The sequence below is a fragment of the Kitasatospora sp. NPDC089509 genome, from assembly GCF_044749365.1.
Lineage (GTDB): Bacteria > Actinomycetota > Actinomycetes > Streptomycetales > Streptomycetaceae > Kitasatospora.
Genome location: NZ_JBIVHS010000044.1, coordinates 1 through 53,477, shown reverse-complemented (window position 1 = coordinate 53,477; position 53,477 = coordinate 1). Strand labels below are relative to the sequence as shown.

General features: G+C 74.6%; 46 protein-coding genes. 36 read left to right on the top strand and 10 right to left on the bottom strand.

Annotation, left to right across the window (positions count from 1 at the left end; all coding sequences use genetic code 11):
- Positions 1 to 175 precede the first annotated feature (175 nt).
- The 5 genes from ACIP4P_RS43910 to ACIP4P_RS43890 are packed head-to-tail and all read left to right on the top strand — an operon-like array spanning position 176 to position 4,390.
- Positions 176 to 736: an RNA polymerase sigma factor gene (locus tag ACIP4P_RS43910; protein ID WP_350517049.1), complete on the top strand. Its 561-nt coding sequence runs from the start codon at positions 176 to 178 to the stop codon at positions 734 to 736.
- Complete coding sequence (locus ACIP4P_RS43905) at positions 733 to 1,560, top strand: zf-HC2 domain-containing protein (protein WP_400929762.1); 828 nt, start codon at positions 733 to 735, stop codon at positions 1,558 to 1,560. Before ACIP4P_RS43910 ends, ACIP4P_RS43905 begins: the two co-directional genes overlap by 4 nt.
- A 54-nt stretch (positions 1,561 to 1,614) precedes the next feature.
- On the top strand, positions 1,615 to 2,424 hold the full coding sequence (locus ACIP4P_RS43900; protein WP_400929759.1) for an ATP-binding cassette domain-containing protein: 810 nt from the start codon (positions 1,615 to 1,617) through the stop codon (positions 2,422 to 2,424).
- Positions 2,421 to 3,818 carry a hypothetical protein gene (locus tag ACIP4P_RS43895; RefSeq protein WP_400929756.1) on the top strand — a complete coding sequence of 466 codons (1,398 nt, stop codon included), beginning with the start codon at positions 2,421 to 2,423 and terminating at the stop codon, positions 3,816 to 3,818. The genes ACIP4P_RS43900 and ACIP4P_RS43895 overlap by 4 nt, the downstream gene beginning before the upstream one ends.
- Positions 3,815 to 4,390 (top strand): hypothetical protein, encoded by a 576-nt coding sequence (locus ACIP4P_RS43890; RefSeq protein ID WP_400929753.1) that lies wholly within the window; start codon positions 3,815 to 3,817, stop codon positions 4,388 to 4,390. Before ACIP4P_RS43895 ends, ACIP4P_RS43890 begins: the two co-directional genes overlap by 4 nt.
- Before the next feature lie 591 nt (positions 4,391 to 4,981).
- Here ACIP4P_RS43890 and ACIP4P_RS43885 read toward each other — a convergent pair.
- On the bottom strand, positions 4,982 to 6,412 hold the full coding sequence (locus ACIP4P_RS43885; protein WP_400929750.1) for a hydrolytic protein: 1,431 nt from the start codon (positions 6,410 to 6,412) through the stop codon (positions 4,982 to 4,984).
- A 191-nt stretch (positions 6,413 to 6,603) separates the two neighbouring features.
- Between ACIP4P_RS43885 and ACIP4P_RS43880 the strand changes: the two genes are divergently transcribed.
- The 17 genes from ACIP4P_RS43880 (at position 6,604) to ACIP4P_RS43800 (ending at position 28,282) form a co-directional block, all read left to right on the top strand.
- Positions 6,604 to 7,356 (top strand): LuxR C-terminal-related transcriptional regulator, encoded by a 753-nt coding sequence (locus tag ACIP4P_RS43880; protein WP_350517044.1) that lies wholly within the window; start codon positions 6,604 to 6,606, stop codon positions 7,354 to 7,356.
- A gap of 375 nt (positions 7,357 to 7,731) precedes the next feature.
- Positions 7,732 to 10,986, top strand: a complete 3,255-nt coding sequence (locus tag ACIP4P_RS43875; RefSeq protein WP_400929747.1) for a hypothetical protein — start codon at positions 7,732 to 7,734, stop codon at positions 10,984 to 10,986.
- 142 nt (positions 10,987 to 11,128) lie between these two features.
- Positions 11,129 to 11,863 carry a DUF4255 domain-containing protein gene (locus ACIP4P_RS43870; protein ID WP_400929744.1) on the top strand — a complete coding sequence of 245 codons (735 nt, stop codon included), beginning with the start codon at positions 11,129 to 11,131 and terminating at the stop codon, positions 11,861 to 11,863.
- The gene (locus ACIP4P_RS43865; RefSeq protein WP_400929741.1) at positions 11,860 to 13,986 is read left to right on the top strand and encodes an ATP-binding protein; all 2,127 of its coding nucleotides are present in this window, start codon (positions 11,860 to 11,862) and stop codon (positions 13,984 to 13,986) included. The genes ACIP4P_RS43870 and ACIP4P_RS43865 overlap by 4 nt, the downstream gene beginning before the upstream one ends.
- Before the next feature lie 224 nt (positions 13,987 to 14,210).
- Positions 14,211 to 15,761 (top strand): phage tail sheath family protein, encoded by a 1,551-nt coding sequence (locus ACIP4P_RS43860; RefSeq protein ID WP_400929738.1) that lies wholly within the window; start codon positions 14,211 to 14,213, stop codon positions 15,759 to 15,761.
- A gap of 104 nt (positions 15,762 to 15,865) precedes the next feature.
- Positions 15,866 to 16,306 carry a phage tail protein gene (locus ACIP4P_RS43855; protein ID WP_350517039.1) on the top strand — a complete coding sequence of 147 codons (441 nt, stop codon included), beginning with the start codon at positions 15,866 to 15,868 and terminating at the stop codon, positions 16,304 to 16,306.
- Positions 16,303 to 16,788: a hypothetical protein gene (locus tag ACIP4P_RS43850; protein WP_400929735.1), complete on the top strand. Its 486-nt coding sequence runs from the start codon at positions 16,303 to 16,305 to the stop codon at positions 16,786 to 16,788. Before ACIP4P_RS43855 ends, ACIP4P_RS43850 begins: the two co-directional genes overlap by 4 nt.
- Complete coding sequence (locus ACIP4P_RS43845; RefSeq protein WP_350517037.1) at positions 16,785 to 16,943, top strand: DUF6760 family protein; 159 nt, start codon at positions 16,785 to 16,787, stop codon at positions 16,941 to 16,943. Before ACIP4P_RS43850 ends, ACIP4P_RS43845 begins: the two co-directional genes overlap by 4 nt.
- Positions 16,944 to 19,969: 3,026 nt before the next feature.
- Positions 19,970 to 20,428 (top strand): hypothetical protein, encoded by a 459-nt coding sequence (locus tag ACIP4P_RS43840; RefSeq protein ID WP_400929732.1) that lies wholly within the window; start codon positions 19,970 to 19,972, stop codon positions 20,426 to 20,428.
- A gap of 65 nt (positions 20,429 to 20,493) precedes the next feature.
- Complete coding sequence (locus ACIP4P_RS43835) at positions 20,494 to 20,919, top strand: phage tail protein (protein ID WP_350517034.1); 426 nt, start codon at positions 20,494 to 20,496, stop codon at positions 20,917 to 20,919.
- A gap of 52 nt (positions 20,920 to 20,971) precedes the next feature.
- Complete coding sequence (locus tag ACIP4P_RS43830; protein WP_350517033.1) at positions 20,972 to 21,694, top strand: LysM peptidoglycan-binding domain-containing protein; 723 nt, start codon at positions 20,972 to 20,974, stop codon at positions 21,692 to 21,694.
- Positions 21,691 to 23,469: a VgrG-related protein gene (locus tag ACIP4P_RS43825; RefSeq protein WP_400929727.1), complete on the top strand. Its 1,779-nt coding sequence runs from the start codon at positions 21,691 to 21,693 to the stop codon at positions 23,467 to 23,469. The genes ACIP4P_RS43830 and ACIP4P_RS43825 overlap by 4 nt, the downstream gene beginning before the upstream one ends.
- Positions 23,470 to 23,575: 106 nt before the next feature.
- On the top strand, positions 23,576 to 23,890 hold the full coding sequence (locus ACIP4P_RS43820) for a PAAR domain-containing protein (protein WP_400929724.1): 315 nt from the start codon (positions 23,576 to 23,578) through the stop codon (positions 23,888 to 23,890).
- Complete coding sequence (locus tag ACIP4P_RS43815; protein WP_350517030.1) at positions 23,887 to 24,324, top strand: GPW/gp25 family protein; 438 nt, start codon at positions 23,887 to 23,889, stop codon at positions 24,322 to 24,324. Before ACIP4P_RS43820 ends, ACIP4P_RS43815 begins: the two co-directional genes overlap by 4 nt.
- A complete protein-coding gene (locus tag ACIP4P_RS43810) occupies positions 24,324 to 26,285 on the top strand; it encodes a putative baseplate assembly protein (RefSeq protein ID WP_400929720.1) in 1,962 nt (653 codons plus the stop codon). Before ACIP4P_RS43815 ends, ACIP4P_RS43810 begins: the two co-directional genes overlap by 1 nt.
- Complete coding sequence (locus ACIP4P_RS43805; protein WP_400929717.1) at positions 26,282 to 26,845, top strand: phage tail protein; 564 nt, start codon at positions 26,282 to 26,284, stop codon at positions 26,843 to 26,845. Before ACIP4P_RS43810 ends, ACIP4P_RS43805 begins: the two co-directional genes overlap by 4 nt.
- A 3-nt stretch (positions 26,846 to 26,848) precedes the next feature.
- A complete protein-coding gene (locus ACIP4P_RS43800) occupies positions 26,849 to 28,282 on the top strand; it encodes an NADase-type glycan-binding domain-containing protein (protein ID WP_400929715.1) in 1,434 nt (477 codons plus the stop codon).
- Positions 28,283 to 28,347: 65 nt separating this feature from the next.
- On the opposite strand, the gene ACIP4P_RS43795 is transcribed toward ACIP4P_RS43800, so the two are convergent.
- Positions 28,348 to 29,559, bottom strand: a complete 1,212-nt coding sequence (locus ACIP4P_RS43795; RefSeq protein ID WP_400929712.1) for an agmatine/peptidylarginine deiminase — start codon at positions 29,557 to 29,559, stop codon at positions 28,348 to 28,350.
- 251 nt (positions 29,560 to 29,810) lie between these two features.
- Between ACIP4P_RS43795 and tatA the strand changes: the two genes are divergently transcribed.
- Entirely contained in the window at positions 29,811 to 30,110 is a 300-nt protein-coding gene (gene tatA / locus ACIP4P_RS43790) for a Sec-independent protein translocase subunit TatA (protein ID WP_400929709.1), read from the top strand.
- A 114-nt stretch (positions 30,111 to 30,224) separates the two neighbouring features.
- Here the strand turns inward: tatA and ACIP4P_RS43785 are convergent, their stop codons facing one another.
- On the bottom strand, positions 30,225 to 31,955 hold the full coding sequence (locus tag ACIP4P_RS43785; protein WP_400929706.1) for a protein kinase: 1,731 nt from the start codon (positions 31,953 to 31,955) through the stop codon (positions 30,225 to 30,227).
- Positions 31,956 to 32,056: 101 nt separating this feature from the next.
- Positions 32,057 to 32,692 carry a TetR/AcrR family transcriptional regulator gene (locus ACIP4P_RS43780; RefSeq protein WP_400929703.1) on the bottom strand — a complete coding sequence of 212 codons (636 nt, stop codon included), beginning with the start codon at positions 32,690 to 32,692 and terminating at the stop codon, positions 32,057 to 32,059.
- Between the two features lie 160 nt (positions 32,693 to 32,852).
- Between ACIP4P_RS43780 and ACIP4P_RS43775 the strand changes: the two genes are divergently transcribed.
- The 10 genes from ACIP4P_RS43775 (at position 32,853) to ACIP4P_RS43730 (ending at position 44,123) form a co-directional block, all read left to right on the top strand.
- Positions 32,853 to 34,082 (top strand): agmatine/peptidylarginine deiminase, encoded by a 1,230-nt coding sequence (locus tag ACIP4P_RS43775; protein ID WP_400929700.1) that lies wholly within the window; start codon positions 32,853 to 32,855, stop codon positions 34,080 to 34,082.
- Between the two features lie 143 nt (positions 34,083 to 34,225).
- Positions 34,226 to 35,236 (top strand): agmatine/peptidylarginine deiminase, encoded by a 1,011-nt coding sequence (locus ACIP4P_RS43770; protein ID WP_400929697.1) that lies wholly within the window; start codon positions 34,226 to 34,228, stop codon positions 35,234 to 35,236.
- A gap of 151 nt (positions 35,237 to 35,387) precedes the next feature.
- Positions 35,388 to 37,040: an ABC transporter substrate-binding protein gene (locus ACIP4P_RS43765; RefSeq protein WP_400929694.1), complete on the top strand. Its 1,653-nt coding sequence runs from the start codon at positions 35,388 to 35,390 to the stop codon at positions 37,038 to 37,040.
- Positions 37,037 to 38,014, top strand: coding sequence for an ABC transporter permease (locus ACIP4P_RS43760; protein ID WP_400929691.1), 978 nt, complete (start codon positions 37,037 to 37,039; stop codon positions 38,012 to 38,014). Before ACIP4P_RS43765 ends, ACIP4P_RS43760 begins: the two co-directional genes overlap by 4 nt.
- Positions 38,011 to 38,883: an ABC transporter permease gene (locus ACIP4P_RS43755; protein WP_350517020.1), complete on the top strand. Its 873-nt coding sequence runs from the start codon at positions 38,011 to 38,013 to the stop codon at positions 38,881 to 38,883. The genes ACIP4P_RS43760 and ACIP4P_RS43755 overlap by 4 nt, the downstream gene beginning before the upstream one ends.
- A 100-nt stretch (positions 38,884 to 38,983) precedes the next feature.
- Complete coding sequence (locus ACIP4P_RS43750; RefSeq protein WP_400929687.1) at positions 38,984 to 40,000, top strand: ABC transporter ATP-binding protein; 1,017 nt, start codon at positions 38,984 to 38,986, stop codon at positions 39,998 to 40,000.
- On the top strand, positions 39,993 to 40,790 hold the full coding sequence (locus ACIP4P_RS43745; protein ID WP_400929684.1) for an ABC transporter ATP-binding protein: 798 nt from the start codon (positions 39,993 to 39,995) through the stop codon (positions 40,788 to 40,790). The genes ACIP4P_RS43750 and ACIP4P_RS43745 overlap by 8 nt, the downstream gene beginning before the upstream one ends.
- 127 nt (positions 40,791 to 40,917) lie before the next feature.
- On the top strand, positions 40,918 to 41,874 hold the full coding sequence (locus ACIP4P_RS43740; protein ID WP_400929681.1) for a DUF4436 family protein: 957 nt from the start codon (positions 40,918 to 40,920) through the stop codon (positions 41,872 to 41,874).
- Positions 41,875 to 41,976: 102 nt separating this feature from the next.
- Complete coding sequence (locus ACIP4P_RS43735) at positions 41,977 to 43,224, top strand: agmatine deiminase family protein (RefSeq protein WP_350517016.1); 1,248 nt, start codon at positions 41,977 to 41,979, stop codon at positions 43,222 to 43,224.
- A 14-nt stretch (positions 43,225 to 43,238) separates the two neighbouring features.
- A complete protein-coding gene (locus tag ACIP4P_RS43730) occupies positions 43,239 to 44,123 on the top strand; it encodes a DUF4436 family protein (RefSeq protein WP_350517015.1) in 885 nt (294 codons plus the stop codon).
- Between the two features lie 13 nt (positions 44,124 to 44,136).
- On the opposite strand, the gene ACIP4P_RS43725 is transcribed toward ACIP4P_RS43730, so the two are convergent.
- Positions 44,137 to 44,832, bottom strand: coding sequence for a TetR/AcrR family transcriptional regulator (locus ACIP4P_RS43725; RefSeq protein ID WP_400929677.1), 696 nt, complete (start codon positions 44,830 to 44,832; stop codon positions 44,137 to 44,139).
- A gap of 168 nt (positions 44,833 to 45,000) precedes the next feature.
- On the opposite strand from ACIP4P_RS43725, the gene ACIP4P_RS43720 reads away from it, so the two are divergent.
- The gene (locus tag ACIP4P_RS43720) at positions 45,001 to 46,152 is read left to right on the top strand and encodes an agmatine/peptidylarginine deiminase (RefSeq protein ID WP_400929674.1); all 1,152 of its coding nucleotides are present in this window, start codon (positions 45,001 to 45,003) and stop codon (positions 46,150 to 46,152) included.
- Positions 46,153 to 46,289: 137 nt separating this feature from the next.
- Here the strand turns inward: ACIP4P_RS43720 and ACIP4P_RS43715 are convergent, their stop codons facing one another.
- The 3 genes from ACIP4P_RS43715 to ACIP4P_RS43705 all read right to left on the bottom strand — a co-directional run bounded on the left by ACIP4P_RS43715 (position 46,290) and on the right by ACIP4P_RS43705 (position 49,363).
- Positions 46,290 to 47,450, bottom strand: coding sequence for an agmatine/peptidylarginine deiminase (locus tag ACIP4P_RS43715; protein ID WP_400929671.1), 1,161 nt, complete (start codon positions 47,448 to 47,450; stop codon positions 46,290 to 46,292).
- A gap of 56 nt (positions 47,451 to 47,506) precedes the next feature.
- Entirely contained in the window at positions 47,507 to 48,544 is a 1,038-nt protein-coding gene (locus ACIP4P_RS43710) for an agmatine deiminase family protein (RefSeq protein ID WP_350517011.1), read from the bottom strand.
- 264 nt (positions 48,545 to 48,808) lie between these two features.
- Positions 48,809 to 49,363, bottom strand: a complete 555-nt coding sequence (locus ACIP4P_RS43705) for a TetR/AcrR family transcriptional regulator (RefSeq protein ID WP_350517010.1) — start codon at positions 49,361 to 49,363, stop codon at positions 48,809 to 48,811.
- A gap of 281 nt (positions 49,364 to 49,644) precedes the next feature.
- On the opposite strand from ACIP4P_RS43705, the gene ACIP4P_RS43700 reads away from it, so the two are divergent.
- On the top strand, positions 49,645 to 50,334 hold the full coding sequence (locus ACIP4P_RS43700) for a hypothetical protein (protein ID WP_400929666.1): 690 nt from the start codon (positions 49,645 to 49,647) through the stop codon (positions 50,332 to 50,334).
- 37 nt (positions 50,335 to 50,371) lie between these two features.
- On the opposite strand, the gene ACIP4P_RS43695 is transcribed toward ACIP4P_RS43700, so the two are convergent.
- The gene (locus ACIP4P_RS43695) at positions 50,372 to 51,967 is read right to left on the bottom strand and encodes a phytoene desaturase family protein (protein ID WP_400929663.1); all 1,596 of its coding nucleotides are present in this window, start codon (positions 51,965 to 51,967) and stop codon (positions 50,372 to 50,374) included.
- 183 nt (positions 51,968 to 52,150) lie between these two features.
- On the opposite strand from ACIP4P_RS43695, the gene ACIP4P_RS43690 reads away from it, so the two are divergent.
- On the top strand, positions 52,151 to 53,134 hold the full coding sequence (locus ACIP4P_RS43690) for a phospholipase (RefSeq protein WP_400929660.1): 984 nt from the start codon (positions 52,151 to 52,153) through the stop codon (positions 53,132 to 53,134).
- Between the two features lie 146 nt (positions 53,135 to 53,280).
- Here ACIP4P_RS43690 and ACIP4P_RS43685 read toward each other — a convergent pair.
- The coding region (locus tag ACIP4P_RS43685; protein WP_400929657.1) for a hypothetical protein at positions 53,281 to 53,477 on the bottom strand (197 nt) is incomplete at its 5' end.

Below are 53,477 nucleotides of genomic sequence, written 5' to 3'. Positions count from 1 at the left end.
GTACTGCAGGGGGGACCCTGTGGGAGAGTAGGACGCCGCCGAACAATTCTTCAGAAAAGGCCCACCCGGGTTACCGGGTGGGCCTTTTCGCGTTTCCGGGACAATGAGCCGGGCGACTGTGACGCAGGTCACGCGACAGTGAGAACCTGCACGTCGTGGCGGGCGTCTGGCTGGTGTGAGATCACGCAGGAGAGCACTGGACGAGCTGGACGAGGAACGCCTCCTCCGGCTGGTGGCCAGGGGCGACCGCGGGGCGTTCGAGGAGCTGTACCGCCGGACGTCGCCGTGGCTGGTGGTGCGGTTGCGCCGCCGCTGCTCGGACGAGCAGATCGTCGCCGAGGTCATGCAGGAGACCTATCTGGCGGTGTGGCGCGCGGCCGGCGCGTTCGCCGGGAGTGCGGTCGGCGGGACGGCCGTCGGGTGGCTGTGGACGATCGCGGCGCGTCGGCTGGTCGACGCGTTCCGGCGCCGGGCCCACCACGCCGAGCCGCCGGTCGCCGCCGCCGAGCGGTCGGTGGTGCCCGCCGCCGAGGAGGAGGCGCTCGCCGGGACCGTCGGCGGTGACGTCGGCGACGCGCTGCGGCGGCTGGCGCCGGAACTGCGCGAGGTACTGCAGGCCACGGTGCTCGACGGACTCTCCGTCCGGGAGACGGCCGTGCTGCTCAGACTGCCCGAAGGCACGGTCAAGACCCGCGCCCGCCGGGCCCGGATCGCGATGCGGGAGGCGCTGGGATGAGGGAGGAACACGCGTCGAGGCGGTTGATCGACGACTACGCCCGGGGTGACGTGCCGATGCCGGCGGACACCGTGTGGGCGTTGGAGGCCCATCTGGAGAACTGCGCGTCGTGCCGGAGCCTGTTGGCGGCCTCGGTGGCCGCCGGGGCGCCCGAGGTCGGCGCGCTGCTGGACACCGTCCTGGCCGACCTGGAGCCGCAGTTGGACGCGGCCGCGGGGCCGCCGGCGCGGCGCCGCCGCCCGCGCTGGGTGTCGGCCTGGCTGACCCCGGTGATGGCGCCGTGGCTGGCGATGACGGCCGCCGTCACCCTGGCGGCGCTGCTGCTGGACGCGGTCGCGCCGGGGACGCCGCTCGGCGGTGCCTCGCCGGTGTCGCTGGTGGCCCCCGTGCTGCCGCTGTTCGGCGTCGCCGCGGCCTGGTCGCGCGCGCTGGACCCGGCGTACGAGCTGACCGCCTCGACCGCCCGGGCGGGGCTGCCCCTGCTGCTCAGGCGCACCACCGCGGTGCTCGCCGTGGTGCTGCCCGGGCTGCTGCTGGCGGGCTGGCTGACCGGGACGACGACGGCCGCTCAGTGGCTGTTGCCCTCGCTGGCCTTCACCTCCACCGCGCTGGCCCTGGGCAGCGTGATCGGGGTGACCCGGGCCGCCGCCGGTCTGGGGGCCGCCTGGGGGATCGCCGTGCTGGTGCCCGCGGGCCTGACCGGCCACGTCCCGCTCGCCGTGCGGCTCGCCCTGGAGGCGGACCGGATGCCGGTCTGGGCGGTGCTCCTGCTCCTCGCCGTCGGCGCCGTGATCGCCCGGCGGAACGCCTACTCGACGCTGTGAACGCCCAATGCTCTGAACACCCAACGACCATCGACCCTCGAAAGGGGCCACCGCATGGTGCCCATGACGCGCGCGGCCGAGACCGCGCCGAAGACCTACGGCTGGGAGATCCGGGCCAGTGACCTGCGCGTGCGGGTCGGCCGGAAGAAGCTGGCCGTCGACGGACTGGACCTCTCCCTGGGCCTCGGCACCCACGGACTGCTGGGCCCCAACGGCGCGGGCAAGACCAGCCTGATCCGGGCGTTGGCGACGGTGCTGCGGCCGGCCGGCGGTGAGCTGGAACTGCTCGGCACCTCCGTCGCCGGGCTGGGCGACCACCGGGCGCTGCGGCGCCGGATCGGCTACCTGCCGCAGGACTTCGGCTACTACAAGCGCTTCACGGTCCGTGAGTTCGTCGAGTACATGGCCTGGTTGAAGGAGGTGCCGAAGGCGGCCGTCCCGGCGGCCGTGCAACGGGCGGTGGAACGGGTCGGTCTGGCGGACCGGGCCGACCACCGGATGAAGACGCTGTCCGGCGGCATGGTCCGGCGGGCCGGCATCGCCCAGGCGATCGTCAACGACCCCGAGGTGCTGCTGCTGGACGAGCCGACGGCCGGACTGGACCCGGCGCAGCGGCTGCGCTTCCGCGAGTTGCTGCAGGAACTGGGCCGGGACACCTGCGTGGTGGTCTCCACCCATCTGGTCGAGGACGTCGCGGCGGCCTGCTCCGACGTGGTGCTGTTCGCCGAGGGTCGGCTGGTCTTCCAGGGCACCCCGGACGACCTGGCCGCCGCGGGCGGTGCCGAGCACCCGGGCGACAGCCCGCTGGAGCGCGGCTACTCGGCCCTGCTCCAGGACTCCGGCCGGACGGGGGGCAACTGGTGAACGGTCGGGTGCTGGGCATCGAACTGCGGCGCTCCGTCGCCCCGTGGGCCGGGTTCGCCGTGCTGGCGGGCAGCCTCGCGGTGTTCTTCCTGATCGACGGGATCTGGTGGCGGGGCGCCGCCGGGTGGACGGCGCAGTGGACCTCCATGGCCATGTGGACCCGCTCCTTCCTGGTCTTCTGGTGGCCGCTGGCCGTCGGTTTCGGGGCGGTGTACGGGCTGCGCGACTCCCGTTCGCGGATGGGTGAGTTGCTGAGCAGCACGCCGCGCCCGGCCTGGCGGCGGGCGGCGGCGCCGGGCGGTGCGCTGGCGCTCGCGCTGGCGGCGGGTTTCGGCGTGCTGGTCCTGGTGGGCGGGGTCCAGGTGGCGCTGGGCCCGACGACCTACCTGCCGCTGGGCTGGCTGCCGATCTCGCTGGTGGCGGCGCTCGGCCTGGTCGCGGGCGGGGTGTTCGGCATGGGTGTCGCGCGGGCGCTGCCCTCCGTGCTCACCCCGCCGGCGCTGGCGATGGGCTTCCTGCTGCTGTCGATGGTCCTCACGCCGAACAGCGACGGATCGCACCCCGCGGGCCGCTCCGCCAACCAGCTCACCCAGCTGTCCCTGGCGACCGCGTGGCCGAGGGAGCTGCTGCTGACCCTGTCCTGGGCCGTCCACCTCGGCCAAGCGCTCTGGCTGCTCGGCCTGTTGGGCACGGGGTTCGCCCTGCTGTCCGCCGTGACCCGACGGGGTCGGGCGCTCGCCGTGCTGCCGGTCGTGGTCGGGCTGGCCCTGGCCCTGCTGATCCTCCCGGGTGCCCCGCGGGACAGCTATGTGGTCGACCGCGCCGCCGCCGCCCCGGTCTGTGCCGGGCCGGTCTGTGTGACCAGGGTGAACAGCGACCGGCTGCCCGAGGTCGCCCTCCGCAGCAAGGAGGCACTGAAGGCGCTGCACGAGGTCCTGGGCGACGCGGCGCCCAGTGCGGTGCGGGAGGACACCGAGCTGCGGGACATCGGGGCCGAACGGCGGCTGTCCGCCGATGCCGTGCTGGTCGACTTCGACGAGCGGCTGTTCCGCGACGCCACGGGCGAGGCGCTGACCCGCGCGCTGATCGCCCAGGGACTGGCCCCGAACTGCCGCCCGAGCAACGACCGGGAGGGCGGTGGGCGCCCCGACATCCCCGTCCAGAGCATCGCGGTGAGCTGGGCGCTGCACGACGCACGGCTCCAGCCGCTCGCCGACAAGGGCGGCGACGCGTACTCGCTGAGGATCTGGGCGGACGCGGACGCGGCCTGGGAGCAGCTGACGTCGGCGCCGCCGGCCGAGCAGCGGGCGCGGATCGCCGCGCTGCGGGCGACGATGCTCTCCTGCTCGGCGTCCCACGGGCTTTCGATCGTGAGCGGGGAGGCGGCGCGATGAGGTGGTTGGTGCTGTACGCCCGGTCCCGGCAGGTGCCGCTCTCGGCCGCGGCGGTGGTGCTGATGACGTCGGCACTGTGGGCCCTGACCCGGCCGGACGGCGCGGGGACGGAGCACCAGGCGCAGACGGTCCTGGTCCTCAGCGCGAACGTGGTGGCCTGCTCGGTCGGGCTCGGTGGGACGGACGTCGTGCTGGAGCGGACGGCCGGGCTGCGCTGGGCTCCCCGTCGGCTGGCGCACGCGCTGCTGATCGGCGTGTTCGCCGGGGCGGTGGTGCTGGCGGTCCGGGCGGCGGGGGCGGGGCTCGCGCCGGTGGAGGTGATCGTGCGGGACTGCGCGGGGCTGGTGGGGCTGGCCGCGCTCGGGACGGTGCTGTGCGGTGCCGCGTTCGCCTGGACGCTGCCGACGGCCTGGCTCGCGGTGGTCCTGCTCACCCCGGCGCCGAACGGCACGGTGGGAGCGGTGCTCCACTGGCTGACCTTCCCGCCCGGTACGACGGCCTCCACCGGGACGGCGCTGGTGCTGTTGGGGGCGGGCGCGTCGGTGTACGCCGTGGTGGGGCCGCGACGGTAGCGGTCAAGACGATGAAGGTGTGACGAAACCGACGAACCGTTGAGCACCGTCCCGTGGGGGCGGTGCTCAACGGCGTTTCCGGCACCCGGCGGCGGGGGCCGGGAACGCCGATGGGGTCGGGTTCTCGGCAGACCGCCCGTTCGGTCGGTGCGGGGGTGTGGCGGTGGGTTTGTTGCCCTCTTGTGGTGATCCGGTGCGTATACGGCTTCAGGAGGGCCACGGGGGCGGATCGGCGCCGGGTTGCTGATGTACTGAGTACGCGTCAGTAACGTACGCGGAGGGTAGTCCGGGGGTCCACGGGGGACGGGCCGTCTGCCCCTGGAGGGCGGTCGGGGCTTCCCTGGGAGGGCACAGGGCCCGTATCGGTGCGGTTCGAACGGGTTGTCGGTCGGCGTGGGTGCCGACCGCGGTGGCCGTCGGGTTTGACATGGTCACAGGGCGTGAGAGGAGATGGGGGGAGCGAGATCGCTGGGGGCGGACGGGGTGATCCCGGGGGGAAAGGGCTCGTTGACACCGCCGGTGCGGCGGGTGCACCTTTCCGGTCCGGTTGCCCCCGGGGCGGGCAGGACGGCCCGCCCCGGGGGCAACGGATCAGTGCGCCTGTCGGATGTCGCTCAACGTTCCGCTGATGTTGAGGAGTTCGTGGCACGTGGGTGCCTGCTTGCCCGAGGCGGGGGTGCCCGGGGCCTCGCAGGTCACGGTCGCCGTCACAGCCTGGTCCGCGGGGACCTGGATGGGAGTCACCCAGTGGTAGTCCTGGTTGCGGAAGGTCTCCAAGGCGATGGTGTTGAGGATCTGCTTGCCCGCCATGATGGTCACCACTCCCTGGTCGCCCTGGGAGTTGGCGATCACCAGGTCGGTCATGTCGAAGACCTTGCCGTGGGGCACCTGGTAGCTGCCGGTGCCGGTCCCGCCGCCCCCGGTCTGCACGTCGATGGTGGCGGAGCTCTGCTGGCCGGTGCCCGGCAGCGCGAGGCCCGGGCCGCCACCGGTGCCGGAAGTCGGCTGTCCGGAGCCGGGCTTGGTCTGGCCGCCGGGGTTGCCGCCCGGGTTCCCGCCGGGGGCCGCCGTCGCGCCGCCGGGTTCGGGGGCGTTCGGGTTGGGGGTGGCGATCTGCTGGGCGACGGCCTTCTCGGCGGCCTGCTTCGCGGAGCTGCGCACCGCCGGGCGGACCAGGGCGAACCAGGCCAGCAGCAGCGCGATGATCGCCGCCAGCAGGGCCAGCAGCCACTTGGGGAAGATCGGCAGCTGGATGAACTCGCCGTTCAGCAGCGGCCGTTGGACTGTCGCGGCGGCGTCGGGCGCAGGGGTGGCCGGGGCCGCAGGGGTGACGGGGGCGGCGGCCTTGCCGTCCTTGCCCTCGCCGGTCTTCCCGTCGCCGGCCTTGCCCCCGGCGGCGGTGGGCTTGCCCTCCGCGGCCTGCTCCGGGCCCACCGAGACCTCGAACGGCCAGGTCGCCTGCTTGCCGAACCAGATCAGCTTGCGCGCCCGTGCCTGCAGCCGCAGTTCGGCGGACTCGCCGGGTTGCAGCCGCAGCCGCTCCGGAGTGGTGGCGAAGCGCAGGTCCTCGCCGGCCTGTGCCGGGGTGACGGCCACCGTGGTGGGCGCGTTGCCGAGGTTGCGCACCGAGGTGCGGTAGCGGCCGCGCAGCCAGCCGCGGCGGCGGCGGGGCGCGAGCGCGGCCTGCAGTTCGTGGAACGGCGTGACGGTGACCGTGGTCTCGGGGACCGTCACCAGTTCGGGGCGCTCGGTCGGCAGGACACGGATGCCGAGCGGGAAGTCACCGGCGCGGGCGGCGGGCGTGCGCGGCGGCGCCAGGCGCACCGTCACGGTCTGGGAGGTCCCGGGGAACAGCGACACCCGGGCCGGCTCCACGGTCGTCCACGCGGCCAGATCGCCGACCACCTCCAGCGTGTACGCCTCAACGATGTCGAGGTCGTTGCGTACCGTCAGGGTGGTGGTGGCCACGCCACCGGGCGCCACCGTCAGCGCGGGCAGGCCGAGTTCGGCGGATGTGGTCATGGCGAGACGGTAGGACCCACGGACCGTCCGCGGAGAGGTCCGTGCGGGCAAGCCGTGGGCACACCACTTGCCCGCACGGACCGACCGACCCTGCCCGGTGCCGTCGCGTCTCACCACGCGACCCGGGCGTCCATCCCGATCAGGCCCACGACCGGCTCCGCCGCAGGCCTCCTGGAGAAACGGAGAGAACGATGACGACGACCGAGGCGCCCCGAGGGGGAGCCGTCACCACCACCCGCCGGGCACCGGCGGCACCGCCGGCCGGGGGCACCACCACCCGGCTCGCCGGGAGCCGGGTGCCCGTCCAAGGACGCGTGCGGCCCACCCAGATACCCGTGGCCGTGTACGCCGAGGACCTCATCCTGCAGACCGGCGTGGTCCAACAGCTGCGCCAGCGGCCCGAGGTGGAACTGCTCAGCGAGGGCGACGCCGGCCGGGCGGAGGTGTCCCTGCTGGTGGTGGACGCCCTGACCGAGGCGGTCGTCGAGCACCTGCGCCGGCTGCGGCTCGCCACCTCGGGCCGGATCGGCCTGGTGGTGGGCCAGTTCGAGGCCGGGGGACTGCAGACCATCGTCGAGAACGGGGTCGCCGCCGTCCTGCGCCGCTCGGAGGCCGACCAGGACCGGCTGGTGCACCTGGTCACCGCCCTGGCCAACGGCGAGGGGGTGATGCCCGGGGACCTGCTCGGCGAACTGCTCGACCGGATCGGGATGCTCCAGCGCACCATGCTCGACGGGCGGGGCCTGACCCTGTCGACCCTCACGGCCCGGGAGGCGGAGATGCTCCGGCTGGTCGCCGAGGGCTTCGACACCAGCGAGATCGCGGCCAAGACCTCCTACTCGGAGCGCACCGTGAAGAACGTGCTGCACGAGATCATCACGCGGCTGGGGCTGCGCAACCGGGCGCACGCCGTGGGGTACGCGATGCGGCGCGGGCTGATCTGACCTCGCGTCGATCCGACGCGGGCGCATCCGTTGCGGGGGCCGATGCGACGCGGAGGAGACGCGAGGAGGGGTGACGCGACGTGGTCGCGACCGGTCGGCGCCGACGGCCGTCCTCAACGCCGGCGACCGACCGGTCCGTGACCACGGGGTCCGTGACCCGGCCGGGCGGGTGAGCCCGCCGGGTCCGTGATCCTGCCAAGTCCTCGATCCTGCCGGGCCCGTGACCGCGGGGCCCGTGACCGCCGGGTCCGTGGCGGCCTGCCCTTTGCGGACAGCCGTCGTTACCCCCGGCTCGGGTGCCCGGGCCCTGTTCCCGGGCGCCCGGGCCGGTGAGACTGGCGGGGAGACCGCCCCTGCCACCCTGTGAGGTCGAGCGTGACCGGCGCCACCGCCACCCCCCGAACCGTCCGGCGGCCGGCCCGGGCCGCCGTCGCGGTGCTGCTCGCACTGGCCGTCGCCGTGCTGACGCTGGGCTCCGCCCCGGAGCCGGGCGGCCGCTCCGCCCCGACCGCCGCCGACGGCTCGGACGCCGGACGTGTCGTCTACGCCGGCACCAACCACCGCGGCCTCGGCCGGGTGACCGGCGTGACGTCCAGCAGCCCGCTGTTCGGGCCCGGCCCGGTCCACTTCGACCAGGACCCCTCGGCCCGCGGCAGCGACCTGGTCTTCACCAGCCTGCGCGACGAACCGCGGCCCCAGGTCTACCTGCGGGACGCGACCGGCGCGGTGCGCCGGCTCACCCGGGGCATGGACACCGCCCACCCCACGCTCGCCCCGGACGGCAAGGGCGTCGTCTTCGAGAACCTGGAGCCCGTCGCCAACGGCGGCACCCAGCACGTGCTGTGGGCGGTCAACCGGGACGGCACCGGCCTGCGCAAGATCACCGAGGGCGCCGCCAACGAGACCCACCCGACCGTCTCACCGGACGGCCAGTGGGTCGCGTACTCCTGCGACGGCGAGCCCGGGCACCTCCAGATCTACCGGCGGCCGTTCGCCGGCGGCGCGCCGGTCAAGGTCACCAACGTGACCAACGGCAACGCCCTCGACCCGACCTGGAACCCGGTGAACGACGACGCGCACCGCAACCAGATCGTCTACACCTGGGACCAGGCCGACAAGGGCCGCACCCTGCGGCTCACCACGCCCACCGGCACCGACGACAAGGCGTTCTTCCCCGGCACCGGCGGCAACTGGAAGACCGGCTCCGCCTCCTGGCTCGCCGACGGCACCGGCGTCCTCTTCCTCAGCGCCGACCGGCTCGCCACCATGCCCCCGGCCCCGCAGCCCGACCCCAACCAGCCGCCCGTGGTGAACCTCTACCGGGCCCCGACCTGCGACTGCACCGACCCCATCCCGCTGTACACCACCAACCGGCTGATCGCCACGCCGACCTGGATCGGCACCCAGGCCGAGGGCGGCCCAGTGGTCGAGCAGACCAGCGCCACCGCCGCCAACGTCGCCGACGTCCAGGACGTCCAGCCCGACGGCACCGACCCGCGCGACCTCGGCATCAGCGTGCTCACCGAGGACCCGGCCGCCGACGGCAACACCAGCACCGACCCGGCCAACGACCCGCTCTTCCACCCCCGCCCCGGCTACGACCCCTGGTACGAGCGGCAGGGGTACACCCCCGACGGCCGCCAGATCGTGGTCACCCGCTACGAGGACTCCCCGGCCGGACGCATCCAACGGATCTGGCTCGCCGACGCCGACGGCGCCAACCCGCACGTCCTGAACCTCGCCGGACGCGGACCGACCGACCGCGACACCGACCCCTCGTTCTCGCCGGACGGCAAGCTGGTCGTGTTCAGCCGCAGCACCCCGGCCGGCGGCGGGCAGCCCGCCCGCCCGGGCCGGGTCATGGTCGCCGACGTCGCCACCGGCGCGATCGTCGGCACCGTCCGGCCGCCCGCCGACCTGCCCGGGGCCGCCGACGCCTCGGACGGAGAGCCCTTCTGGTCGCCCGACGGCAAGCTGATCGCCTTCTCCCGCAGCGCCGTGGTCAACGGCAACGCCGGGAACCTGCACGTCTGGACCGTGGCCGCCACCGACCTCAACCGGCAGACCGACCTCAGCCGGACGGCCTGCCCGGGCGCCTGCAACGTCATCGACGACAGCCCCGTGTTCTCCCCCGACGGCCGGCGCATCGCCTTCAACCGCAAGGCCGGCGACGGCGGGAACAACCGGCAGGACGCCCTCCTGGTCACCTCGGCCACCGGCACCGGCTGCACGGTGCTGCTGCCCGCCGGACACAAGGACGACAAGGGCGCCTGCACCCGGCCGCCGGCCGACACCACGGACACCGGCCCGTACCAGCCCCGCGACGTCGCCTGGACGGCCGACGGCAAGCAGCTGGTGCTCACCTCCCGCCGGGCCCTGCCGCCGAACTCCCCCGAGGGACTGGGCGTCTACGACTTCGCGAGCGGCAAGCTCAGCCCGCTGGACTGGCGGCTGCCGGGGCGCCAGAAGGAGCCCGCCGTCCAGCAGTCCGTCCATCTGACGCTGAGCGCGCCGCCCCGGGCCGCCGTGGTCCGGGTCGACGGGTCCACGGACGTGCCGGTCACCGTCACCAACAAGGGCCCGGCGCCCTCGCCCGGGACCGTCCTCACCGTCGCGGTGCCGACCGGCGCCCGGCTCGGCAAGCTGACCACACCCGTCGGGACCTGCGACGCGGCCGCGCTGCGCTGCGAACTCGGCACGCTGGCACCGGGGGCGCAGGTCCGGGTGACCGCCACCGTGATCGGCACCCGCAGCGGTGACCAGCCGTTCGGCTGGACCGTCACCGGGACGGTGGTCGACCCGAACCCCGAGGACGACTCCGCCGAGACCGTCCTGCCGGTGCTGGACGCGACGCCGAGCCCCACGCCCAGCCCGACGCCGTCACCGACCGCCTCGCCGACCCCGACCCCGACCCCGAGCACCCCGACGCCGAGCACCCCGGCCCCGAGCACGCCTGCGCCGCCCCCGCCGCCGGCCCCCGAGCCCCAGGCCGGGCCGACCGTGGCGATCGACGCCCAGCCCGACCCCGGCTACGTCGGCGGCCACGTGACCGTCAGCTACACCGTGCGCAACACCGGCCAGGCCCGGGCCACCGGGCTGCGCCTGAGCCTCGGCCTGCCCGCCGGAGTGCCCACCGAGGCACTGCCGCCCGGCTGCCGCGCGGGCAGCTGCGAGCTGGCCGACCTGCGGCCCGACGGCCGTCAGGTGATCCGGGTGGTGCTGTCGCCGGTGGCGGTGCTCGACACCACCGTCACCGCCGAACTGACCACCACCGGCACCGACGCCACGCCGGGACCGCACCGGGCCAGCACCCCGCTGAAGATCCTCCAGCCCCGCATCGTCGCCGTGCCGCCGATCGGCAAGCCCGGCTTCGTGACCTCGGTGCGCGGCATCGACTTCCCGCCCGGCGTACCGGTCCGGTTCACCTGGCAGCCCGGCCTGACCGCCGCCGCGGCTCCCACCTACCCGAAGGCCGACGGCACCTTCGCGGGGCAGCTGCTGATCCTCCCCAAGGACGAGACCGGCCCCCGCACCATCACCGCCGACGGCCCCGGCTTCTCGCCGGTGACCACCCCGTTCCTGGTGGTCAAGGGCAGCATCGGCCCGCCGGGAGAGGTGGAGCGCCGGTGAACCCGGCGGTGGCGTCCGACCCGACCGCCCGCCCGGCTCCGGCCGGGGCCCGCGCGGGAGGTCGGCCGGGTCGAGGCCCGGTGCGGTGTGGTTCGGGCCGGTACTCCGTGGTCGGAGCCGGTGGAGAGGAGACGGGACGGCGATGATCCACGAGGTGGACGAGGGGCTGCGGTTGCTGCTCGCGGAGGCGGGGCTGCCGGAGCGCGGCGTCGAGGTGGTGTTCGACGCGCCCACCCGGGACCTGGCGGCCCGGCGCACCGCGCCGACGGTCAGCGTCTTCCTGTACGGGATCCGTGAGGAGACCGGCCGCCGGCAGAGCGGGACCGTCGCCGAGCACGACGAGGACGGGCTGGTGGTCGGGCACCGCGCCGCGCCGCGCTGGTTCGAACTGGCCTACCTGGTCACCGTCTGGACCAACCGCCCGCAGGACGAACACCGGCTGCTGGCCGAGGTGTTGCAGTGCCTGACCGCCGTGGACGCGCTGCCCGCCCGGCACCTCACCGGGACGCTCGCGCGCCTCGGGACGACCGTCTCACTGGACATCACCGGGCGCGAGACGGGCCTGCCGTCGGTGTCCGACGTCTGGTCCGCGCTCGGTGGGGAGCTGCGGCCCTCGATCGACCTGCGGGCGATCGCCCCGCTCGCGGGCGGGCTCGCCCCCGCCGGGCCGCCGGTCACCGAAGGGCTGGTGGTGCGCGCCGAGGACCGCAGCAGGGACGGCGCGACCGAGGACCCGGCCCGCCGACTGCGCTACCGCGAGGCCGCCGACACCGGGGTGGACGGCTTCGCCGCGCCCCGCGAGCGCGCGCTGCCGCCCGGCCGCCGGGTCCGCGGCGGTGGCTCCGGAGCGGGCACGGGCCTGGGCAGGCAGCGATGACCCCGGCCCTCCGGACGGCGGAGACCGAGGCGCCCGCGCGCGACCACCTCTGGGACCGGCTGCACCGGGTCGAACAGCGGGTCCGGACCGCCGTGCGCGAGCGCCGCGCCGAGGACCCGGACCCGGACGACCCGTACCGCGGCCAGTACCTCGGCCCGGAGGCGGTGGAACGGATCCTGGCCTCCGCCGCCGCGGCCGGCCTCAGCGGTGCCGCGGTCGCCGCCGCGCCCGCCCCGCCGCCCGACTCGCGGCTCGCCCGGCTCGGCGCCGCCTTCGGGCTGCTCCCGGTCGACCTCGACCTCCTGACGGTGGCCCTGGCCCCCGAGCTCGACACCCGCTTCGAGCAGCTGTACGGCTACCTCAACGACGACCTGACCCGGCGCCGGCCGACCGTCGGCCTGGCCCTGGAACTGTGCGGGCTGCCGGGCGCCGGCGTCGGCCGCCTCCGGTTCGCCGGACGGGCCCCGCTGATCGCCGGCGGTCTGCTGGAGATCACCGAGCCGGAGCGCCCGCTGCTCTCCCGCACCCTGCGGGTGCCGGACCGGGTGACGGCCCACCTGCTCGGCGACGACGCGCCGGACGACGCGCTCGCCGGCCTGGCCCGCCGTGCGGGCGCGAGCACGGGCACCCGCGCGGCCTTCGGCGCGGACCTTGACACGGGCCCCGACGCGGACCGCGTCGCCCGGCTGCGCGCCGCCGCCGCGGCCGGCGGACCGGTGTACCTGCTGGACCGCAGCGGCCACGCCGGCCCGCTGGCCGAAGCCGCCCTGGCGGCCGCCGGCCACCCGCCGCTGGTCGTCGACGCCGCCGCGCTGGCCGCCCGCCCGTCACCCGGCCTGCTGCGGGTGCTGGCCCGCGAGGCCCGGCTCGGCGGCGGCGGGGTGGTGCTCGGGCCGCTGGACCGGCTGGAGCCCGAACGGCCCGAGCGGGCCGCGCTGTTGCGCGAGCTGTGCGCGGAACTCAGCGGTCTTCCGCTGATCGTGCACGGCGCACAGGTGTGGGACCCGGACTGGGCCCGGCAGAGCCCCGTGGTGGTCACCGTCCCGCCGCCGGACGGATCCGCCGTGGCCGGGCAGTGGGCCCGCGCACTGGCCGCCACCGGGACGCCGCTCGACGAAGCGCTGACCGACGGGCTGGCCGAGGCGGTGGCCGCCTACCGGCTGGACCTGGAGAAGCTGGAGCGGGCCGCCGAGGTGGCGGCCCGGACGGCCGCCGCCGAGCGCCGCCCGGTCGGTGCCGAGGACCTGCGGGCCGCCGTACGGGGGCAGAACGCCGCCGGGCTGGCCCGGCTCGCCCGCCGGATCGAGCCCGCGGTCGGCTGGTCCGACCTGGTGCTGCCCGAGCCCACCGCCGCCCGGCTGCGCGAACTCGTGCTCCGGGCCCGGCACCGCGACCAGGTGCTCGGGCAGTGGCGGATGCGGCCGGGCGGCGGCCGCGGCAACGGGGTGATCGCCCTGTTCGCGGGGGAGTCCGGCACCGGCAAGACGATGTCGGCCGAGGTGGTCGCCGCGGAGCTCGGCATGGAGCTGTACGTGGTGGACCTGTCCACCGTGGTCGACAAGTACGTCGGCGAGACCGAGAAGAACCTGGAACGCATCTTCAGCGAGGCCGCGCAGGTCAACGGCGTGCTGCTGTTCGACGAGGCGGACGCGCTGTTCGGCAAGCGCTCGCAGGTCAAGGACGCCCACGACCGGCACGCCAACGTCGAGACGGCGTACCTGCTCCAGCGGATGGAGTCCTTCTCGGGCATCGCGCTGCTGACCACCAACCTGCGGGCCAACCTCGACGAGGCGTTCACCCGGCGGCTGGACGTGATCGCCGAGTTCCCGCTGCCCGACGAGGCGCAGCGGCGGCTGCTCTGGGACCGCTGCCTGGGCCCGCGGCTGCCCCGCGCCGACGACCTCGACCTGGACTTCTGCGCCCGGCAGTTCGAACTCACCGGCGGGTCCATCCGGGCCTGCGCGGTCTCCGCGGCCTACCTGGCGGCCGGGGCGGGCACACCGCTGGGGATGGCGCAGCTGGTCGGCGCGGTGGTCGGCGAGTACCGCAAGCTCGGGCGGCTGGTGCTGGAGGGCGAGTTCGGGCCGTGGCTCGCGGTCCTCGGGGACGTCGGGCTCGGCTGACACCGGCCGACACCGGCAGACACGGGTGGGCCCCGGTCCGCCGGGCGCGGCCGACCGGGGCCGGGTGTGCCGGCCGGGGCGTCTGTGGGTACCCGGCGGGCTGCCCGCCGGGGGCAGCCGGTGCTGCCCCCGGTCCGGGACCTGCGGGCATGTCCCCGGACGGGCCTCCGGCCGCAGACTCGGATTCGAATGACTGGGCGAAATCGGCCACTGAAGGAGCGCGTATGCCGTCGTACCTCACCCCGGGCGTGTACGTGGAGGAGGTCCAGTCCGGTGCCCGGCCGATCGAGGGCGTCGGCACGGCCGTCGCCGCCTTCGTCGGCTTCGCCGAGACCGGCCCCTTCCACGAGCCCACGCTGGTCACCAACTGGGACCAGTACGTCCAGAACTTCGGCGGCTTCACCGAGGGCACCTACCTGGCGCACTCGGTGTACGGCTTCTTCGCCAACGGCGGCGGCTCCGCCTACGTGGTGCGGGTCGGCGATCCGGCCCGGCAGGCCGCCGGCACCGCCGCCCCCGCCGCCGTCACCGCGGCGCCGCCGGCCGAGATCGGGGGCTTCCTGGTCTCCGCCCTGCCCGGCGCGGGCGCCGACGTGTCCGTCGAGGTCGCCGACGTCGAGGGCGAGAACGTCCCCGACGACCGGTTCAAGCTGCTGGTGCGCCGGGGCGCCGAGGTCGTGGAGAGCTACGACGTCTCGACCCGGAAGAACACCAAGGGCTACGTCGTCACCCAGCTGCGGGACTCCAAGCTGGTCGCCGTCGCCGAGCAGCCCGGCACCGCGCCGAGCCGCCCCGAGCGCCGCAGCCACGTGCTGGCCGCCGCCCCCGCGCCCGCCCCCGGGCCGGTCGCGGCCCGGGCCGGCCGGCTCGACCCCGCCGAGTACGTCGGCGACGCCGCGGCCCGCACCGGCTTCTCCGGCCTGGAGGCGATCGACGAGATCACCATGGTCGCGGTGCCCGACCTGATGAGCGCCTACCAGCGCGGCGACATCGACGACGAGGGCCTGCGCACCGTGCAGCTCGCCGTCATGTCGCACTGCGAGCAGATGGGCGACCGGATCGCCGTGCTGGACCCGCCGCCGGGCCTGAACGCCCAGCAGATGCGGACCTGGCGGCAGGACGAGGCGGGCTACGACTCCCGCTACGCCGCGCTGTACTACCCGTGGATCAAGGTGTTCGACCCGGCCAGCGGCCGCAACGTGCTGGTCCCGCCGAGCGGCCACGCCGCCGGTGTGTGGGCGCGCAGCGACTCCGAGCGCGGGGTGCACAAGGCCCCGGCCAACGAGGTCATCCGCGGCGCGGTCGACCTCGAACTGCGGCTCAGCAAGGGCGAGCAGGACCTGCTCAACCCGATCGGCGTGAACTGCGTGCGGGCCTTCCCCGGGCGCGGCATCCGGATCTGGGGCGCGCGCACCCTCTCCTCCGACCCGGCCTGGCGCTACCTGAACGTGCGCCGGCTGTTCAACTACCTGGAGGAGTCCATCCTCCTGGGGACCCAGTGGGTGGTCTTCGAGCCCAACGACGACCGGCTGTGGTCCAGCATCCGCCGCAACATCACCGCGTTCCTCACCGAGGAGTGGCGGCGCGGGTCGCTGTTCGGCCAGACCGCGGCCGAGGCCTTCTACGTCAAGTGCGACCGCGACAACAACCCGCCGGAGTCGATCGACCTCGGCCAGGTGATCTGTGAGATCGGGGTCTCGCCGGTGAAGCCGGCCGAGTTCGTGGTGTTCCGGCTGGCGCAGTTCTCCGACAGCACGAGCCTCGTCAACGAGTGACCGTCGCACGGTCGGCCCGGCCCGGGCTTCCCGGTCCGGGCCCCGCCCGCGGCCCCGCGCCCGCGGGCACCCCAACGCAACGCATCGGAAGGTGACAACACGCCATGGCTGAAGGCGATCCGCTCTCCACACACATCTTCGGGGTCCAACTCGGCGGTTACAACGTCGAGTCGATCAAGGAGATCAGCAACCTGACGGTCGAACAGGACGTCGTCGAGTACAAGCAGGTGACCCAGCAGGGCAAACTGATCGTCCGCAAGCAGCCCGGCGCCCGGCTCCCCGGCGAGGTGACCATCACCCGCGGCCTGGACAAGAGCGGCGCCTTCACGGACTGGATCAAGGAGACCCTCAACAACGGGGCGATCAACACCGCGCGGCAGAACCTCACCATCGAGGTCAAGGACACCACCGGTGCCACCCTGCGGCGCATCCAGCTCAGCAACGCCTGGGCGAGCCGCTGGGAGGGCCCCACGCTCAGCGCGGGCGAGTCCGCCGCCGCCACCGAGACCGTCACCATCGTGTTCGAGGAGATCCGGGTCGAGTGAGGCGGAAGATCGGCCTTGAGGAACTGCTCGAACAGGCCCCGGCCCAGCAGAACCCCGCGCCGCAGCAACCGGTCCAGGGGCAGCCGGGGCCGACCGGGCCCCGGCGGCAGGCGCCGCACACCGAGTTCGAGTTCGAGCTGCCGCTCGGCTACGTCGACGACGAGGGCACCGTGCACCGCCACGGCGCCATGCGCCTCGCCACCGCCCGCGACGAGTTGATGCCGCAGATCGACCTGCGGGTCAAGGAGAACCCGGCCTACCTGAGCGTGGTGCTGCTCAGCCACGTCATCACCAGGCTGGGCGAGCTCACCGACGTGCACGCCGGGATCGTCGAGCGGATGTACGCCACCGACGTCGCCTTCCTCCAGGACCTGTACCAGCGGATCAACAGCGAAGGCCACACGCGCGCCGCGGTGACCTGCCCGCACTGCGACGGCGCCTTCGAGGTCGACCTCGCCGGTGGGCGCCTGGGGGAATCGTGACGTACGCGACTGCTCGGCTGTACGAGGAGATCGCGTACATCGCCTACCACTTCCACTGGCCGCGCGAGGACCTCCTCGACCTGACCCACCGCGAACGCGGGCAGTGGGTGCGGGAGATCGCGCGGCTCAACACCCGTGTCAGTGAGGGTGGGTGAGCCGGGTGGGGCTGCGGGACTGGATCGCGCGGCGGCGCGGCGGGGCCGTTCCGGGCGCCGTTGCCGCCGGCGGCGACGTCTCCGGCGGGGTTGCCGGTGAGGCTTCCGGCGCGGTCGCCGGCGGGCTCGCCGGTGGCTCGGACGTGCCCGTGCAGCGGCGCCCGGCGGCCGGGGACGGGGGATGGCGTGCGGTGACGCCGCTGGTCCCCACCCTGGCCGGGGCGGCGCACGGGGTCAGCGACGGGCTGAAGTTCCGCTCCCGGCTGGCCTCCTGGCAGGACCCGTCGCTGAGCGGCCGCCCGCTCGGGCACGCCGTGCTGCCGACCGCGCCGGTGGGCCTCCTGCGGGCGGTCGCGTCCCCGAGCGGTCCGGGCGCCGGTTACGCGGGCGCGGACGCGCTTGTGCTGCGGCCGGTGCCGAGCGCGGGTGGCACGGCGCCGGAGCAGCCGGCTCAGCCCGAGCCGTCGGCGCCGACGGGGGAAGCGGCGGCGCGGCGGCAGGCGGCACCGCCGGTCCAGCGGTCCGTCCGGCTGCGGCGGCTGCCCGTGCGCCCGGGGGCGCGTCCGACGGGTGCGCCGCGTGCGGACCGTCCGGCGGGTGCGAACCGTTCGGCGGGTCCGGCGGGTGCCGACGGGGGCGTGCCGACGTCCGGCTCCTCCGTGCCCGGTACGGCGGGTGCCACCGCGCCGAAGGCCGACGTGCCGAAGGCTGGTGCCGTGTCCCCGCAGCGGAGCGGGACGGCGGACCCGGCGCACCGTCCGGTGCGGCCGCGTACCGTCGGCGCACCGCTGACCGTCGCGCGACGGCCGCGGGCGCTGCCCGCGCGCCCGATCGCCGCCGTGCCCGGGCGGGGCCGGACGACGACGGATGCCGTCGGAGCGCCGGCGAGCCGGGGCGCGGACGCCCCGCGTCCTGCGGCGGCGCCGGAAACGGCCGAGAACGCGGCACCGTCCACGAGCTTCCGGGCCACCGCGCCCGGTTCTTCCGATGCGCCCGCGCGCACCGGGCAGGCCGACGGGCCGACCGTCCAGCGTGCCGCCGCACCGAGCGTTCCCGGCCCGGCCCGCCCAGTCCTCGGCGCGCCGCTGACCGCGCTGCCCGCGAGCGCCGCGCCCTTGGCTTCCGGCGGTCCCCGGACCGCCGTGCCCGCCCCGGGCGACACCGCCATGCCCGTCGTCCGGGCCGACGCGGGGCCCGCCGGTGCCGCACCCGCGGTGTCCGCGACTCCGTCGAGCGCCGCACCCGCACCGGGTGGTGCGACGGCCGGGCCCCAGGGCCGTGCTGGCGCCGGACCGTCCGGGACGGGGGCCCGCGCTGCGGGCTCCGCCCGAGCCGGTGGGGCGGCACCTGTCGCCCGCCCCGAGCGCGGGACCGGCGCAGGCGCTTCCGTCCAGCGCGCGCCGTCCTCCGGCGTGCCGTCTTCCGGCGTGCCGTCTTCCACCACGTCGTCTTCCACCGCGTCTTCCGGAAGCGGCACTTCAGCGGGGACGCCGTCCTTGTCCCCCGCCGTGCCGTCCGCGCGGGGCTCCGAACGCACCGGGCCGGCCCGGCCCACTCCGGCCCCCGCCCGAGCGCGCAGCGGCCTGGGCGCGCCCCTCGACGCGCTGCCGCCGACGGCTGCGGCGCCGGGTGCCTCCGCCCCGCTGCTCGGCGGCCGGCGGCCGGTCCGGCGGGTCATGGGGCCGATGTCGGGAGTCGGCGGGCCGAGCGTGCAGCGTGCCGCGGAGCGTCCCGGCCCCGGCGCTGGAGAGCCGACTCCACTGCCGGTGGTCGGCAATGACGGACCGTCGGCGACGCGGCGCGGCTCCGACGACGACCGCACCCCGGCGGTCGGAAGCGCCCCGGGGGCTGCTCCGCGCGTTCCGGGCGGCGGCAGTGTCCCGGTGGTCCGGCTGACGGTTCCCCAGCGGTCGGCAGGTGGTGGACCGGGCATTCAGCGTGCCGTCGAACTGCCCGGCCGCAGGCGCGGGTTGCTCGGTCAGCGACCGATGAACGTCACCCTCGCCGCCGCGTCGGCGGCCTCCTCGGTGAGCGGCACCGCCGCCCGCCCGGCGTCCGCCCCGCCCGTGGTCCCGGTCGCCTGGCCCAAGGCGCAGGCGCTGGTGCCCCGTACGGACGGCGGACCGGTTGCGGTGTCGGCATCGACGGCGGCACCGACCACGGCACCGACGCGTGACCGGGGCGGACGGCGTCCGGCGGCCGTCCAGCAGAGCCGGGAGAGCCAGCAGAGCCGGCAGAGCCGGGAGAGCCGGAGTCCCGTCGGCCGGTCGGCCCCGCAAGGGAGCCCGGCGCGGTCCGACGCGCCGGGGGCCGGCCCGCGAGCGGGCGGTTCCGCCGGTGGTGGAGTGGTGCGCGGGGTCGTCTCCGCCGTACAGCGCGCGCGGTTCCGGCGCTCCTCGGACGGCCGGGTGGACGGCGCCCGGACGGTGACCGATCAGCCTGCCGCGCAGCGGAGTGCGATGCCGCGCGCGGCCCGGCCGGAGTCCCGGCGGTCGCAGGACGGCGGGAGCGGCTCCGGCAGCGCGGCTGCTCAACCTCCTTCGGCCGGACGGACCTTGGCAGGGGGCGCAGGCAGGGCCGTCACCGGGAGTGCGGGTGGGACGGCCGTCCCGTCGGTGCCTGTCGTCCGGCCCGCGCCGCCGTCGGCTCAGCTGATCCAGCGGGCACCGGCCGCGTCCGGGCCGTCGCCGCAGCAGCCGTCCGCGGGGCCCTCACCGGTCGTGCCACTGGCCGCGCCGGCCGTGCCGTCAGGGCCGTTCGGGCAGGCCACGGGCGTCCCGTCGGTACGGCCCGAGCCCGTCCGGCCGGCCGTAGCGGTGGCATCGGCGGCCCCTCCGGTCCAGTCGCTGCAGCGGCTCCCGGTCGTCTCCGGGGTGCGCCCGCAGCCCTCCGCGGCGCCCTCACCGGTCATCTCGTCCGGGCCCGCCTACACGGGCGCCGCGACCGGATGGCCCGAGCCCGTCCGGCCGGCGGCAGCGACGGCAGTGTCGGCAGCGTCGGTACCGGCGCCGTCGTCGGCGCCGTCGGTGCAGTCCGTCCAGCGGCTCCCGGTCGTCGCCGGGCCGCCGCCGCAGCTGCCCACCGCGCCCACGCCGGTCGTCCCGTCCGGACCGTCGGGACCGTTCGGACCGTCCGGACTGTCCACGCCGCCCGTCCGCCCCGCACCGTCCACGCCCGGTACGGCGCGGCTGCTGCAGCGGGTGGCCGAGCAGACGGGCCTGGTCGGGGTGCCGCTGACCGCCGTTCCGGCCCGGACCCCGACCACGGTGCAGGCCGCGCCGCCGAAGAGCCCGCCGTCCACGTCCGCGTCCGCGTCCACGTCCGCGGCGAAGGCCACCGACCCCGCCGAGACCCCCGACCGGGCGGCACCCGCCGACCTGGACGAACTGGCCCGGCGCCTGGTCGAACCGGTCGGACGGCTGCTGCGCACGGAACTGCGCCGGGGCCGGGAACGCGCCGGGAAGCCGTACGACCTGCGCCGCTGACCACCAGGGCGGGGCAGGCCGGGGCAACAGCACGCAAGGAAGCAAGGAAGCAGGAAACGGGACCGATGACTGACAACATCTTCGCGAGCAGCGTCTTCTTCAGCCTCACCATCGGCGGCAACGACCTGGGCGAGTTCACCACCTGCTCCGGTCTCGGCGCCCAGGTCGAGATCGAGCAGTACGCGGAGGGCGGCAACAACGGTTTCTCCTGGCAGCTGCCGGGCCGCATCACCTGGACGAACATCACGCTGACCCGCGCGGTCACCGCGGACACCCTCAAGATCGCGCGCTGGCTGAACGAGATCGTCCGCAAGGTGGAGCCGAAGGACGGCGAGATCGTGGCGCTGCGGCCGGACCTCAGCCGGATCGTCGGCTGGCAGGTGCTCGGCATCGTCCCGGTGCGCTGGGAGGGGCCGTCCTTCGACCCGTCGAACTCCCAGGCGGCGGTGGAGACCCTGGAGATCGCCCACGCGGGCCTGCGCCCGTCCTGACCCGCCCGCCCCCGAGACCGGAACTTCCCCCCCCACCCAAGGAGCACGCAGGATGTCCTCGGCGGTCCCCGCGAGCGTCACCCGGGCCCAACTGACCATCATGGAGCCCCCGTCCACGGTCGGCGCCCAGCCCGGCGGGGCGATCGCGCGGCTGCCGCTGCAGTTCAACCCGGCGACCCTGGTGCTGCGCAAGAGCACCGAGTGGCGGCGCACGCCGTCCCGGATGGCCGGGGAGTCGGCGCTGCCGGAGTTCGTCGGCAGCGGTCCGCGGTCGCTGTCGCTCGACGTGTTCCTGGACGCGACGGCGAGCCACGACAACTCGGTGGAACGGGCGGTGGAGCAGCTGATGAAGGCCTGCGTGCCCACCCCGACCAGCCTGGCCCGCAAGACCCCGGCCAGCCCGTGGATCCGGCTGGACTGGGGCACCCTCAAGACCACCTCCTTCAACGGCGTGCTGAGCGGCCTGTCGGTCACCTACACGCTGTTCGACGTGGACGGCAGTCCGCTGCGCGCGGTGTGCTCGCTCTCCATCGACGAGGCCAGCGTCGACCCGGCCGGGCAGAACCCCACCTCCGGCTCCCCGGAGGCCCGCAGCACCCACCGGGTGGTGGCGGGCGACAGCCTGCCGCTGCTGGCGTGGCGCGCGTACGGGGACGCGACGGCCTGGCGCACCATCGCGGAGGCCAACGACATCGACGATCCGCTGGCGCTGGTCCCCGGGGCCGAGCTGATCGTGCCGGGGATCGACGAGCTGACCCGGGGTGGTCGGTCGTGACGACACCCGAGGCCCGGGGCGGCCGGCCGTTCGCCGCGGATCCCGTCGTGGAGGCGCCGGGGCAGCTGCCGCCGGCGTGGGCGGCCCAGCTGGTGTCCTGCGACATCGAGGAGAGCGTCGGCCTGCCCGACACGGCGGTGCTCAGCTTCCGGGACGCCGACCACACCTTCCTGACCGCGACCGGCATCACCATCGGCACGCCTCTCAAGGTGTCCGTGGTGACCGTCCAGGGGCACACCCAGGTGCGGCTGTTCACCGGCGAGGTGACGGCGCTGGAGCTGGAGGTGGACACCACCGGCTCGTACACCGTGCTGCGGGCCTCGGCGGTGACCCACCGGCTGATGCGCGGGCGCCGGGTGAAGGCCTTCCGGAACATGACGACCGCCGACATCGTCCGCGAGGTCGCCGCCGGCGCGGGCCTGAGCTGCGGGAAGGTCGACTCCTTCCCGGTGGTGCACCAGCAGCTGTCCCAGGCGAACGTCGCGGACTGGGAGTTCCTGCAGTTCCTGGCGCAGGAGAGCGGCGCCCAGGTGCGGGTGGACGACGACGGCAAGCTGGAGTTCGTCCGGCCGCAGCCCGCCTCCGCCGCGCCGGCCCCGAACACGCCCGCGCCGCAGAACCCGCTGGTGCTGGAGTACGGCCGCAACCTGCTGGAGCTGCGCGGGGTGCTGACCGGCGCGGCCGGGGCGGACACCGTGGAGGCGCGCGGCTGGAACGTCACCACCAAGAGCGCCCTGGTCGCCACCGAGCCCGCCCTGACCGCGCCGACCGTGCAGCCGGGGATGAGCCCCTCCGTGGTGGCCTCCGCCTTCCCCGGCCCGACCCGGCTCACCGTCGCCGACACGCCCTACCGCACCCAGGCGGAGACCGCCGCGGTGGCGCGTTCGCTGGCCGCCTCGGTGGCGGCCGGCTTCGGCGAGCTGGAGGCGGTCGCCGAGGGCAACCCGCGGCTGCGGGCGGGCACCCCGGTCGCCCTGGGCAACGTCGGTGCGGCCTTCTCCGGCCGCTACACCGTCACCGGGGCCCGCCACCTGCTGGAGCCCTTCCGCGGCTACCGGACCACGGTGGTGGTCAGCGCGTCGCCGGACCGCTCGCTGGCCGGGCTGGCCACCGGCGGCAACGCGCCGCCGCGCGGGCCGCGGATGCCCGGCCTGGCCGTCGCCGTGGTCACCGACGTGCGCGAGCCGGGCGACGGGAAGCGCGGCTGGGTGCGGCTGAAGTTCCCCTGGCTGGACGACACGTACGTCTCCGACTGGGTGCGCACCGTGCAGTGGGGCGGCCACGGGGGCGGCGGCGTGGTCAGTCCCGAGGTCAACGACGAGGTGCTGGTGGGGTTCGAGCAGGGCGACCTGGACAGCCCCTATGTGCTGGGCGGCCTCTACAACGGCGTGGACCGGCCCTCCCCGCACGACGTGCCGCTGGTGGACGCCACCGCGGGCACGGTCAACCGCCGCTCCGTGGTGTCCCGTTCGGGCCACCGGATGGAACTGCTGGACGTGCCGGGCGGTCAGTCCGGTGTCCGACTGGCCAGCGGGGACGGCAAGTTGGAGGTCCGGCTGGACCAGCAGCACGGGGAGATCGTGCTGACCGTGCACGGCGGGATGGGCGGGGCGGGCAGCACGGTGCGGCTCACCCCCTCGGGGATCACCCTGGACGCGGGCACCGGCACGGTGGACGTGCGCGGCGGCTCGGTGACCGTCCGGGGCAGCACGACGGTCACCGTGGAGGGTGGCGCCGAGGCGGTTCTCAAGGGGGCTTTCGTGCGCATCAATTGACGTGACGTCAGAATGCGTGACGTCGGCACTCGGGACCTCGAAGTGTCCGACGTCGGAATGGAAGACCACTGTGCTCCGGCAGGAGCCATCGGAACGGAGACCGTACATGCCCCCCGCAGCCCGGACCGGCGACCCCACCGACCACGGTGGCGCCCTCACCACCCCGCCGCCGGGTGCCGCCCTCAAGGTCGCGACGGTGCTGATCGGCGGCAAGCCCGCCGCGGTGGCCGGCACCGTGCACGCCTGCGTCCCGCACGTGGAGATGGGCCCGGCCAACCTGGTCGAGCCCCAACTCGGCGGGGTGACCGGGGGAGTGGTGCTGATCGGCGGCCTGCCCGCGGCCCGGATGGGCGACAAGACGACCTGCGGCGCGACCATCGTCGCCGGGGCGTTCAACGTGCTGATCGGAGGCGCGATATGACCAGCAGCTTCATCGGCCGCGGCTGGGCCTTCCCGCTGCGGGTGAACGCCACCGGCGGCATCGGCATGGTGGAGCGGGACCGGGAGATCGCGGAGGCCATCCGGCTGATCCTCGGCACCGCCCCCGGCGAGCGGCCGATGCGCCCGGAGTTCGGCTGCGGCATCCACGAGTACGTCTTCGCCCCGGGCGACAGCACCACCGCCGGGCGGATCGCCCGCGAGGTGCGGATCGCACTGGAGCGCTGGGAGCCGCGGATCACCGTGGACGACGTGGTGATCGCCTTCGACCGGGTCGACGAGGGCACCCTCTACATCGACGTCCACTACACCGTGCGCGCCACCAACGACCGCCGCAACCTGGTCTTCCCCTTCTACACCATCCCGGAACACCCGGACCTCGAACGGGCGGCCGCGATCGAGGAGAACGTGCGCTGATGGCCCTGCCCTCCCCGAACCTGGACGACCGCCGCTTCCAGCAACTCGTCGACGAGGCCAAGCGCTACGTCCAGCAGCGCGCGCCGGAGTGGACCGACCACAACGTCTCCGACCCCGGCGTCACCCTGATCGAGACCTTCGCCTACCTGGTCGACCAGCTGCTCTACCGGCTGAACCGGGTCCCGGAGAAGAACTACGCCGCCTTCCTCGACCTGCTGGGCATCCGGCTCTTCCCGCCCGCCGCCGCCCGCGCCGACGTCGACTTCTGGCTCTCCGCGCCGCAGCCCGAGACCGTCCTGCTGCGCGCGGGCACCGAGGTCTCCACCCTGCGCACCGAGACCGACGACGCCGTGGTCTTCGGCACCGCCGAGGACCTCCCGATCGTCCCCAGCGCCCTGGACCGGCTGGTCACCGTCTCCGCCTCCGGCGAGCAGGCCGACGTCACCGGCCGGCTGGCCGACGGCGTCGACGTGCGCTGCTTCCAGCCGCGCCCCGCCGCCGGCGACGCCATGCTCTTCGCCCTGCCGACCGTGGTGCCGCGCTGCATCCTGGCCGTCCGGCTGGACAGCCGGGTGGAGGGCGTCGGCGTCGACCCGCGCCAGCCCCCGCTGGTCTGGGAGGTGTGGGACGGCGCGCGCTGGATCGCCTGCGAGACCGGCAGCGACACCACCGGCGGGCTCAACCGGCCCGGCGAGGTCGTGGTGTTCGTGCCCGCCGGGCACACCGCCTCGGTGGTCGCCGGGCGGCGGGCCGGCTGGCTGCGCTGCCGGGTCACCGAGCCGCGCCCCGGCCAGCCGTTCTACTCCGAGTCGCCCACCGTCCGCCGGGCGGAGGTGTTCACCATCGGCGGCACCGCCACCGTCGTGCACGCCCAGACCGTCACCGGCGCCCCGCTCGGCACCTCCGAGGGGGTCGCCGGACAGCGCTTCCGGCTGGCCCGGCCGCCGGTGCTGCTGGACGGCGAGCCCCCGGTGGTCGAGGTCTCGGCCGGCGAGGGCTGGCAGCGCTGGACGGTGGTCGAGCACTTCGGCGACTCCGAACCGACCGACCGGCACGTGGTGCTGGACGCGACCAACGGCGAGTTCCACCTGCCGCCCGCCGTCCGCGAACCCGACGGCAGCCTGCGCGCCTTCGGCGCGGTGCCGCCCAAGGGCGCCCAACTGCGTGTCCCGACGTACCGCACCGGCGGTGGCATCGCGGGCAACGTCGCCCGCAGCACCATCACGGTGCTGCGCAGCTCCGTCCCGTACATCGCCCGGGTGGACAACCGCGAGGCGGCCCGCGGCGGGGTCGACGGCGAGACCGTGGAGAACGCCAAGCTGCGCGCCCCGCACCAGCTGCGACTGCAGGAACGCGCCGTCACCGCGGGGGACTTCGAACTGATCGCCCGACAGGCCGCGCCCTCCGCCGCCCGGGTCAGCTGCGTGCCGGCCGGCGGCGGGGAGGCCGGGACGGTACGGGTCCTGGTCGTCCCGGACGCCGTCGCCGACGAGGGCGAACGGCTGCGCTTCGAGCAACTCATCCCGGACGAGCAGGTGTTGGCCGCCGTCGCGACCGCCCTGGACGAGCGGCGGCTGATCGGCACCCGGGTCCTGGTGCAGCCCCCCTCCTACCAGGGCGTGACCGTGGTGGCCCGGCTCACCACCCGCGCCGCCGACCCGGACCGGGTCCGCGAGGAGGTGCTCGACGCGCTCTACCGCTACCTCAACCCGCTGCGCGGCGGCGCCGACGGCCGGGGCTGGCCGTTCGGCCGGGCGGTGCAGTACGGGGAGGTGTTCGCCGTGCTCCAGCGGGTGGCCGCGGTCGCGGGCGTCGAGGAGCTGCGGCTGTTCCCGGCCGACCCGATCACCGGGCGCCGGGGAGCGCCCGCCGAACGGGTCGACGTCCCGCCGGACGCCCTGGTCTTCTCCCACCAGCACCAGATCGTGATCACCACCGCCGCCGAGGACGGGACGGCATGACCAGAGCCGCGGTCCCGGGGCTGCCCAGCCCGCACCCGATCGGCGAACTGCTGCCCGCGCTGTTCGCCGAGGACGACTTCGCCCAGCGCTTCACGGCCGGCCTGGACACCGTCCTCGCGCCGGTCTTCGCCACCCTGGACAACCTGCCCGCCTACTTCCAACCCCGGCTCGCACCGGGCGACTTCGTGGACTGGCTGGCGTCCTGGGTCGCGGTGGACGTCGACCCGGCCTGGCCGGACGAGGTGCGCCGCGCGGTGGTCGGCCGGGCGATGGAACTGCACCGGTGGCGCGGCACCCGGCGCGGCCTCACCGAGCGGCTGCGCCTGGTGCTGGGCGCCGGCGCCGAGATCGTGGACGGCGGCGGCGTCTCCTGGGCCACCGCGCCCGGCGACGCCCCGCTGCCCGCGCACAGCGGCGAGGTGCTGGTGCGGGTCTGGCCGCTGAACGGGGCGGCGCTGGACGAGGACCAGGTGCTGGCCGTCGTCCGGGCGGGCTGCCCGGTCCACCTGACCTGCCGGGTCGAGATCCTGCCCGGTGCACCCGGGCGAGCGGAGGGCTGACGGATGCCGGTGTGTCCCGAGTGCGGTACGGCGAACGCGGAGGGGGACGACTTCTGCGGCAACTGTGGCGCGTACCTGGGGTGGTCGCGCAGCGGCCCGACCTCCCCGGCCGCGTCTCCGCCCGCGTCTCCGCCTGCGTCGACCTCTCCGTCGACCTCGCGGTCGACGTCTTCGTCGGCCGCTCCCTCGACTTCTCCCTCGACTTCTCCCTCGACCTCGCGGTCGACGTCCCGGTCGACGCCGACGCCGACGCCGACGCCGGTGCCCGAGCCCACCGCCGCCGCCACGCCCGGCGCGGCTGCGGCACCGGCTCCGGCACCGGCAGCGGCGCCCACCCCGGAGGCGGCGCCCGCCCCGGCCGAGCCCGACGCGCCCGGGACGGCACGCACCGGGTCCACCTGGCGGAACGTCTCCCGGCGGGTGACCAGCCGCAGCCGACGCACCCAGCCGACCGAGCCGGAGGCCGGGACACCGGCCCCGCCCGTCGAGGAGCCGTCGGTCCCGCCGGCCACCGGGACCACCCGCTCGACCTCCACCCGCGCCCGCCCGGCCCCCGAAACCCCGGCGGAGCCGCCCCGGGCAGCGCCCCCCGCGGCCGATCCGGGTCCGGTTCCGGCCCGCGTGCCCGAGCCCGAGCCCGAACCCGAGCCGCGGGCCGACCCGGTGGCCGTGCAGCCCGCCAAGCCCGTCGCCCCGCGTCCGGTCGTCCGCGCCACCGCGGCCGAGGAGGCCCAGGACGGCCCGCCGTGCCCCCGCTGCGGCACGCCCAACCTGCCCGAGCGGCGTTTCTGCCGCCGCTGCGCGGCCCCGCTGACCGTCACCGCGGCGCCACCGAAACTGCCCTGGTGGCGCACCCGTTGGCCGTTCCGCCGCCGGGCGCGGATGGGCGGCTCGGGCAATGCGCTGCGCCGCGTCATCGCGCTGATCGTGGTGCTCGCGCTGGTGGTGGCCGGCATCCTGCTGTACCCGCTCGGCAAGAGCGCCTTCCAGGACGTGCTGGACAAGCTCGGCAGCACCGCGCCGGTCAGTCCCTCGGTGACCACGGCGAGCGCCGCGGTCGAGGGCCACCCCGCGAGCGCGGCCGACGACGGTCTCAGCAACACCTACTGGGGGGCGCCCGCGATCGGGGACTCGATCGACTTCACCTTCCGCAGCCCGTTCCGGCTGGTGGACCTGATCGTCCACACCGGCGCCTCCGCGGACCCGGAGCAGTTCCGGCAGCAGGCCCGCCCGGTCGTGCTGACCCTGGAGGTGACGTCCTCGGACGGGGAGGTGCACCGCAAGCAGCTCACCCTCAACGACCAGCCGGGCCCGCAGACGGTGGCGACCGGGATCAGCGACGTCGTCCAGGTCAAGCTCACCGTCCGCGAGGCCGCGGGCACCGCGCCCGGGCACACCATCGCCCTGGCCGAGGTGGAGTTCTTCAAGCGCACCTGAGACGCCGGCCGGTGCCCGCCCCCACGCGTGGGGGCGGGCACCGGCCGTTCGATCGGCGGGCCGGTTCAGCCGGCGGCCGGCTGGTCGTGGGTGGAGCAGTGGATGCCGCCGCCGCCGGAGGCGATGGTGTCGATCGGCAGCGGGACGATCTCGCGGTCCGGGAACTGGTCCTTGAACACCTCCTGGGCGTGCCCGTCGGCCCGCGCATCACCGAACTTCGGCAGGTAGACGCCCTTGTTGCCGATGTAGAAGTTCATGTACGAGGAGACGAAGGAGTCGCCCCGGCCGGTGATCCGGTCCGGGTCGGGCTGGCTGATCTCGACCACCTTGAGCTTCTTGCCGGTGGCGTCGGTGGCCTCCGCCAGGACGGCCCGGGCCTGGTCGGCGGAGCGGGACCAGACGTCCGCGGGGGTGCCGGGGAAGGCCCGGTCCAGGAAGACCACGCCGGGGGCGGCGAACCGGGCCAGGCAGTCGACGTGGGCGTCGGTGATGTCCTTGCCCTTGACGCCGGCCAGCCAGATCACCTTGGTGACGCCCAGGGCCTGCTTGAGCTCCGCCTCGATCTGGTCGCGGTCGCGGCCCGGGTTGCGGTTGGCGTTGACGATCGAGCTCTCGGTGATCAGCAGCGTGCCCTGGCCGTCGCTCTCGAACGAGCCGCCCTCGGCGACCAGTTGGGTCGCGACCCGCTCGACCCCGTACTTGTCCAGGACGGCCCGGGCGATCCGGGCGTCGTTGGCGTGCTCCTGCTTGCCGCCCCAGCCGCTGAAGTTGAAGTCGACGCCCTTGACCTTGCCGCCCTCCTCGACGAACACCGGCACGGTGTCGCGGGCCCACAGGTCGTCCACCGGGACGGACAGCAGCTCGACGTCCTTGCCGCAGGCGTTGCGGGCCGAGTCCTCCTGGCCAGGGCGGACCAGCAGCACCAGCGGCTCGCGGCCGCCGATGGCCCGGGCCACCGAGGCGATGTCCTTCCGCACCGCGCCGAGCTGTTCGCCCCAGACGTTCTCCGAGGCGGGCCAGGCCATGAAGGTCCGCTCGTGCTTCTCCCACTCGCCGCCGAGCCGACGCCCGCCGGCCGGGGCGGAGCCGGTCGCGGAGGGGGCGGGCGTCGGGGCGGTGCCACCGGTCGGCTGGTCGGCGGGGGCGGAGGAGGACGGCGCGGCCGGATCCGCCCGGTCGTCGTCGGTGGCCGCGCAGGCGGTCGCGCCGACCGCGATCAGGCCGGCGCCGGCGAGGGAACGCAGCACCGTGCGGCGCGCGAGGGAGGACTGGGACACGGTGGACTCCGGAGGGGCCGAGGGCGGAACGGTCCGGCGCGGCGGGCGGGGCTCCGAGGAGTGCTGCGCATGGCGCCGGTCGGCGGCGGGCACGGGCGCCCGGCATCGCCGGATTGAACTCTCGCATTGACTGAAAAATCAGTCAAGCTTTACGGTGAAGACCGGTGAAGACCACCCAAACCACCCCGAGACGACCGGGGCCGCCCGTATGCGGCCCCGGTCCCGACGACGAAAGGCCGGGTGAGGCGGCGATGCTGCGCAACGGACTGGAGCCCTGGCACCTGCTGGTGGTGCTGGCGGTCGTGGTGCTGCTCTTCGGATCCAAGAAGCTGCCCGAGATGGCGCGCGGACTGGGGAAGTCGATGCGCATCCTCAAGGCGGAGACGGCGGCGATGCGGGAGGAGGACCAGGCCACGGCGGAACCGGCGGCCCCGGGTGCACCGGCCGTCGGAGCTCCCGCAGCCACCCCCGCAGCCACCCCCGCGGCCGCACCGGCGGCACCCGCACCGCCGCCCGCCGCGAAGGCCGAACCGCCCCGGCGCCTGGCCTGACCGACGCCCGGCCTGACCGGCGCCCGGGCGTGGGGGGGGGGGGGGGCCCCCCCCCCCCCCCCCCCCCGGCGGGGGGGGGGGGGGGCCCCCGGCCCCCCCCCACGCCCGGAGCGCTCAGCCGTTGCGGCGGTAGTGGTCCAGCGAGACCCGGACCGGCCCGTCCGCGCCCGCCGCCGACAGCACCCGGACGACGGCCAGCTCCCGGCCGTCCGCCGACCGCACACAGAAGGCCCGCGAGCCCACCGCGCTGAACGGCACCCGCGCGGTGGGGTGACCGGCGAGCCCCTGGAGGCACTCGGCGGGGCCGAGGCCGGCGTCCCGGCCGAGGAAGGAGTCGGCGCCCTCCGGGATCAGGAACTCGCTGTCGCTGCGCCCCAGGTACCAGCTCACGCTGTCGGTCGGCACCACCGTGCCCGCGGCGAGGTCGAACTCGTAGCCGGGATCCGCCGAGGTCAGCTCCATCGCCCGGTAGTCGGCCGTGTAGGCGGCGGCGGGCCCGGGCGGGGTCGGGCGGTCCGACGGGGCGTCGGCGCCGACGGGGGCCGACCGGGTGGGGCTCGGTGCGCCGCCGGGCGTCGACGGGGCGACGGGAGTGCCGGGGGTGCCGGGCGCGGGGGAGCCGGACACCGGGGCGTCGGCGGTCGCCGCCTCCACCGGGTCGGGGTCGTCGAGCACCAGCACGGCCGCCGCGGCGCCCACGGCCAGGGCGACGACGGCGATCAGCGCGGTCCGCCCGCGGGCCCGCTTCGGCCGCACCTCGGGCCGTACCTCGGGCCGTGCCTCGGGCCGCGCCGCCACGGGCGGGGGAGCGGCCGCCGCCGCGGGCCCGGTGGCCAGCAGCGTCGGCGTGGGCCCCGGCGACGGCGCGAGCACCGTCGGGAGGGCGTCCAGCCCGGGCCGGGCGGCCTCGGCGGGCGCCTGCGGCAGGTCGGCGTGCCGGGTGATCTGGCTGGTCAGCGGTTGCGGCAGCCAGTCCTCGCCGAACCGGAGGTGTCCGCCGACGGCCGGGTGGCTGCGGGCGGCGGCGATCACCTCGGCGGTGGTCGGTCGGTCCTCCGGCCGCTTGGCCAGGCAGCGGCGGAAGAGTGCGCGCAGGCTCTCCGGCACCCGGTCGAGATCGGGTTCCTCGTGCACCGTCCGGTAGAGCGCCGCCGGGTGCGGGCCGTCGCCGAAGGGCGGGGTGCCGCCCGCGACGTGGACGGCGAGCGCGCCCAGGGCGTACACGTCGGTGGCCGGGGTGGCGGCCTGCCCGACGGCCTGCTCGGGGGCCATGTAGGCGGGCGAGCCGATCCGCAGTCCGGTGCCGGTCAGCGCGACGGCGTCGGCCGCGCGGGCGATGCCGAAGTCGATCACCCGGGGGCCGTCGGCGGCGATCAGCACGTTGGCGGGCTTGAGGTCGCGGTGCACCACCCCGCTGGCGTGGATCGCCTGGAGCGCCTCGGCGATCCCGGCCACCAGCAGCAGCACGGTGCGTTCGGGGAGCGGGCCGTGGCGCTGCACCACCTGCTGGAGCGAGGGGCCGGGCACGTAGGTGGTGGCCAGCCAGGGGGTGGGGTCGTCCGGGCCGGCGTCCACCAGCTGGGCGGTGAACAGGCCGTGGATGAGCCGGGCGCTGGCCACCTCCTGGGCGAACCGGGCCCGGAACTCCGGGTCCCCGGCCAGCTCCGGGCGCACCACCTTGAGCGCCACCGGGCGGCCGCCCGGGGTGTAGGCGAGGTAGACCCGGCCCATGCCGCCGGCGCCGAGCCGGGCGTACAGCAGGTGGCCGCCGACCTCGCGCGGGTCGTCCGGGGCCAGCTCCTGGAAGACCGGCTGGAGGGCGAAGGGGGATCGGTCAGCGGACATGCGGGCTGCCTCTCTCGGCGGACAGGGACGGGAAGCGGAGCCGCCGCGCCCTGGGACGGGCGGCCGGCGGCCCGCTGGCGCCGCAGAGTTTAGAGGTTCCGTCAGGATCCATCGAATCCGCCCCCGCCCGGGCCGCGGCCGGCGCCCGGGCGGCCGTTCCCCAGCTCGGCCTCGATCGCGCCGTGGAGCAGCCGGCGGGCCTGCTCGACCGGCAGCGAGCCGCTCAGCCAGCGCACGCTGAGGCCCTCGACCAGGGCGGTGAGCCGCTCGGCGGCGGCCGCGTGGGCCGTGGCGGTGCCGAACGGGTCGGCGTGGGCGAGCAGTTCGGCGACGTCGTGCACCCAGCTGTGGGTGTTCCGCGCCAGGTCCTCGCGCAGGTCCGGTTCGAAGACGGCGCTCGCCCGCAGTTCGCCCCAGGCGGTGCTGTTCTCCCGCACCTCCGTGGTGTCCTGGAGTTCCAGCAGCAGGACCTGTTCCAGCTCGGTGCGCGGGTCCCGGTCGCCCGGCGGCGTCCGGGCCGGGGCGGCCTCGTCCTCGGCGGTGTAGTGGTCGGCGCGTTCGCTGATGTACTCCAGCGTCTCGCGCAGGATCCCCGCCCGGTCGGTGAAGTGGTAGTAGATCAGCGCGGTGGACACGCCGGCCTCGGCGGCCAGCTCGCCCATCCGCAGGCCGCGCACGCCGCGTCGGGCGATGACGCGGGTGGCGGCTTCGAGTATGCCTCTCCGGCGGTCCGACATGGGCGCCAACTCTACCGGCCCGGAGCCCGACCTTGACGAAATCCTGATCAATTTGTCAGTTGGACTCGCGTAATCCTGCTCACAGGGTTGACTGGATTTTCAGTGAGGTACAGGATGCGGGGCAACCCCCACACCTCCCCACCTCTTGCAGGGAGCGTTCATGACCACCCCCACGCCTTCCCGGGCCACCCCCGTGCCCGCACGCCGAAGACTTCTCCAGTTCGGCGCGGTGGCCCTCCCGGCGCTCGCCCTCGGCGCGGCCCTGCCGAGCCCCGCCCGGGCGGCGGCCCCGGACCGGACGGCCCCCGAACCGTCGACGGCCACCGCCGCCGGCACCGCAGCCACCCCCACCACGCTGCGGATGCCGGCCGAGACCGACCGCCACGACCGCACCTTCATGGCCTGGCCCGCGCTGTCCTCGATCTGGGGCAACCAGCTCTCAGCCGTCCGGGACGACATCGCCCGGGTCGCCTACGCGATCTCCCGCTACGAGCCCGTCGTCGTGGTGGCCCGCCCGGAGCAGGCCGAGGACGCCCGCTACTGGCTCGGCCGCGGCGGCTCCTACGGCATCACCGTGCTGGAGATCGCCGACGACGACCTCTGGATCCGGGACTTCGGCCCGACCTTCCTGACCGCCCCGGGCGCGATCGCCGGGGTCGACACCAACTTCAACGGCTGGGGCAAGAGCGGCACGCCGTACTACCAGCCCTACGCCGAGGACGCCGCCGTCGCCGCCGCCCTGCTCGCCGACTACGGCGTCCCGCGGATCCGGGCGTCCTTCGTCGGCGAGGGCGGCGCCCTGGAGACCGACGGCCAGGGCACCCTGCTGGCCACCGTCAGCTCCCTGGTCAACCCGAACCGCAACCCCGGCATGACCCAGGACCAGGTCGAGCAGGCACTGCGGACCGGCCTCGGCCTGGACAAGGTGATCTGGCTCCCCGGCCTGGCCGGCCAGGACATCACCGACGACCACGTCGACTGCCTGGCCCGCTTCACCGCACCCGGCCGGGTCCTGCTCGACCGGCCAGGCCCGGGCACCGACCAGGTCTGGATCGACGTCTACCAGCAGGCCAAGCAGGCCCTGGCCGGCGCCGTCGACGCCCAGGGCCGCCCGCTGGTCGTCACCGAACTCCCGGGCCCGGACCGCACGTTGATCCGCGGCCGGGGCAAGGACTTCCTCTCCAGCTACACCAACTTCTACACCGCCAACGGCGCCGTGTTCGTCCCGCAGTTCGGCGACACCGTTGCCGACGGGATGGCCTATGTGATCCTCCAAGCCGCCTTCCCGGACCGCGACGTGGTCCAGCTGGACATCGACACCATCGCGGGCGGCGGAGGCGGCATCCACTGCGCCACCCAGTCCCAGCCCACCGTGCCACCCCTCCTCTGAGCTGTCCCGATCCGGACCGTCCCGACCGGGACCCGTCCCGATCCGGACCCGTCCAGACCCCCGGCGGCCCGTGGCCCGACCCCACGGAGACGGGCCGCCGGGCCCGACGCCCCATCCGACCAGCCGATCCCGAAGAGGTACCCGTGACCGTCACCCACCGCATGCCCGCCGAATGGACCGAGCACGAGGGCTGCCTGATGGCCTGGCCCGTCCGTGAGGAACTGTGGGGGGACACCCTCGCCGAGGTGAAGCGCGAGTACGCCGAGGTGGCCCGCACCATCGCCCGGTTCGAGCCGGTGACGATGGCCGCCCCGCCCGGCCACGGCGAGGAGGCCCGCGCGCTGTGCGGCGAGGGCGTCACCGTCGTCGAACTGCCCATGGACGACTCCTGGTTCCGCGACTCCGCGCCGATCTTCGTGCTCGACGGCGAGGGCCGCCGGGCCGGCGTCGACTTCCGCTTCAACGCCTGGGGCCGCAAGCACCACCCCTGGGACGCCGACGACCGGATCAGCGCCCTGCTGCTGGACCACCTCGGCGTCCCCGCGGTCCGCTCCGAGATGATCCTCGAAGGCGGCGCGATCACCGTCGACGGCGAGGGCACCCTGATCACCACCGAGCAGTGCCTGCTGCACCCCAACCGCAACCCCGGGATGAGCCGCGAGGAGATCGAGGCCGAGCTCACGGCGCGGCTCGGCGTCACCAAGGTGATCTGGCTGCCCTACGGCGGCCTGCTGGACACCGAGACCGACGGGCACGTCGACGGCGTCTGCGCCTTCGCCGCCCCCGGCAAGGTCGTGGTCCAGCTCCCGGCCGACCCCGAGCACCCCGACTACGCCCGGATGCGGGCCAACCGCGCCGTGCTGGAGCACTCCACCGACGCCCAGGGCCGCCCGTTCGAGATCGTCGACCTCCCGCAGGCCGCGTTCGTGGAGGTCGACGGCCGCGAGGTCGAGGTCGGCTACCTCAACTACTACCTGGCCAACGGCGCGGTCGTGGTCCCGGTGGCCGACCACCCCGAGGACGAGGGCGCCCTGGCGGTCCTGGCGCAGGCGTACCCGGACCGCAAGGTCGTCGGCGTCCGCTCCCGGGTGATCGCCTGGGGCGGCGGCGGCATCCACTGCATCACCCAGCAGCTCCCGGCCGCCCGCGGCTGACGCACCGCACGCCCGAAGCGGACCGCACGGCACGCCCGAAGCGAACCGTACGGGACGCCGGAAGCGAACCGCACGCCGGAACCGCACCGCACCGAACTTCCGCCCCACGCACCGTACTTCCTCTCCCCGTACCGACCGGAAGCCCACCCTCATGACCCTCACCCCCGCGGGCCGAGCCGCCTCCCCGGGCCGGCTCGCGCTCGCCGCCACAGCCCTGCTGTCCGCCACCGCCCTGGTCGCCGCCTGCTCCGGCCCGCCGCACGGCGGCGCCGCCGACCAGGGGGGCGTCCAGCTCTCCGCCTCCACCCCCACGGCCAAGGGCGACATCGACTCCTTCACCTGGGCCACCTACGCCGAACCGCCCACCCTGGACTACATCCAGGCCTTCGACTACCCGCAGAACACCATCCTGTCCAACGTCTGCGAGAGCCTGATGCGCTGGACGCCCCAGCTCACCCTGGCCCCCGGACTGGCCGAGAAGGCCACCAACCCGGACCCGACCACCTGGGTCTACGACCTGCGCGCCGGCGTGCACTTCCACGACGGCTCGGTGATGACCGCCGACGACGTGGTCTACAGCTTCGGCCGGCAGACCAACCCGGACAACGCCGCGTCCTGGGCCCAGACGTTCCAGAACGTCGACTCCGTCACCGCGACCGGCCCGCTCCAGGTCACCGTCAAGCTCAAGCGCCCCGACTCCCAGTTCCCGCAGTACATGGCGACCGCCGCGGGCGTCGTCGCGGCCAAGGCCGGGGTGGAGGCGGCGGGCAAGGACTACGGCACCGGCGGCAGCCTGGACTGCACCGGCCCCTTCAAGCTGGGCACCTGGAACAAGGGCCAGTCGATCGAACTCGACCGCTTCGACGACTACTGGGGCACCAAGGCCAAGTCCAAGAAGGCCGTGTTCCGCTTCCTCACCGACCCCTCCGCCCGCACCAACGCGATGCTCAGCGGCGAGGTCGACGGCGGCTACCTGATCCCCACCGAGAGCTACGACCGGCTGCGGAAGAGCGGCGTCGGCACGCTCTACTTCGGCGAGGGCCTGAGCACCGTCAACCTCAACGTCACCAACCTCCAGGGCGTGCTCGGCGACGTCCGGGTCCGCAAGGCGCTGTCCCTGGCGCTCGACCGCTCCGGCTTCATCAAGACCGGCCTGGCCGGCGCCGGGACGGTCACCGGCGCGCTCACCACCAGGGCCGCCTGGGGCGGGGCCCCGGACGACGTCCGCAAGAGCGCCTTCGAGAACCTCACCCCCACCACCCAGGACCTCGACCAGGCCAAGGCCCTGGTCAAGGAGGCCGGCGCGACCGGCAAGACCGTCACCGTCGCCACCAGCAGCATCGGCCAGGACGTCTCGCTGCTCGCCACCGCCGTGCAGTCCGCCGGCGCGCAGATCGGCCTGAACGTCCAGCTCAAGACCATCGCGCCGAACGCCTTCACGGCACTGTTCACCGACCCCAAGGCCCGCGAGGGCCTGGACCTCTTCCCCGAGACCTACTACAACTCGATCACCGACCCGCTCGACCTGCTGGCCAACTTCAAGACCGGCGCCTACCAGAACTTCGGCGGCTACAGCGACCCGGCCTACGACGGCCTGGTGGACCAGGCCACCGCCGAGTACGACCCGGCCAAGCGCGGCGCGATCGAGGCCAAGCTCCAGCAGACCGCCTCCCAGCAGCTGCTCTGGATCCCGGTCGCCGAGTGGCCCACCGCCCTCTTCCTCAACAAGCGGGTCACCGGCGCCCCGACCACCATCTCCTACATGTACTACCCGTGGGCCGCCGACGTGGGGGCCGCCCGGTGAACTCCCCCGGAGCGATGGGCTTCCTGAGGTTCGCGGCCCGACGCCTGCTGGAGATGGCGGTCACCCTGCTCGGCGCCTCCTTCGTGGTCTTCGGCGCGATGTACCTGGCGCCGGGCAACCCGGCGAGCTTCCTGCTCTCCGGCCGCTCGGCCTCCCCGGAGGCCCTCCAGGCGATCAACGAGCAGTACCACCTGGACGACCCGTTCCTGGTCCGCTACCTCCGGTGGCTGGGCCAGGTCCTCCAGGGCGACTTCGGCCGCTCCATCACCTACCGCACCGACGTCTCCAAGCTGCTCGCCGACCGGATCCCGGCCACCCTGCTGCTGGTCGGCATGGCGCTGGTCGTGGTGGTCGTCCTCGGTCTGGTGCTCGGTCGGCTCGGCGCGGTGCGCGGCGGGGCGACCGACGCCACCATCCTGGTCACCACCACCTTCGCCCTCGGCACCCCCTCCTTCGTCGCGGCGGTCCTGCTCCAGGGCCTGTTCGCGGTCAAGCTGGGCTGGTTCCCGACCAGTGGCGCCGGGGACGGCGTCGGCGACATGGTCTGGCACCTCACCCTCCCGGCGATCGCCCTCGCGCTGTACCTGATCGGCATGCTCGCCCGGGTCACCCGCTCGGCCATGCTGGAGGCCCTGGAGGGCGAGCACGTCACCGTCGCCCGCAGCCGGGGCGTCCCGGAGCGGGAGGTGATCAGCCGCCACGTGTTCCGCAACTCGCTGGGCACCGTGCTGACCACCGGCGGCCTGATCGTCTCCACCCTGCTGGTCTGCACCATCCTGGTGGAGTCCGCGTTCAGCGTCGGCGGACTCGGCCAGCTGCTCGAACTGTCCACCACCACCAAGGACTTCCCGACCGTCCAGGCCATCTCCCTGATCATCGTCGCCCTGTTCATGACGGTGAACCTGGTCGTCGACCTGCTCCACCCGCTGGTCGATCCCCGGGTCACCCTCGGCTCCAGGAGGTCCGGCGCATGAGTACCGGTCTCACCCAGCGGTCGGGCCTCACCCGCCGCCCCGGCCTCGCCCGGATCAAGTCCGCCGGCGGCCCGCTCCACCTGATCTGCCTCGGCTTCGCCGCCCTGGTGGTGCTCGCCGCGCTGCTCGCCCCCTGGCTGGCGCCGTACGACCCGAACGGCGTCGATTTGAGCAACGCCCTCGCCGGGCCCTCGCCCGAGCACCTGCTCGGCGTCGACGCCGCCGGACGCGACACCCTCTCCCGGCTGCTGACCGGCGCCCGCACCTCGCTGCTCGGCCCGCTCGGCGTGGTGGTCTTCTCCACCGTCGCCGGCATCGCGGTCGGCCTGGCGGCCGGCTGGCGCGGCGGCTGGCTGGACTCCGTGCTCTCCCGCAGCACCGAGCTGGTCTTCGCCTTCCCCGGCATGCTGCTCGCCATCCTGATCGTCTCGGTCTACGGGGAGGGCCTGATGGCCCCCGTCGTCGCCCTGGCGATCGCCTACCTGCCGTACGTCTCCCGGCTCACCCGCTCGCTGGTGCTGGCCGAACGGACCCGGCCGTACGTCTCCGCGTACCAGGTCCAGGGCCACTCCGCGGTGCAGATCTGCCTGCGGCACGTCCTGCCCAACATCGCGCCGATCGTGCTGGCCCAGTCCGCCGTCAACTTCGGCTACGCCCTGATGGACCTGGCCGGCCTCTCCTTCCTCGGGCTCGGCGTCCCCGCCCTCACCCCCGACTGGGGCCGGATGGTCTTCGACGGCCAGACCGCGATCCAGCACGGCTACCCGCTCTCCGCGATCCTGCCCTGCGCCCTGATCGTGCTCACCGTGGTCGCCTTCAACGTCGTCGGCGAACGCTGGGCCGACCAGGTCGCCCGGAGGTCCGCGTGAACGGCGAGCCCATGAACCACGGCGAGCCCATGAACCACGGGAAGCGCACGAACAGCGGGGACCGCACGACCGGGGACCCCCGCACCACCGGAAGGACCACGTGAACGCCCTCGACATCCAGGGCCTGCGGCTCCGACTGCCCGGCACCGCCCGCCCCGTCCTGGACGGTGTCGACCTCACCGTCGCCCCCGGCGAGACCGTCGCCCTGGTCGGCGAGTCCGGCTCCGGCAAGACCCTCACCTCCCGCACCGCCCTCGGCCTGCTGCCGCCGGGCGCCACGACCGAGGGCGAGGTGCTGGTCGACGGCCGGGACGTGCTGACCATGGACCCCGACCGGCTGCGCGCCCTGCGCACCGGCCAGGCCGCGATGATCTTCCAGGACCCCCGGGCCGCCATCAACCCGCTGCGCCGGATCGGCGACTTCCTCACCGAGAGCGTGCGCCTGACCGGCGCCATGAGCGCCGCCGACGCCGACCGGCGCGCCGCGGAACTCCTCGACGCCGTCGGCCTCCGCCCCGACCTGCTGCGCCGCTACCCCGGCCAGCTGTCCGGCGGCATGCTGCAGCGGGTGATGATCGCCGCCGCCCTGATGGGCGACCCGATCCTGCTGCTCGCCGACGAGCCCACCACCGCGCTCGACGTCACCAGCCAGGCCGAGGTGGTCGCCCTGCTCGGCCGGCTGCGCGAACGCTTCGGCACCGGGCTGCTGTTCGTCACCCACGACCTCGGCCTCGCCGCCGCCATCAGCGACCGGGTCTACGTGATGTACGCCGGGCGGATCGCCGAACACGGCCCCGCCGCCGCGCTGTTCGAACGGCCCCGGCACCCGTACACCGCCGCCCTGCTCGCGGCCACCCCCGGGGTGGCCGCACCGGCCGGCCGGCTCGCCGCCATCGACGGCCAACCGCCGGACCTGCGGCAGGAGTTGACGGGCTGCGCGTTCGCCGCCCGCTGCCGGTACGCGACCGAGCTGTGCCGCGAGGAGGTGCCCGTCCAGCGCGGCGAGCACCCGGCGGCCTGCCACCACCCGCTGGACGGCCCGTCGGCCCGCCCGCTCGACCGACCACTCGACCGCCCGCTCGACCTCCCGCTGGAAGGGAGCCGCACCGATGACTGAGCCCGTCCTGCGGGTCAGCGGACTGCACCGCACCTTCGGCACCGTACGGGCCGTGGACGACGTCACCTTCGACCTCGCCGCCGGCGGCTCGCTCGGCATCGTCGGCGAGTCCGGCTCCGGCAAGACCACCACCGCCCGGATCGTGGTCGGCCTCGAACAGGCCGACGCCGGCCAGGTGCTGGTGCACGGCCGGGCCCGGACCGGCCGGGCCCGGGGGAGGGCCGAACGACTGGCCCGCGCCCGCGAGGTCCAGATGGTCTTCCAGGACCCGTACCTCTCCCTGGACCCGCGCACCAGCGTCGAGGCCGTGCTGCGCGAGACCCTGCGGCTGCACTTCCCCGACACCGACCACCCGGCCCGGATCCGGGAACTCCTCGACCAGGTCGGCCTGGGCACCCGGGCCGCCGAGGCGCTGCCCCGGCAGCTCTCCGGCGGCCAGCGCCAACGCGTCGCCATCGCCCGGGCACTGGCCGTCCGCCCGGCCGTCCTGGTCCTGGACGAGGCGGTCGCTGCCCTGGACGTCTCGGTCCAGGCCCAGGTGCTCAACCTGCTCGCCGACATCCGCGAACAGACCGGCATCGGCTACCTGTTCATCACCCACGACCTCGGCGTCGTCCGCTGCGTCACCGACCAGGTCGTCGTGATGCGCAACGGACGGATCGTCGAATCAGGCCCCACCGCCGACGTCCTGGACTCCCCCCAGCACCCCTACACCGGGCTGCTGCTGGAGTCCGTCCCCCGGCCCGGCTGGGATCCCGACCGGATCGCCGCCGCGCGCCGCGCACTGTAAGACGGCCCGGCGCCCAGCAGGTGGTGGGACCTGCGCGGTGCCCGGGCGAACGAGCACCACCGGCGGAGCGCGCCGGGCCGGCGGCGACCCCGCCCGCCCGGCGTCCTCCGCCGCGGAAAGGACGACCGTGCAGGTCACCACCGACGACATCACCACGGCCGCACCGGCCGGCACCGAACCGTCCGGCACCGAACCGGCCGGGCCGCCGACCCCCCGACGCCGCCGCCACTGGCGGTTCACCGCCCTGCTGGCGGTGGTCGTCACCCTCTGCTCGGCCGGCATCGGGCTCTACCTCAACGAGCGCAACACCCGCGAGGAGACCCGGGAACTGGCCGTCCCCTCGGCCCCCGACTGGATCGAACTGGACGTCACCGCCCAGGACGTCGACCCGACCGGCCAGCAGCTGACCCTCTACGTCACCCCCGTCCCGCACGGCCGGCTCGCCGCCGCCCCGGACTCCCCGGCCTTCGCCCGCCCGGTCGAGATCACCCTGGGCGGCCTCCCCAAGGCCACCGTCAAGGTCGCCGAGGGCGAGAGCGCGACCGCCCAGGCCGTCCAGGTCGGGATGTACGGGGGCACCAAGACCGACTACCCCTTCGACCGCTACCGCATCGAGGCCAACTTCGGCGCCACCAGCGGCGGCAAGGCCGTCCCCGTCGGGCTGGTCTTCACCGACACCGACCCGTTCTTCGTGGTGCGCCCGGAGGCCAGGGCCTCGGCCACCGGCGGCGTCACCCTGGACGCCAGGATCACCCGCTCCCGCAGCACCTTCATCCTCTCCTGGTTCATGATCGCCGCGATGTGGGCGCTCGCCCTGGCCGTCCTCGGCGCCGCCGAGGTGCTCTTCCGCAAGCGCGAGGGACTGGTCTGGCCCTCCCTCGGCTGGATGGCCGCCAGCCTGTTCGCCCTGATCGGGATGCGCAACGCCGCCCCCGGCGCGCCGCCGATCGGCTCGCTGATGGACTACCTGGCCTTCTTCTGGGCCGAGGGCATCATCGCCGCCAGCCTGGCCTGCACCGCCTGGTCCGGCATCCGCACCGAACACCGGCTGCGCCGCGAGAAGGAGGCGTCCGCCGACGCCTGAGCGGGGGATTCCCCCGGACGGCGGAGCCGCGCCGCGCCGGTTCGCGACCGGCTCCTCAGTAGCCTGCGGAGCCGGAACCGACCCCTACCGGAACGAGGCCCCATGGCTCCCTCCCGGCCGTCCCGCCGTGTGCTCCTGCAGTCCGGTGCCGCGCTCGCCGCGCTGGCCCTGGCCGGCGGCTGCTCCTCCGACTCCTCGGGCTCCGCCGGCTCCTCGGCCGGCGGGACGGAGGGGCAGCCGAGCCCGGGCGGGACGGCCCCGGCCGCGAGCCCGGGCGCCGAGGGGCGGGCGATGCCCGCCGAGTGGAGTCCGCACACCCGCACCTTCATGGCCTGGCCGGCCCTGGAGGAGGTGTGGGGCGACCAACTCCCCGGTGTCCGCCAGGACATCGCCGCGCTGGCCCAGGCGGTCGCCGGGTACGAACAGGTCGTCCTGCTGGCCCGCCCGGACCAGGCCGACCAGGCCCGCCAGGCCTGCGGCTCCTCGGTCGAGGTGCTGGAGCTGGCGGTCGACGACCTGTGGGCCCGGGACACCGGCCCCACCTTCGTCACCGGCCCCCAGGGCCTGGCCGGCGTCGACCTCAACTTCAACGGCTGGGGCGGCAAGCAGACCCACGCCAACGACGGCCAGGTCGCCCGGAACCTCCTCGACCACTACCGGATCACCCGCATCCAGGCGCCGATCACCGGCGAGGGCGGCGCCATCGAGGTGGACGGCGAGGGCACCCTGATGGCCACCGAGAGCTCCTGGGTCAACGACAACCGCAACCCCGGTAAGACCCGGGACCAGATCGAGGCGAGCCTCAAGGAACTGCTCGGCGTCGAGAAGGTGCTCTGGTTCAAGGGCGTCGCCGGGCAGGACATCACCGACTGCCACGTGGACGCCCTCGCCCGCTTCGCCGAACCCGGCACCGTCGTCCTGCACCGCCCGGCCGCCGACACCCCGCCGGACGTCTGGACCACCGCCTCGGCGCAGGCCCTCCAGGTGCTCCAGTCCGCGACCGACGCCAACGGGCGCAAGCTCAAGATCGTCGACCTGCCCGAACCCGACCTCGACCAGATCCAGGGCGCGGGCAAGAACTTCCTCGCCACCTACATCAACTACTACGTCTGCAACGGCGGCGTCATCGTCCCGCGCTTCGGCGACAAGACCGCCGACGACCGCGCGGCCGGCATCCTCGCCGACCTCCACCCCGGCCGCAAGGTCACCCAGGTCGGCATCAACCACATCGCCGCGGGCGGCGGCGGCATCCACTGCGCCACCCAGCAGCAGCCGGCTCTCCCGGGCGCCTCGCCCGCCCCCGCCCCCGCCCGTCCGTCGGCCTCCGCCAGCCCCGCCGCCTCGGCGTGAGGGGCCCGGCCCGGTTGCGCGGCAACCGCTTCGCCCTCGCGCTGCTGATCCTCGCCGTGCTCTGCTCGGCCGGCATCGCGCTGTACCTCAACGAACGCGACACCCGGCAGCAGACCAGGGAGCTGGCCCTGCCGACCACCGGGGACTGGATCGAACTCGACCTCACCGCCCAGGAGATCGACCCCGGTACGGGGGAGCTCACCCTCTACGTGGTGCCCGTCCCGCACGGGGGCCTCGCCGAGGGCCCGGACTCCACCGCGTTCACCCGCCAGGTCGACATCAGCGCGCTGTCGGCGGCCCGCACCGACCTGCGGGCCGCGCCGGGGGAGCCGGCGACGCCGCAGGCCGTCCAGGCGAACCTCTACGAGGGCACCGAGTCGGACTACCCCTTCGACCGGTACCACTTCGCCCTGGGGTTCGCGGCCACGGACGCCGCCGGCGCGGTGCCGGTCGGCCTGGTGTTCGCGGACGCCGACCCGTTCTTCGTCGTCCGGCCGACCAGTACCCCGCTCACCGCCGGCGCGCGGCTGCTGGAGGGGAAGGTCACCAGGGGGCGCAGCACCTTCATCCTGGCCTGGTTCATGATCGCCGCGATGTGGGCGCTCGCGCTGGCCGTGCTGGCCGGGGCGGAGGTGCTCTTCCGCAAGCGCGAGGGACTGGTCTGGCCCTCGCTCGGCTGGATGGCCGCGACCCTGTTCGCGCTGATCGGGATGCGCAACGCGGCACCGGGCTCGCCGCCGATCGGCTCGCTGATGGACTACCTGGCGTTCTTCTGGGCCGAGGGCATCATCGCCGCGAGCCTGGCGTTCACCGTCGTCGCGGGCACCCGGGTCGAGCACCGCGCGCGGCGGGCGGAGACCGCCGGGTCCGAACCACCGGCCGGGCCCGCCGGGCCGTGAGCGGGTGGACGGCTCAGACGGTGGCGGACAGCGAGTCCAGCAGGGTCCGCAGCACCCGTCCGTCGTCCACCGTCCCGTCCAGCGAGCCGATGGCGGCGAGCCCGTCCACGGCGGCGGCCAGGGCCTCGCCGAGCGGGACCGGGTCCGCGGCGGCGCCGCGCTCCTCGACCAGGCAGCGGAACAGCCGCACGAAGGAGGCCCGCCAGCGCGCGTACTCGGCCTCCAGGGCGGTGCGGACCCGGTCGTCGTCGAGGGCCAGCCAGTGCAGGGCCGCGTGCAGTCGGGCCAGGTCGGGGCTCTCGGGGCGGGTGAGCAGGGCCAGTACCCGCCCGGCGCGCTCGGCGTAGCCGCCGGGCCCGTCGACGGCCCGCTCCAGCGGGGCGATCCACTCGGGCCGGATGTCCACCACCACCGCGACGATCAGCTCGGTGCGGTCCGCGAAGTGGTAGTGGCACATCCCGTGCGAGACCCCGCAGAGCGCGGCCACGTTGCGGGTGGTGAAGCGTCCGGCGCCGTCGCCGGACAGCAGGGTGCGGGCCGCCGCGACCAGCCGGGCCCGGGTCTGCTCGCCCTTGGCGGAGGCCCGGGGGCGGGCGCCGCCCGGTCCGTCGTTCGGTCCGTCGTTCGGTCCGTCGGCCGGTTCGCCGTTCGGCCCGTCGTTGGGTGCCGAGCCCGTTCCCGGAGCCCCGGCCGTCTCCCGTGTCGCCATGGCCGCCACTGTAACGACTCCGGGAACACCGCAGGGCGGAACGGCAGCGGATGCTTCCGCGAGGTATTGACCGAGCGCTTGGCCAGTTCTACCTTTCGGTCAACTCGTCCACCCCACATGGACGTTGACTGGGAGGCAGTGATGGAGGAAGGCTCCAGACCGCACACCGTGACCGACCTGAGGCTCGGCCGCCGCCGGTTCCTGACGGCCGCCGGGCTCGCCGCCGCCGGCACCGCGCTGACCGCCGCGACCGGCCGGCCCGCCCACGCGGCGCAGCGCCGCGGAACCCCCACCGGCCCGCGCCTCGCGGCGGGCCTCCGGGTACCGCCGGACACCGTCCCGCACACCCGGACCTGGATGGCCTGGCCGGACAGCACCACCATCTGGCGCGGCAAACTCGGCGGCGCCCAGGCGAACATCGCCCTGATCGCCCGGACCATCGCCCGGTACGAGCCGGTCACGATGTGCGCCAACCCGGCCAGCGTCGCCAAGGCGCGCTCGCTGTGCGGCTCGGCCGTCACCGTCATCGGGAACGTCCCGGTCGACGACTGCTGGATGCGCGACACCGGACCGGTCTTCCGCACCGACGGCGCGGGCGGCCTCGACACCATCGGCCTCAACTTCAACGGCTGGGGCAACCACCAGAACCCGCACGGCAACGACGCCCTGGTCGCCCAGCGGGTCGCCGCGTACCTCGGCCTGCCGTTCACCGCCGCCGGACTGGTCTCCGAGGGCGGCGCCATCGAGACCGACGGCGCGGGCACCCTGATGGCCACCCGGAGCAGCATCATCAACGCCGACCGCAACCCCGGCCTGTCGCAAGCGGCGATCGAGGCCGCGATGTGCGCCGCCTACGGCGCCACCGAGGTGATCTGGTTCCCCGGCATCGCGGGCCAGGACATCACCGACGACCACGTGGACGCCACCTCGCGCTTCCTCGGCGCCGGCACCGCCGTCGTCCAACTGCCGCTGCCGGGCGACACCGACATCTGGTCCCAGGACGAGCGCCAGCAGTACGCGATCCTCGGCGCCGCCACCGGCGCCCAGGGCACCCCGATCACGGTCGGCACCGTCCAGGGCCCCGACTACTACCTGATCCGCTCGACCGACCCCAACTTCGTCGGCTCCTACGTCAACTACTACCTGTGCAACAACGCGGTGATCTCGGCCCAGTTCGGCGACACCCGGGCCGACGCCGCCGCCCGCGACGCCCTCGCCGGGCTGTTCCCCGACCGCACCGTCGAGCAACTGAACATCGACTACCTGGGGGCGGGCGGCGGCGGGATCCACTGCGTCACCCAGCAGCAGCCCGCCGCGTAGGTCCTGTCCGGCCGAGGCCATGGATCCGACGGGGCCATGAACCCGTCGGGGCCGGATCCGGTCCGCCGACCGGACCCGGCCCCGAACGGCGGCCGGCCCGGGCGTCCGTCCTCAGGACGCCCGGACCGGCCCGTCTTTCACCCCACGGCGGGGATGTCGTGGGTCGCGCAGTGGATACCGCCGCCGCCGGCCGCGATCGCGTCGATCTTCACCGGCACGATCTCCCGCCCCGGGAAGTACTGCTTGAGGGTCTGCTGCGCCCGGGTGTCGGCCCGGTCGTCGCCGAACTTCGGCAGGTAGACGCCCTTGGAGCCGACGTAGAAGTTCATGTACGAGGAGACGAAGGCGTCCCCGCGGCCGGTGATCTTGTCCGGGTCGGGCTGCTGCAGCTCGATCACCTGCAGCTTCTTCCCGGTCGCGTCGGTGGCGTTCTTCAGCACGCCGCGGGCCTGGTCGGCCGCGCGGGACCAGACGTCGGCCGGCCCGCCGGGGAAGGCCTGGTCGAGCAGGACGACGCCGGGGGCGACGAAGCGGGTCAGGCAGTCGACGTGGGCGTCGGTGATGTCCTTGCCCTTGACGCCCGCCAGCCAGATCACCTTGGTCACCCCGAGCACCTTCTTCAGCTCGGCCTCGACCTGATCCCGGCTCATCCCCGGGTTGCGGTTGGCGTTGACCACGGAGCTCTCGGTGACCAGCAGGGTGCCCTGGCCGTCGGTCTCGAAGGAGCCGCCCTCGCCGACCAGCCGGGTCTCGATCCGCTCCACGCCGTACTTGGCCAGCACCGTGCGGGCGACCTTGGCGTCGTTGCCGCGCTGCTGCTTGCCGCCCCAGCCGTTGAAGTTGAAGTCGACGCCCTTGACCTTGCCGCCCTCCTCGACGAACACCGGCAGGGTGTCCCGGGCCCACAGGTCGTCGACGGGGATCGGCACCACCTCGACCGCCGAGCCGCAGGCCTGCTTGGCGGCCTCCGCCTGCTCGGGGCGGGCCATCAGTACGACGGGCTCGCGGGCGGCGATGGCCTGGGCCAGACCGGCCACGTCCCGTCGGACGTCCGGGAGTTGGTCGCCCCAGACGTTCTCGGAGGCGGGCCAGGACATCACCGTGCGCAGGTGCTTCTCCCACTCGGCGCCGAAGCGCCGGGCGCCGGGGGTGGCGCCGGGCTGCTGGGTGGGCGGTACGGCGCCGTCCACGTCGTCGGTGGCGTCGCAGGCGGTCAGCCCGAGGGCCAGGGCGCCGACACCGGCGCCGGCGACGGCGAGGGTGCGGATCATGCTGCGGCGGGACAGGGCGTCGGTCATACGGGTACTCCGGTACTCCGGTCGAGGTCGGTGCTGGGCGGACGGGTCGGGTCGGGTCACGGCATCGGCTCGTGCATGGTCGAGCAGTGGATGCCGCCGCCCCCGGTCATCAGCCTGTCGACGTCGAGCTGCACCACCTCGCGGCCGGGGAAGGCCGCGGCGAGCGTCTCCCGTGCGGCGGCGTCCTTGTAGGCGTCGCCGAACTGGGCGGTGATCACGCCGCCGTTGACGAGGTGGAAGTTGAGGTAGGAGTCGACGAACTTGGAGCTGCGCGAGCGGACGGTGTCCGGGCCGTGCACCACCATCACGTGCAGCCGGCGGCCCCGGGCGTCGGTCGCGGCGGAGAGGATCGCGAACTGCTCGCGGGCGTCCCGCGCCCACTCGTCGTTGCGGTCGGCCGGCGGCAGCTGCACCATCACCACGCCGGGCCGGACGAACCGGGAGGTGACGTCCACGTGGTCGTCGGTGATGTCCTGGCCCTTGATCCCGGGCAGCCAGATCATGGTGTCCGCGCCGTACGCCTCCAGCACGGACTCCTCGATCTCGTCCCGGCTCATGCCGCGGTTGCGGTTCTTGTTGACCAGGCTGCTCTCGGTCGCCATCACGGTGCCGTCGCCGTCGGTCTCGATCGCGCCGCCCTCGCCGACGAAGTCCGCGTAGGTGTGGCGCAGGCCGCGGCGGGCGGCGATCCGCTCGGCGACCCGGGCGTCGTCGTAGTGGACCTGCTTGTTGCCCCAGCCGTTGAAGTTGAGGACGACGGCGTCCAGGCCGCCGTGGCCGTCCCGGCGGAACACCGGCGCGGTGTCGCGCATCCACAGGTCGTCGGTGGGGATGGCGGTGATCACCTCCACGGCCGGGCCGCACCGCTCGCGGGCCTTGTCGGCGGTCCAGTCGTCGGGGGCGCACATGACCACCGGCTCGAACTCGGCGATGGTGCGGGCGATCAGCGCGATGTCCTCCTGGACGCCGCCCAGGCGCAGTCCCCACACGCCCCGGCGGGAGGGCCAGGACATCCAGGTCCGCGCGTGCGGGACGTCGTCCGCGGGCACCCAGGGATAGCTCTCGGCGGAGTGGGCGTCGTGGTAGCTGGTCATGAGGGTCTCCAGTTCGTGCGACGGTGCCTGAGGAGGGTGCGGGAGCCGCCAGGACCACTCTTCGCGCCGCTACGCACCGGCGCACCACGGGAACGGGCCGGCGGGAGCACCCTGCCTGCGACGCCAGGCTTGCACTGACTGAAAAATCAGTCAAACTCAGCGGCGTGCCATGACCCGGCGGGTGGAATCCCGTACGGAGCGTGACGAATCCGGGCGTACGGCCGGGGTTCCCGGGGCCTTCGGACCTTCGGGCTCCCGGGCCGCTCAGGACCCGAGCCGGGACACCTCGGCCTCGATCGCGTCCACCATCAGCGTGCGGGCGTGGGCCAGCGGCAGGCTGCCGCTGAGCCAGCGGGTGCTCAGTCCCTCCAGTAGCGCCGTCAGCCGCTCGGCCGCGCCGGCCAACGCGACCGCCGAGGACATCGGCTGCACCAGGCCGAGCAGTTCGGCGACCTCCTGCACCCAGATCCGGGTGGCCCGCGCCAGGTCCTCGCGCAGCGTGTCGTCGAACACCGCGCTCGCCCGCAGCTCGCCCCAGGCGGTGCTGTTCTCCCGCACCTCGACGGAGTCCTGGAGCTCCAGCAGCAGGGTCTGCTCCAGCTCCTCGCGGGCCGTCAGCGGCGGCGCGTCCGCAGCGCGCTCGGTCGTGTAGCGCTCCGCCCGGTCGTTGATGAACTCCAGCGTCTGCCGGAGGATCCCGGTGCGGTCCTTGAAGTGGTAGTAGATCAACGCGGTGGACACACCCGCCTCGGCGGCGAGCTCCTCGACCCGCAGCCCGCGCACCCCGCGCCGCGCGATCACCCGCGCGGCTGCTTCCATGATCGACGTTTTCCGACTGGCCACGGTGCACCACCTTACCCGCGGGGCGGGACAAGATCGCTCCGTGTGCTGAAAGTCCCGTCAGCTGAGACGGGGACCCCGGCGGCCAGGTGACGGCTTTCGGACAAGGTGAAGTCCGGACGCGGAATTCCTGGATCCTCCGCCGAACTTTCACGTGATCATCACCTAGGGTGACTCCGTTCCACCACCGTCCTCGACATCCCCGTCCTCAACACCACTGGAGAACACCGGACATGATGCTGCGTCGGATATGGAAGCGCGTGACGGACCGGATCGCCGGTCGGGGGGTCAAGGCCGTCGCGGCGTCGGTCGCCCTGGTCACGGCCGTCGCCCTGGGCGGCACGGTCTCCGGGATGTCCGTGGCGGAGGCCAAGGCCGGCTGGAGCTGGGGCGGCCCGGGCAAGTGGAGCTGCTCCGGGCAGCCCGTGGCCCCCGGGAACGTCATCACCGACCACGACAGCACCGGCTGCAACGGCTACGGGTCCTGGTACCAGCAGCCCGCCAAGGACGGCATCTGGACCTGTTCCGGCTCCCCGGTGGTGGCCGGCTACGTGATCACCGACCACCAGACCACCGGCTGCCGGGGCATGGGCGCCTGGCGCCACAGCCTGGTCCACAACGGCATCTGGACCTGCTCCGGCTCGCCCGTCGTGCCCGGCTACGTCATCAGCAACCACCTGCGGGCCGGCTGCGGCGGCATCGGCGCCTGGCAGCACAGCCTGCCGCACGACGGCATCTGGACCTGCTCGGGCTCCCCGGTGGTGGCCGGCTACGTGATCACCGGGCACATGACGACCGGCTGCGACGGAGCCGGGGCCTGGCGCCACAACACCGCCCGCGCCGGCCTGTGGGGCTGCCCGGGCTCGCCGATCCCGGCCGGCTTCCGCTCCACCAGCTACGCGGCCTGGGCCTGCGACGGCCTCGGCGGCTGGCTGCTCGCCCGCGCCTGACGCATCTCCTCGCCGTCCTGGTCCGTCCCGCCGCCGCTCAGCGGTCCGGGCCGGCCAGGACGGCTTGCGCCGCGTTGTGCCCCGGGATGCCGCTGACCCCGCCGCCGCGCACGGCGCCCGCCCCGCACAGCAGCACGTTCGGATGGGCGGTCGCCACGCCCCAGCGGGCGGCGACCTCGGCCGGCTCCTCCTCGGTGAAGGGGAAGGCGAGGTCCCGGTGGAAGATGTGGCCGCCGGGCAGCCCGAGCTCCCGCTCCAGTTGCGGCGGCGTCCTGGCCTCGATGCACGGCCGTCCGTCGGCGTCCACGGCCAGGCAGTCCGCGACGGGCTCGGCCAGCACCGCGTCCAGCTGCGCCAGGCTCGCGGCGAGCGCGCGCTCCTCGGCCGCCCGGTCGTAGGGGACGCCGAAGAGCCGGGCGGGCATGTGCAGCCCGAACAGGGTGAGGGTGTGCAGCCCCTGGTGGGCCGTCTCCGGTCCCAGGATGGACGGGTCCGTGAGGGTGTGGCAGTAGATCTCCGAGGGCGGGGCCGAGGGCAGCCGCCCGGCCGCCGCCTCGGCGTACGCGGCCTCCAACTGCCGGTAGCCCTCGGCGATGTGGAAGGTCCCGGCGAAGGCCTCGCGAGGATCCGCGGCCGCGTCCCGCAGGCGCGGCAGTCGGCGCAGCACCATGTTGACCTTCAGCTGGGAGCCCTCCGGCGCCGGTCCGGGCCCCGGCTCCTCGCCCAGTAGCCGGGCCAGGGTGGCCGGAGCGGCGTTCACCAGCACCCGGCGGCCCGCGACCGTCGCCTCGCTCTCGTCCCCGTGCCGGTACGACACCTCGGCGTCGCCGTGGCCGTCGGTGGCGATGGCGGTGACCTCGCAGCCGGTCCGGATCTCCGCCCCGGCCGCCAGCGCGGCTTCGGCCAGCGCGTCCGTCACCGCGCCCATGCCGCCCACCGGGACGTCCCAGTCGCCGGTCCCGTTGCCGACGACGTGGTAGAGGAAACAGCGGTTCTGCCGGAGTTCCGGGTCGTGGGCGTGGGTGAAGGTGCCGATCAGCGCGTCGGTCAGGACCACGCCGCGCACCAGGTCGTCGGTGAAGCGGCGTTCGACCTCCTCGCCGAGCGGGCGCTCGAACAGGGCGGTCCAGGCGGTGTCGTCGCCGACCCGGCGCCGCAGTTCGGCCCGGGTGGGCAGCGGCTCGGTGAGGGTCGGGAACACCTGCCGGGCCACCTCGGCGGTCGTCCCGTAGAAGCGCTGCCAGGCCTGCCACTCCCGGTCGGACCCGGTCAGCGCCCGGAACGAGTCCCGGGTGCGGGCCGGGTCGGCGGCGTCCACCAGCAGCCCGGTGGGCTTCCCGTCCCGGACGGCGGGGGTGTAGGAGGAGATCCGGCGCCGCCTCAGCTCCAGCCGCAGCCCGAGCTCCCGGACCACCTTCCGGGGCAGCAGGCTGACCAGGTAGGAGTAGCGCGACAGCCGGGCGTCCACCCCCGGGAACACCCGGGCGGAGACGGCGGCCCCGCCCACCCGGGGCAGCCGTTCGAGGACCAGCACCCGCCGCCCGGCCCGGGCGAGGTAGGCGGCCGCCACCAGTCCGTTGTGCCCGCCGCCGACGATCACGGCGTCGTACCGGGAGTTCGGGATCGTGGTCATGCGGTCACGCTACGGCAGCGGCCCCGGGCGGGGAACAGGTGCGACACCGCGGACCGGATGGGCCGTTGAAAGGTCTGTGTTCATACCTGGTTCAGCCACCATCTACCGTTCGACGACGTACAGTTGGCGCTGATCGGTCATGTCCACCTCAGGATGTTGAACTGACAGGAACGGAGTGTTCCCTTGTCCAGCCACCTCAAGAACGGTGTCCGGGTGCTTCCGGCGCTGGCCGCGGCGCTGTGCGGGATCGTCGGCGGCACCACGCTCGGCACCTCCCCGGCCGCGGCGGCCGACCAGCGCCACCCGATCTACGCCATCGCCCACCGGGTCGACACCCTGGACGGCGTGGACGCCGCCCTCAAGCACGGCGCCAACGGCATCGAGATCGACGTCTGCGCCTGGTGGAACCCCAACGAGTGGCGCGCCTACCACGACTGTTCCTCGGCCGGAGAGAACCGGCTCGGCCCCAGCTTCGACGCGATGATCGACCGGATCCTCGCCAACGCCAACGCCGGCCGGCGGCTGTCGCTGGTCTGGCTGGACATCAAGGACCCCAACTACTGCGGCGAGGAGCCCAACCGCACCTGCAGCGTCGCCGGCCTCCACGACAAGGCCCAGCGGCTGACCGCCGCCGGCATCCAGGTGCTCTACGGCTTCTTCGAGTACCACCCCGGCAACACCCCGGACGTGGGCGGCCGCGGCTGGAAGAGCCTGGAGGGCAAGCTCGGCAGGCTGGAGGGGATGACCACCACCGGCAGCCGCGACAAGGTCGTCGGCGCCTTCAACAGCTCCGGCGGCGGGATCCCGGTCGGCCACCGGGCGATGGACTACGGCGACACCGACATCACCAACGGCTTCGGCAACTGCACCGAGGCCACCTGGAACACCTGCGCCGAACTGAAGAAGGGAGCGGCCGACCGGGCGTCGGGCCGGCTCGCGGCCACGCTCTCCTGGACCGCCACCTACAACGACCCCTGGTACGTCGACAAGCTCCTCGGCGACGCCCAGGTGGACGGCATCATCGCGGGCTACGGCGCCTTCACCGGCGTCCGGGAGTACGACGACAGCTGGCAGTGCGCCAACGCGATCAACCTCGTCCGCGACTGGGTGAACCACCACAGCGGCACCCACCGGATGGCCGGCAGCGGCGACCGCCTGTTCCGCTGAGCCGCCAGCACCTGAAGCGGTGACAGCACGCCCCGGGGCCGCGCGGGTGCGGCCCCGGGGTAGCCCCGGAGCGGCCCCGGGCTGGGCGTTTGTTCCGGGAGAGGAGGAGGGGTACTGTCTACCAGTCGCCGGAGAGGCGGCCCCACTCACACCTCGAAGCCCATTCGGTTGGGTTTCTTCGGCGTTGCCGTCGACAGGGTGTGGGCGTGAATTTCGGGTGACACCGGAAATGCGCTAACGTGGTGGTCGTCGCGAAAAGCGGACCCGGCCAGTTCGGGAAATCGGATGAATGAAACTCCGGAAAACGGAGCGGAAAACATCTGGTAAGCTGGAAACACGAAAG

Coding starts and splice junctions, on each gene's coding strand:
- ACIP4P_RS43815 (WP_350517030.1), top strand. CDS start 23,887: ATGACCAGCAGCTTCATCGGCCGCGGCTGGGCCTTCCCGCTGCGGGTG.
- ACIP4P_RS43830 (WP_350517033.1), top strand. CDS start 20,972: ATGTCCTCGGCGGTCCCCGCGAGCGTCACCCGGGCCCAACTGACCATC.
- ACIP4P_RS43765 (WP_400929694.1), top strand. CDS start 35,388: ATGACCCTCACCCCCGCGGGCCGAGCCGCCTCCCCGGGCCGGCTCGCG.
- ACIP4P_RS43710 (WP_350517011.1), bottom strand. CDS start 48,544: ATGACCAGCTACCACGACGCCCACTCCGCCGAGAGCTATCCCTGGGTG.
- ACIP4P_RS43865 (WP_400929741.1), top strand. CDS start 11,860: ATGACCCCGGCCCTCCGGACGGCGGAGACCGAGGCGCCCGCGCGCGAC.
- ACIP4P_RS43705 (WP_350517010.1), bottom strand. CDS start 49,363: ATGGAAGCAGCCGCGCGGGTGATCGCGCGGCGCGGGGTGCGCGGGCTG.
- ACIP4P_RS43715 (WP_400929671.1), bottom strand. CDS start 47,450: ATGACCGACGCCCTGTCCCGCCGCAGCATGATCCGCACCCTCGCCGTC.
- tatA (WP_400929709.1), top strand. CDS start 29,811: ATGCTGCGCAACGGACTGGAGCCCTGGCACCTGCTGGTGGTGCTGGCG.
- ACIP4P_RS43755 (WP_350517020.1), top strand. CDS start 38,011: ATGAGTACCGGTCTCACCCAGCGGTCGGGCCTCACCCGCCGCCCCGGC.
- ACIP4P_RS43835 (WP_350517034.1), top strand. CDS start 20,494: ATGACTGACAACATCTTCGCGAGCAGCGTCTTCTTCAGCCTCACCATC.
- ACIP4P_RS43860 (WP_400929738.1), top strand. CDS start 14,211: ATGCCGTCGTACCTCACCCCGGGCGTGTACGTGGAGGAGGTCCAGTCC.
- ACIP4P_RS43900 (WP_400929759.1), top strand. CDS start 1,615: ATGGTGCCCATGACGCGCGCGGCCGAGACCGCGCCGAAGACCTACGGC.
- ACIP4P_RS43820 (WP_400929724.1), top strand. CDS start 23,576: ATGCCCCCCGCAGCCCGGACCGGCGACCCCACCGACCACGGTGGCGCC.
- ACIP4P_RS43745 (WP_400929684.1), top strand. CDS start 39,993: ATGACTGAGCCCGTCCTGCGGGTCAGCGGACTGCACCGCACCTTCGGC.
- ACIP4P_RS43725 (WP_400929677.1), bottom strand. CDS start 44,832: ATGGCGACACGGGAGACGGCCGGGGCTCCGGGAACGGGCTCGGCACCC.
- ACIP4P_RS43855 (WP_350517039.1), top strand. CDS start 15,866: ATGGCTGAAGGCGATCCGCTCTCCACACACATCTTCGGGGTCCAACTC.
- ACIP4P_RS43805 (WP_400929717.1), top strand. CDS start 26,282: ATGACCAGAGCCGCGGTCCCGGGGCTGCCCAGCCCGCACCCGATCGGC.
- ACIP4P_RS43810 (WP_400929720.1), top strand. CDS start 24,324: ATGGCCCTGCCCTCCCCGAACCTGGACGACCGCCGCTTCCAGCAACTC.
- ACIP4P_RS43735 (WP_350517016.1), top strand. CDS start 41,977: ATGGCTCCCTCCCGGCCGTCCCGCCGTGTGCTCCTGCAGTCCGGTGCC.
- ACIP4P_RS43695 (WP_400929663.1), bottom strand. CDS start 51,967: ATGACCACGATCCCGAACTCCCGGTACGACGCCGTGATCGTCGGCGGC.
- ACIP4P_RS43780 (WP_400929703.1), bottom strand. CDS start 32,692: ATGTCGGACCGCCGGAGAGGCATACTCGAAGCCGCCACCCGCGTCATC.
- ACIP4P_RS43885 (WP_400929750.1), bottom strand. CDS start 6,412: ATGACCACATCCGCCGAACTCGGCCTGCCCGCGCTGACGGTGGCGCCC.
- ACIP4P_RS43775 (WP_400929700.1), top strand. CDS start 32,853: ATGACCACCCCCACGCCTTCCCGGGCCACCCCCGTGCCCGCACGCCGA.
- ACIP4P_RS43800 (WP_400929715.1), top strand. CDS start 26,849: ATGCCGGTGTGTCCCGAGTGCGGTACGGCGAACGCGGAGGGGGACGAC.
- ACIP4P_RS43905 (WP_400929762.1), top strand. CDS start 733: ATGAGGGAGGAACACGCGTCGAGGCGGTTGATCGACGACTACGCCCGG.
- ACIP4P_RS43785 (WP_400929706.1), bottom strand. CDS start 31,955: ATGTCCGCTGACCGATCCCCCTTCGCCCTCCAGCCGGTCTTCCAGGAG.
- ACIP4P_RS43880 (WP_350517044.1), top strand. CDS start 6,604: ATGACGACGACCGAGGCGCCCCGAGGGGGAGCCGTCACCACCACCCGC.
- ACIP4P_RS43870 (WP_400929744.1), top strand. CDS start 11,129: ATGATCCACGAGGTGGACGAGGGGCTGCGGTTGCTGCTCGCGGAGGCG.
- ACIP4P_RS43890 (WP_400929753.1), top strand. CDS start 3,815: ATGAGGTGGTTGGTGCTGTACGCCCGGTCCCGGCAGGTGCCGCTCTCG.